A 57,671-nucleotide genomic window follows, 5' to 3' on the forward strand; every position below is an offset into this window, starting at 1 on the left:
AGGGCTCTCCCGAGCGCCTTAGTCGTAGTTACCAGCTAGCTTGCCGGAATGTTGCTCCGCGCGGCGGTGAATATACATTGTGAAATCGCGTACGGGGTAACGACCAACCCACAAAACAGCAACTTTCTTAGCGTCCTAAATAAATTTTCAGGAACTCATAAATTTCTTCTTCAGTTGGCGGACATCCTTCCAGGTGGTGGGTGAAGTGGCGGGTGCAGTGGCCGATTCCCAGGGTGCCTTTCTGGTTTCGGTAGCCTTGACCAATGGAGATTCGGGTGGTCAGGTTTGAAAGGAGGCCTTCTTGCTTCAGGCGGTCAAGGGCAGGAATCAGGTTGCCGTAACAGGCGCTGCAGGATTCTACTTCTTCTACAGCGTCGGCAAGCTCTACCACTTTCCGTGACTTGGGAATGGGAGCGCCGGGGTTACCGTCGAGGGCATTGATGTCGGCCTGGCGGATGTCGGCACAGCCAACGCCAAGAGCAGCAGCCTTTGTAATGTAAGGAACTTCTTCTGGCTGATAATACATCATGTCGCAGACATAGGCATCCATAAGAACCGGATCCACTGCTGCCAGAACACGGTTTATTTCCACAGGATTGCCGCCGTCCTCGAAATCCAAGTCGCCGCAAATATTGTCTACCACGATGAAATCCTGGTGGATAGCAAGGCCCAGGTGGGCAATGGGGTCATGAAGACCTAATGCGTGAAAACGGCGCTTCTCAGAATTAGGGAGAAGACCTTTCATGTTCTTCAATGCACAGGTGATTTTGGTCTGACAGTGACCTTTTAGTACCGGAACATTAATAAGGAAGTCCAGGTCAAGGACACTTTTGCAGATGTTTAAGGTCATATCGCCACATTGTACAGGCACACCCTTTTCCTTTTGCATGTCAAGGAACGGAACGTTATATTTTTCACAGAGGGACTTGAAACCACAGACTTCGTAGGATTCGGAGGTCTTATCTCCTACCCAGGAACCTTCCATGATCACCAGCTTGGAAAACCCTTTTTCCTGAAGATATTCTACGATTCCGGCGACTACCTCCGGGTGAGTGGTGCCGCCCCAGTAGGCTTCCATGGGGGCGACCAGGTTTGGCTTGATGCCGATCCGCATATTGTACAAACCAAATTCTGAATTCTGTTTTTCCACAGAATCCGAAGAATAAAAACAGTCCACTTCTGCTTCAGAGTTGTCAATAAGACTGCTCTTTGTTTCAAACTTCTTCTCTATCTCCCCTGCCAGATCACACGCCTCCAGCAGTTCTTTCGTCATCTCCTTATATTCAGTTCCGCATTTTATAAAAATCTGATTCTTCTTCATTTCCGGATCAGTACTCCTTTTTCTCCATAATCTTTAAGGATATTGTACAGGAAATCAGAAGCATTAGCAACATAAGAACAAACAGCATCGCCAGACAGACTGGGATTCCAAGGTTCCAAATGCGCAGGCCCAGATTTTTCAGACCTGAAAAATCCACTTTCATTTTCTGGCATAGTTCTACGCCAATCCATCCTACAGCCATGATGCCAAATACAAGAACAAGCAGCACCAGCCTTCCTGTAGAGCTTCCATATTTCAACTGTACCGGAAACACAACCGCATTTGCGAAAACAGCAAGAAAAAGACCGGCAGCTGCAGAAGCGATCAGTTCTTCCCAGGACACCTTACGATATCCGGAAGCATTTACGCCAATTACAATTGCAACAGCAACAGCCCACAATACCGTGACCATCCCTGCACCCAGCAGATACTTCTCCTTCACATATTCTTTCCTGCTGATAGGAAAAGTAAAAATATAAGGCATACCATTATCCATATCATCACTTGCTATGGTATTCAGTGCCATAACAGCAGCCAGAACAGACACATAACTGATTAGAAAAGAAGGACCTGCGGAAGTACTAAGGAAACAGAAAATGGCTATAATATATACGCCAATGAACGTTTTCATGTTTCCCCTCATAATTTCCATGTCTTTTACAAACATACCTTTCATAATACTTCCCCCTTGATCATCATGGTAATAACCTTGTCCACAGACCCACGTTCTATTGCAAGCTGCGGGTAGTTCTCCACATAAAATGCACGCTCATCTGTGAGACAGCTGTAGCCGTATTGCTCCTTCTTCACCTTGAGAATATGCTGCTTATCAAGCAATTCATATTGCTTCTCGTCAGCCTTGATAAGACCATATTCATCCAGCAGCACATCTGTATTCTCATGAAGCACGATCTGGCCCTTATCAATCATATAGATATCATCACACAGGCTCTCCAGATCTGAGGAAATGTGGGAGCTGATCAGAATACTTCTTCCTTCCGTCTCCATATATTCCCGAAGGAGTTCCAGAATGCTGTCCCTAGCAATCACGTCCAGACCGGCTGTAGGCTCATCCAGAACAAGAAGCCTGGCATCAAAGCTGGTGGCTGTCAGCACTTTTAACTTTGCTTTCATTCCTGTGGAAAACCCTTTCAGTTTCTTATCCATGGGGATGGAAAACTGGCTGCACCGCTTCTCAAACATCTCCCGGTCAAATTTCTCATAAGTCTCTGTCAGAATATGCACAATCTGTTTCACGGTCAGACAATTTGAAAAACCGCTGTCAGAAAGTGTCGCGCCTATATCCGCTTTCTCTTTTTGGGAAATCTGCTCCATATCCTTATTAAACAGACGAATCTCTCCTGCATCAGGATGAACCAGCCCCAGAATAACCTTAAAGGTAGTAGACTTCCCTGCTCCATTGGCTCCGATCAGACCGGTGATCTGTCCTTCTTCTATTTCCATACTTACATCCAGGGAAAATCCAGGATAATTCTTCTGCAAATTCTTCAAACTCAGCAGCATATCTACTCCTCCATAATAAGCTCAAACAGTTCCCGGATTTCTTCCTCAGACAATCCGCTGATCCGCGCTTTCCGAATCACTTCCTCCAGTTCTGTCTCAATCTCCCGCTTCCGCTCTTCCATAAGAAGTCCCTGGTTATTCTTGGCAATAAAGCTGCCTTTCCCATGCACCGTAACCACGAACCCCTCTTCCTCCAGAAAGTCATACGCCTTCTTCACCGTAAGAGCACTAATCTTCAGCTCCTTCGCCAAAGTTCTCACAGAGGGAAGCATTTCCTCTTCCTTTAACGTCCCGTCAATGATCATCGCCTTAATCTGATCTGTGATCTGCTCATAAATTGGCTGCATCGACGAGTGATTAATTATGATCTTCATGTGACTCCTCCTTATGTAAACAGTATATAACAGCACTATACTGTTGTCAAGTGTTATACGCTGTTTATTTTCACTTAATTCATAGTTACTTTGAACAATCAGCCTGGGATGGGCGAGTTTGTTTATGGAACCTGCAATCGACGACGGAGTAAAATCCCGTTTTTTGACGTTGTCCGCAACATACTGTCCCTCCCAGGCGTCCGCCTTCGCTACACAAAAAAAGACGTGCATACCTGAGTCTAAACTCACATACACACGCCAATATTTTTATTCAGCTTTATTAAACACTTCTTTATCCACAGCCCCATTCTGGCAAGCCACAATGGTCGTACAAACAGCATCACCTGTAATATTAACCGCTGTTCTCGCCATATCCAGAATACGGTCAATACCCATGATAATACCGATCGCCTCAACTGGAAGCCCGACAGAATTAAATACCATAGTCAGTGTAACAAGACCAACACTTGGAATACCAGCAGTACCAATAGACGCCAGTGTAGCCGTTCCGATTACCGTCACATAATCCATTGGAGTCAGATGAATTCCAAACGCCTGTGCTGCAAACATAACCGCAACACCCTGCATGATCGAAGTACCATCCATGTTGATAGTCGCACCAAGAGGAATGGTAAAAGAAGAAATCTTTTTGGAAACCCCCATCTTCTTGTACAGCGTATCAATAGAAAGCGGAATAGTCGCATTAGAGGTTGCAGTGGAAAAGGCAAAGGCCATAACCGGGAAAAACTTTCGGATAAACTTTACCGGATTCAGGCCCGTGAACACCTTCAGCAAAATCTGGTATACACCAAAACACTGGATTGCCAAAGCGATCAGAACTGCGATCATATATTTTGCCAGAGGCACAAATGCGCTGAAACCAATGGTTGCAAAGGTTCTTGCGATCAGACTGAATACACCAATAGGAGCCAGACTCATAACCATCATGGTCATTTCCATCATAATATCATTAAACTGGCTGATAAAGTTGGAAACGGTCTCCGCACGCTCCCCAAGCTTTGCCAGGATCACACCAATGATCAAAGCAAACACTATGATCTGAAGCATTTCCCCACTTGCCAGGGACTTGATGGGGTTATCCGGAATGATATTGAGAATAGTCTGAACCAGAGAGGTAGACTCCATAGTCTCAATATCGGAAGCATTTACCTGGATCTTACTCATATCAAGACCAATTCCCGGTCTCAAAAGAGTTCCGATTCCAAGGGCAACTGCAACTGCCACCGCTGTTGTGACCAGATAAAATGCAAGTGTTTTTCCACCTACATTTCCCAGCTTCTTAGTATCACCGATAGCCATACTTCCACATACCAGTGAGCAGAAAACAAGTGGTACTACCAGCATTTTCATAAGGCGGATAAAGCCCTGTCCCAAAACGTACAGCACTCCTTCAACAATCACATCATTCTTCACACTGCTATCCGGCACCAGGTAATGAAGAACCATTCCTGTGATTGCTCCGGCGATCAGCGCAATAAAGATCATACTGGTTAAGCTGATCTTCTTTTTCTCTTTTACATTCTTTTCTTTCTTCGCACTCATCTTAGCCCTCCCGTTTTTCTTTCATAAATTCTTCCAGAGAATCCTTCCAGCCAGGCATCTCATATACATCGATAATGCGAAGGATAAAATTGTCCAGAACTGCATATGCAGGTCTGGCAGAAGAAAGATCAGACTGCGGGGTAGGTACCGGATTCAGCTGCTCCTCTTTGCCTGCAAGGCGAAGTATCTCCTTTGCAAATTCATAACGATTGCAAACACCCTGACAGGTTGCATGATAGGTTCCGTACTCATTGGTGCGGATCAGATGCAGGATAATTCTTGCCAGATCTTTGGCACTTGTAGGGGAACCATACTGATCCTCGGCTACAGCAAGAGCTCTGCCCTGATCTGCAGCCTCCAGAACACGGTTTACAAAGTTATTTCCCTTTCCGAAGACCCAGTTGCTTCGGATGATAAAGTGCTTGTGGGTAAACTCCTTCACATAATTCTCCCCGGCGCACTTGGATTTTCCGTAAACAGTCTTAGGATTTGTATTGTCAAACTCCGTGTACGGCTTCTGTGCCAGACCGTCAAAAACATCGTCTGTGGAAAGCTGCACCATCTTTGCCCCTGTTTTTCTTGCTACAAGGCTTAAGTTGCGGGCGCCTAAAGCGTTTACACGAAATGCTTCCTCCGGCTGCTTCTCGCAAAGTTCTACATCTGTGATCGCAGCACAGTTGATGATCACATCCGGACGGTTGATCTCTCCAAAATGGAGAACTTCGTCTGTTTCTGTAATATCAAGCGCATTTTTGTCTGTATTCAAAACTTCAATTTCCAACGGATCCAGCACTTCATTAATTGCCTCGCCAATCTGGCCTTCAGATCCTACGATCCATACTTTCAGCATGTTTTCTCCTCCTTTTCACACGATAAATAATATTCTAACAAGCCAGGCCATACACTGTCAAGAAAAAGATTGCGCCCTTTTTCCCAATCTGAAAATTGAATTTCCAAAACAGCTCTTGACATCTTGAATTTCCCAATCATACCTTGTATAATTTTTGCCAAATGAACAGGGAAGGATTCAGAATATGAAAAGAAAAGTAGGGAAACGAAAAAAGCAGCTGCAGCAAAAATATTTCTTCCGAAGACTTCTTCTTACAGAAGGGATCCTGATCATTGCAGCAGTAATTATACTGGGAGGAGTTTTCCTCGTAAAAAGGATACGGGAAAATGTAAATACAGTTTCCATGGTTGGGGAAGCCAGCGGTCTGGACATGGATGACTCCAATTCTCTTGCCGCTGTAAAGGCTGCAATGGCAAGACCGGCAGAATTTTCTCCTAAGTGCGTAGATTCCACCAGACCATCTTTACACATAGAAACCACATGCATTGAGGTGGACGGACAGATACTTGCCAATACTTCGGATTATACCTCCACAGATACTCACGCCTTCGATGCCGGGATCAGCTACACAGATGTGAATGGAATCGTCACCTTCCGCGGAAACAATTTCCGTGACACTGCAGCCTATGGCAATACACAGATCAAAAATGGAAAAATCCAGGATCTCTGGACAGCAAAAACCGGCTCTATTACTTACGGAGATGCCACCTGGTCCGGAAGCGGCTGGACCGGACAGCCTCTTATGGAAAAATGGTCCAGAGAAGTAAAGAAGTCCATGAATATGTACGACTGGGCAAAGAAAAAAGACGATCTTGTAGAAGTGATCTATGCCTGCATGGACGGCTATGTGTATTTCCTGGATCTGGAAACCGGCGAGGCTACCAGAGATCCCCTTTACCTTGGTTTCACCTTCAAAGGAGCAGGTGCACTTGATCCCAGAGGTTATCCAATTATGTATGTGGGCGCAGGTTATGACAGCAATGAAGGCACTGCCAGGGTCTTTGTTGTGAATCTTCTGGACTGCAGTGTGATGTATACCTTTGGAAATAATGATGAATTTTCCCTTCGCGGAAATTTAAGCTACTTTGATTCCTCTGCCCTTGTGGATGCTGCCACAGATACCCTGATCTATCCAGGAGAGAACGGAATTCTTTATCTGATCAAGCTGAATACCAGTTATGACCCGGAAGCAGGCATCTTGTCCATCAATCCGGATCATATTGTGAAATGGCGCTACTACGGAACACGTACCAGCGTAGGTTCCTACTGGCTTGGTATGGAGGACAGCGCAGCCATCTATGACGGTTATCTTTTTATTGCAGATAACGGCGGCAATCTGATGTGCCTGGATCTGAATACCCTGCAGCTTGTATGGGTGCAGGATATTCTGGATGACTCCAACTCTACTCCTGTTTTGTCTGTGGAGGACGGACACCTTTACCTGTATGTCAGCACCTCTTTCCGCCTGGGCTGGCGAAGCAGCACCACAGCAGAGGTTCCTGTCTGGAAAATTGATGCGGAAACAGGAGAGATCATCTGGCAGACCTCTTACGACTGTTCCTCCGAGGACAGTGTTTCAGGCGGTGTACAATCTACCATCGCTATTGGAAAAGAAGAATTGTCGGATAACATTTATGTGACGGTTGCCAGAACCGGCGGACAGGCACAAGGTGTACTTGCATGCATTGATAAAAATACCGGGAAAGTAAACTGGGAGCATGAATCTGCCTATGCCTGGTCTTCACCTGTATGTGTATACAATTCGGATGGTAGCGGAAAGGTTCTCTACTGCAACAGCACAGGACATATTTATCTTCTGGATGGAAAAACAGGAGATGTTCTTGACTGCCACCAGATCAGTGAGGGAGTCATCGAAGCATCTCCTGCTGTATATCAAAGTTATATGGTTGTGGGAACTAGAGATTGTAAAATATGGGGGATGGAACTGCAGTGATACGGTTCCTCCCCCATTTTATTTATACGATAGGTGAACCAAAGTTCGTGCTTGTACGAAAAACCTTGGCGACTGACGCGATAACGGGCAAAACTCGCAGAGCGTGTTTTGTCTCATTTACTCGATAGGCGAGCCAAACTCGCGCAGCGTATTTATCGCGTTTACTCCGATTTAATCGCCCAGCGCATTTTCGTAGACCGTGCGCGTCCATTCTGGGCACATTCCTGGGCTGACGGACGGATCACGTCTCTGGAATAATCGGAATAAATTCCCTCCTTGTATCCAGCCTTCAGCGCTTTCTTCACCAGCTTATCCTCTCCTGAATGGAACGTAAGGATTGCTGCTCTTCCTCCGGGCTTCAGTGCTCCCGGCAGCTTCTCCATAAACTCATACAGAACCTCAAACTCCCGGTTCACATCAATCCGAAGGGCCTGGAAGGTACGCTGGCAGGTCTTTTTGATGGTCTCCTTCTTCTCTTTTTCTGGAAGGAAATCCAAAGTTTTCTCAATGACCTGGCGAAGCTTTGTGGTGGTATCCATGTGGTTTCCCTTGCGGATCTCATCTGTGATTGCCTTGGCAAGCTCCTCACAATATGGCTCATCTGAATTTTCATAAAGCATTCCTGCAAGCTCATCCCGGGTAATATGTTCCAGCCGCTCTGCCGCACTGATCCCGGCTTCCTGATTCAGGCGCAGATCCAGAGGTCCGTCTGCTTTGAAGGAAAAACCTCTCTTGGGATTATCAATCTGCATGGAGGACACACCGAGATCAGCAAGAAGGAAATCAAAACCTCCCACTTCTTTGGCAATCTCATCAATGGTACAGAAATTCTGAAGTTTAATGGTCAGAATATCCTCACCGAAGCCAAGATTTTCCAGTCTTTTCTTTGTCTTGGCTGCTTCCTCATGGTCTACGTCAGTGGCATACATATGTCCCTGTCCCTGCAGGCACTGAAGCATGGCCTTTGTATGGCCACCGTAGCCCAGTGTGGCATCAAAGCCAATCTGTCCTGGTTTGATCTCCAGAAAATCAATAATCTCTTTTACCATAATAGAAATATGCATACCTGCCGGGGTATTACCTTTTTGCATTACATGCTGAATGGTATCCTGGTATTTCTCTGGCTGAAGTTCTTTATATTTCTCCTCAAATTTCTTCGGGTATCTGCCTTTGTAACGCACTCTGCGCTTATGAGGCTGCTGCCCCTCCTGCACACTCTGCGCATTCTCATGCTGTCTGTTCTCTTTTTCCTGTGACATTCTGATCTCCTGTATCTTTTTATCTGTTGCCATCTACCAATTTCGCAGAAAAATTCTTTATGCCGGAATTATCACCCATTTCGTAAACAGCAACTTTCATTTGCTAATTCTGCCGCATCATCACATCAATGTTTCCAAACTACAGCTAACATCTTCTGGAATTACCCCTGCTTCCGTTTCTCCAATTCCATACTGATTTTCGAAACAAACAGATCAAACGCCACGTCATTCTTTCCGCTGTTGATCACAATATCAGCCTTGGAACGAGTGGGCTCTACATAAAGGTAATGCATAGGTTTCACTGTATTTAAGTACTGTTTAATGATTCCATTCAAGTCTCTTCCCCGCTCTTCCACATCACGGGAAATCCGGCGGAGGATACGCTCATCGGCGTCAGCTTCCACATAGACCTTAATATCAAGGAGCTCACGCACTCTGGGATCTGCCAGAAGAAGGATTCCCTCCACAAGTATCACCGGACTTGGGGTGATATGAAGGATCTTGTCTGAACGGTTATGTTGGGAATAATCGTAAACCGGACAGTCAATAGCTTTCCCCTGCCTCAGAAGCTTCAGATGCTCCACCAGAAGCTCTGTCTCCAGGGAATCCGGATGGTCGTAATTCACAGTCACACGCTGCTCAAAAGGGATTCCATCCTGTCTGCGGTAATAATTGTCGTGATAAAGGACTACTACGTCATCTCCAAAACGCTTTTTAATTCTGTTTGTAAAAGTAGATTTACCGGAGCCGGAGCCGCCGGCAATTCCTATAATAAGACTTTCCATATTCTTCTCCTACCTGTCAAGATCAAATTCTTCCGGCATAAATCTCGGACAAATGTTCTCTGAGGTACAAATTACAGTTGAGGAAAGACGGGTACCAATGGCACATGCCTCTCTCATTGTTTTTCCATAGGTAAGGCCTACGCACACACCTGCAAAAAAGGCGTCTCCCGCGCCTGTGGTGTCAACCACATCTACCTTCATAGCTGGATAAACGCCCCAGTTTCCTTCCTGATCTGCATAAGCTGCACCATCACTTCCCATGGTAACCACCATCTTTGGAATATGGGCGGACTGGATCCTTTTTGCCAGACACCGGGCCATTTCTTCAGTTTTCAAGTCACCGTAATCCTCAGAAAACAGGATGCCCGCTTCCTGCTGGTTGCATACAAAGCAGGCTGTCCGCCTTAAGAAGTCACGTCTTTCGATTGCAATGGTCATATTCGATACAAGAGCGTATACTTTTTTGCCGTATTTCTCTGCATAGTGAAAGGTCTTCTTCACAATTTCCTTGTCAATATCGATCTCGATCACAACACTGTCCGCATCCTGGAAAATTTCATCTCCGTGTTCATCCAGGATCTGCTCTATAGGGCGATGGTCCGGACGTTTGGAAATAGATGCCACCACATCTCCGTCCTGGTCAAAGACAGCCAGCCAGGTTCCCATGCCGTTTTTTACCTTACGCATATATCTGGTATCTACTTTATGACGCTCCAGTTTGCGGATCACATCATCCCCCATAGCGTCGTCATCTACCAGACTGACAAAGGTTGGTTTCAACTCTATATTGGCAATATCTTCCACTACATTTCTTCCTACGCCGCCGTGGATCTGCTGGATCACACCGGCATTTCTTCCTCCAGGAATAAATGGTGCTGTGGAATACCCTTTCACATCGATAAAAACATCACCGATTACAACAATTCCCATATTATTACTTTTCTCCTTTGTTACGTGATACCTTTTGGTTTGCGCTGCCTCTTATGGAACCCGCACTTCCTTGCGGCTACATACCGGCTATGATTTCTGTCACCAGCTTTTTAAAAGATTTCGCCACTCTGTCTGCAGTCTCCTGAACCTCCTTGTGGTTCAGCTCCTGCTTCGAAATGCCAGCTGCCATGTTGGTGATACAGGAAATTCCGCACACTTCAATTCCCATATGACGGGCTGCCATTGCCTCACATGCAGTGCTCATTCCAACTGCGTCACCGCCCCATATAGCTGCCATTCTCACTTCAGCCGGAGTTTCATAGGCAGGACCTGTAAACTGCACATATACGCCCTCCTGGAGATCTATACCGCATTTTTCTGCACTGGCACGGATTACCTCTCGCAATCGTTTGCTGTATACCTCACTCATATCCGGAAATCTGCTTCCCAGTTCCTCAATGTTCGGTCCGATCAGCGGACTCGGAATTCCTGTGGTAATGTGATCGGTGATCATCATAAAATCACCTGGTTTAAAATTCGGATTCACTCCACCGGCTGCATTTGTAAGAAACAGCTTCTTCGCCCCCATCATGCCCATCAATCTGGTGGGAAGAACTACATCCGTCATTGGATAGCCTTCATAGTAATGCACTCTTCCCTGCATGATCACAACCGGCACATTTTTCACATATCCAAATACAAATCTGCCTTTGTGACCTGCAACTGTGGAGGTTGGAAAGCCCTCAATCTCTGTATAGTCAATGGTGGTTTCAATCTGGATCTCATCTGCATAATCTCCAAGGCCGGATCCCAGGATCAGCGCCACTTCCGGTTTAAAATCTGTCTTTTTTCTAACACTTGCAAGGCAAGTCTCTAATTTCTGATATAAATCGCTCATGTACACCTTCTCCTTTATCTGCAGCTATCCGGCTTATTGCCAGGACAGCTTATAACATTATTGTTTTCCGTTTATACGTTGCCGATTTTCTCATCCACAGTCCGCTTCAGCCTTTCGTACTGCTTCCTGTCGATACAGATCTGATTTCCTTTTTTCACGATCAGCTGTTCTGCCTGAAACTTCTTGATGGCGCGGCTGATGCTTTTCAGGCAAAGGCCTGTCTCATCTGCCAGATTCTGCCGGCTTTCGCCGATGCATAAAATGTCATTTTTGTTATATTTTTCAAACCATTCCGAAAAAAGTACAGCTAATCTGTCAGCCCCTTCCAAAAACAGGTACAGACGGTTCCGCCGCTCTTCCTCCAACAGGGAAGCACAGGTAAGCTTTGCCTCCATGCGAAAAGCTTCCGTATCTGAATAAATCCATTTCTCATACTGCGCTCTTGGAAGCTTGGTAACAATACACTCTGTCTCTGTCTGCAGGGTGGTCTGGTAGGTATCCTGTCCCAGGATCACTTCCATACCACCAAGCGCAATGAGATTCATGGGCTTCATAAAATCATAGGCAATACCGGAAATCCGGTAATCTGTGGCTTTTACTCTTCCTCTGGCAACAAAGAAAATCGTATCTGCCGGTTCATTTTCCCTGATAAAAGTAGTTCCGGCTTCCATTATCTCACTCTGAAACAGGTCCATAAGCCATAATGGCGCAGTACGGAAATAAGCCTCAAATTGTTTCTGTTTCTCACGTTCCAGTTCACGAAGGAATGGAAGTACATCGTGTAAATAAGTGTGTTTCATATGATTTCCTCATTTTCTGCCATGTGCTGCAAATCATTTGTTTCTATCCGGGTTCTGTCGCAAAAGCAGACAATCTCCCGGATGAGCAACAGCTATCCAATAACTGTCTTTTCTCTTTTAACATAATTTCTCGAGAATGGAATGTCCGATGGTTCCTTCCGGCATTTTCACCTCAAAATTATCTGCAACAGACGCACCAATAATGGAAAAAGTATCCTCATTTTCAAGGGCGCCACCCTCTTTCATGGTCTTGGAATAAGCCAGGAAGGGAACGTACTCTCTGGTATGGTCGGTGCCGCTATAGGTGGGATCATTCCCGTGATCTGCGGTAAGAATAAGAAGGTCATCCTCCCGAAGCTCTTCCAAAAGAACGCCCAGGTTCTTGTCAAACTTCTCGATTTCCTTGCCGTAGCCTTCCACATTTCGTCTGTGTCCCCACAGGGCATCGAAATCAACCAGATTCACAAAGCAAAGTCCCCTGAAGTCTTCTTTGCAGATTTGGATGGTCTGCTCCATGCCGTGTACAGAGCTGTCAGAATGATAGGTCTTTGTAATTCCTTCGCCGCAGAAAATATCGTTGATCTTCCCTACACCGATCACATCCAGCCCATTATCCTTTAACACATTTAATGCAGTCAGACCTGTTGGCTTCAAAGCATAGTCATGACGATTACTGGTTCGCCTGAACTCACCTTTCTTTTTGCCAACATATGGTCTGGCGATGACACGGCCTACACGCCATTCATCCTTCAGTGTAATTTCTCTTGCAATCTCGCAGCAGCGATACAAATTCTGAAGATCAAAGGTTTCCTCATTTCCGCAGATCTGAAGAACAGAGTCGGCTGAAGTATACACGATCATGGCACCTGTATTGATTTCTGCTTCCCCAAGCTCTTCAATGATCTCCGTTCCGCTGGCGCTCTTGTTTCCAATCACGCGCTTGCCGCAGCGCTTCTCCAGTTCCGCAATCAGCTCCGGCGGAAAGCCGGCGTCTGTGAAAGTCTTAAACGGCTTCTCTGTCTTAATTCCCATCATTTCCCAATGGCCGGTCATGGTATCCTTACCATTGCTGGCTTCGCCTACGCGCATGTAACGGCCAATCGGCTTCTCCACACCTTGCATATTTCCTGCCGGATGAAGATTTAACATTCCAAGCTTCTTAAGATTTGGTATTTCCAGGGAGCCCATTTTATCCAGAATATGTCCGAATGTATCCACTCCCACATCCCCGAATTTCTCTGAATCCGGCATGGCACCGATTCCCAGAGAATCCAGAACGATCACGAAAATCCTTTCATATTTTTTCAAAATAAAATCCCTCGTTTCCAATATTTTATCCTTTTATTCCCAGTTCAGAATATAATCTCTCTTTCACCTCATCGGTGGCAAATGCCGTATCCACTGCATTCTTCATCATCAGCCGTATCTCTTCCTCCTGAATGCCATACGTGTTCTGGATGAACTGAAGCTCTTTGGTAAGGCTTGTGTTGCTCACTGTACGGTTGTCCGTGTTTATGGAAACCTTCAATCCTGTGTTCAGAAATTCCCGGATGGGATATTCTGACGGACTGTTTACCGCTTTTGTCTGAAGATTGCTGATAGGACACATTTCAATTCCAATGCCTCTGTCAGCCAGCTCTTTTTGAATATTATAATGGCCTCGCATGGCGATTCCATGTCCGATCCTGCCGGCTCCCGCTTTTACAGCATCCACAATGTTCTGTACGCTTCCACACTCTCCTGCATGAAGGGTAAAGGGCATCTCCAGCTTACGGGTGTTCTGAAAAAGCTCCATAAACTGTGCCATGGGATATGCTGCTTCCGCACCTGCCAGATCCGCTGCACACACACCATAGCCCAGATATTCACGGGCTGTTTTTATCATCCGGCTGTTGTCCTCCTGGCTGTGATGACGCATGGCACAGGTAATCACACCAAACTCCGTTCCAAAATCTGCTCTGCCCCGCTCAAGGCCTTTTAATACTGCCTCGATCACAGCACGGCAGTTCATTCCGGAGGTCTCTGAAAGAAGAGGTGCAAAACGGATTTCTGCGTAGCGTACATTTTCCTGGCTCATGGTGCGAAGTACATCGTAGCCAGCTGCCTCAAGCCCTTTTTCATCCATAATACACTGACCCGGAAGCGAAAATTTCTCCAGGTATTCTGCAAGACTTGTGCAGTCATCAGACACGCTAAGCTCTTCCGGCTGTACCCTTCTTCCCAGCTGACTCTCCATGAACTCCCGGCTTAAAGACCCGTCCAGATGACAGTGAAGCTCTGCCTTGGGTAGTGCTTTTAATTGTTCGATTGTCATATTTTTTCTCCTGCAATTCTTTATGCTGCTTTATAACTGCCGGATTCAATGCCAGATCACTCTGTTTCCGGCATTTTCCAGCATACTTCATAATAATATTCTTCGGTCAGCATCTTTCACTCCAGATTAGATGGTCCGAATCCTAACGGCAGGAGCTCCTTTAGTGTATACACAGCATAATGCTCTTTATCAACCGCCAGAATGACCTGGAAGGTTTCCGGGTTGCAAAACTCCATCATGACCTGTCGACACACGCCGCAGGGAGCTGTATATTCTGTGAGCACGCCAGCCTTACCGCCAACGACACAGATTGCCTGAAATTCTTTCACCCCTTCGCTTACTGCCTTAAAAAAAGCGGTACGCTCCGCACAGTTTGTGGCTGTGTACCCGGCATTTTCAATGTTGCAGCCTGTGTAAACCTGCCCGTTTTTTGCAAGGAGGGCTGCGCCTACTTTAAAATTGGAATATGGTGTATAGGAATATTTCAGCTGGTGTATTGCTGTATCAATCAGATGGTTGATCGTCTCTTTTTCCATTTTCACACCTCTCTTATCATTCACATTTTCTGATTGTCATTGATAACATAATGCTCTTCTCGATGAACGTCGTTATAATCTGATCAATTCCGGAGACAGCATCTGTTCGCCTTTACAATCAATGACCTGATCAATATCCTGTGGCTTTCTCGTTCTTTACAATTTTTATAATCCGGCTGGTTCCCAGTCGGTCTGCACCAAGTGCAAGGAACTTTTCTGCATCCTCCAGGGAAGAAATTCCGCCTGCTGCTTTCATTTTTACATTTGGTCCGATATGTCTGGAGAAAAGCTCAATGTCTGCAAAGGTTGCACCCGCGCCACCAAAGCCGGTAGAGGTCTTAATATAATCTGCGCCTGCTGCTGTTACGATCTGGCACATTTTAATTTTTTCCTCGTCTGTGAGGAAGCAGGTTTCAATGATAACCTTCAGGATCTTGTCACCGCATGCAGCTTTTAAGGTGCGGATCTCGTCCTCAATCAGGTCATATTTCTGATCTTTCAGCCAGCCGATATTGATTACCATATCGATTTCGGAAGCACCATTTGCAAGAGCATCTTTTGTTTCGAATTCCTTGGCTGCTGTTGTCATGTAGCCATTTGGGAAACCGATAACCGTGCACACTGCCATTTTTCCATTCATGTATTCTGCTGCCTGTTTTACATAGCTTGGCGGAATGCATACGGATGCAGTTCCGTATTCCATCGCATCGTCACAAATCTGTTTGATTTCTTCCCAGGTAGATGGCTGGAGAAGAAGGGTATGATCCACATGTTTTAAAATCTCTTTTACGTCCATTTATTTTCCTCATTTCTGTTATCACTTTATATTGCCCCAGAGCGTATCTGAAAAAGGCTTTCTATAAGAAGTGCGTCACAATTTGCTGGTAAAATTCATATCTATTCTTTATTTAATTATCCAATAGTATTTTAAAGATTCTTTCACCTTGATTCCTTATATCGTAATCATAAAGCTCACTTGCTTTTGATTACGAAGTCATGGGCTTAATTCGATGAATCTTCCCTGATCAGCTTTCTCACAGCCTCAACAGCCACCTGGATTGCCATATCTGTATCATGCACAACCGGATTATCCAGTCCCAGCTTCTCTCTTTCCTGATTTGCAAGCACAAGGAAACAGGAGCCAGCTCTGGCACGAAGCTTGCCAGCTGCGATAAAAAGCGCTGCAGATTCCATTTCGGAAGCAAGACAGCCCATTTTCTTCCAGGCCTCCCATTTGTTGAGCAGCTCATAACCAACTGGCATTGCTTCAGGCTCATGCTGTCCGTAAAAAGCGTCTTTGCACTGGACAACACCTGTATGACAGGAAAGTCCTTTTTCTTTCGCAGCTGCCACAAGGGCGTTTGTCACGTCCAGATTAGCTACTGCCGGATACTCTATGGGGGCATATTCCCGGCTGGTTCCCTCCATACGGATGGCACCTGTGGCAATTACGATATCTCCGCTTTTTACCTCAGGCTGCATACCGCCGCAGGTTCCAATGCGGACAAAAGTATCTGCGCCGCACCGGGAAAGCTCTTCCATGGCAATGGAGGCAGACGGTCCGCCGATTCCGGTGGATGTCACGCTGACTTTCACGCCGTCCAGGGTTCCTGTATATGTGATATATTCTCTGTTGTCTGCAATGAGAACCGGGTTGTCAAAATACTGGGCAATTTTCACACACCTTTTCGGGTCTCCCGGCATGATCACATAGCGGCCAACTTCCCCCTTTGCAACCTGGATATGATACTGCCTGCTGGCATCTTCAGAATAGTTTTTCATAGTATATCACCTCTGTCCCTTATCGTACGGAATACCTTCCGCCTTCGGTGCCCTGGAGTTCTTGGATACAAACACCAGAACGATCAGGGAAATAATGTACGGGAACATATTGTACAGTGTACTTGGAAGCTTCAGTGCTACCAGAGCATCAAATCCGGTGTAAACGTTTGACAGCGCACGGAAAAGACCGAACAGAAGGGCTGCCAGTCCGATGTTTACCGGCTTCCACTGTCCGAAGATCATAACAGCAAGGGCAAGGAAACCAAAGCCGGCAACTCCGTTCTCAAATTTCCACTCACTGACTCCTGCTGTAATATAAACCAATCCTCCCAGGCCGCCAAGCGCACCAGAAATCAGAACACCTGCATATCGCATTTTGAAAACATTGATACCAACCGAATCTGCAGCCTGCGGGTGCTCGCCGCATGCCATCAGACGAAGTCCGAATTTTGTTTTGTATAATACAATATATGATGCAATAAGAATCAGCAGAGCAAAAAGCATAAACCAGCTGAATTCAAACTTGCCAAATCTTATCAGAAATGCCTTCTTCGCCACCTTGTAAGCTACCGTAGAGGATACGTTGTCCGGATTTTCCGCCATATTGATGGCTCTTACGATAACAACGGCTGCTGCCGGTCCAAGAAGATTCAAGGCCGTACCAACCAGTGTCTGGTCTGCATTAAAATGAATGGCAGCCACACCAAGGAGCATGGAAAATATCATTCCCACAATCACACTTGCCAGCACAACCAGTATGATCACAACTGCTGCCGGAGCGGAATCCGGAAGATACTTCATCATCAGGGCACCGCCAAGTGCACCCATAACCATAATTCCCTCAAGACCAATGTTGATAACACCGCTGTGCTCGGAAAAACAGCCACCAAGTGCTACGAGAATCAATACAGAAGCAAATATTAATGTATACTGAATCAATAATAACATTATTTTTCTCCTCCTTTTGCAGCTTTTTTCTCATCTCTCCTGTCGAGATAACGGTTTAACCAGAGTTTGAAGAAGAATACAAATCCACACAGATAAATGATAAACGCAGAGATCAGATCAGAGATCTGTGCACAATACATGGTCTTATCCACATAACTTCCACCGCTTGTGATGTGCTGGATAAAATAAGAGGAGAAAATTGCTCCGATGGGGTGAAGGCCACCAAGGAAGGCTGCTGCGATTCCATTAAAGCCCATGCCCGGAACCGTTGTCTGCTGAACCATCCAGGTCTCAATTCCGCTGAGATAGAAAACAGCTGCACCAAGCCCTGCAAGACCGCCGGCGATCATCATGGTTACAATGGTATTTCTCTTCTCTTTCATGCCGCAGTATTTTGCAGCATTTTTGTTCATACCTGTTGCGCGAAGCTCAAAACCGAATTTTGTTTTTTCCAGAAGTACCCACACTACGATCGCCATTACCACAGAAATAATAAGACCAATGGATACGAATTTGTTTCCGGAAAAGATCTCGTCCAGCCCACAGTTGGGAAGAAGAGCGCTCTTATTGCCGCTGGAAAGATCTACGGTGTACGGAGTAGACTCGGATTTCACCTGGGTAAGAAGCATATTTACCACATACAGGGAAATCCAGTTCAGCATGATACAGGAAATAACCTCGTTTACATTGAAGTAAGCCTTCAGTGCACCGGAGATGCCGCCTACCAGGGCTGCGATCACGATTGCTGCGATCATGCATACATACCAGGGCATGCCAAGCTTTAACGCAAAATACAGGGAAGCTCCGGCTCCAACTACATACTGTCCTGCTGCTCCAATGTTAAAAAGTCCAACCTTGTAAGCAAACAGAACGGACAGGGAACACATCAGAAGTGCGGAAGCCTTTACCAGTGTGGTTCCCATATACTTCATCATAGCCTTCTGGCTTGGATAGTAAAAATAATTCTTGATAATTGCAGTAATCGCACCCGCAGCTCCTGCAGGATTGATAATAAGAAGTACCAGATAACCAATGAGAAGACCGATCACAATGCATAAAAGAGAGGCAATGATGGTCTGAACCGCATTGTTTCTCAGAATGCTTTCTTTCTTTTTGGATTCATTATTCATTGCTCTTCGTCTCCTTTCTCTTTGATCCTGCCATGTAAAGACCAAGTTCCTCTACTGTTACTTTCTTCGGATCAAATTCTCCTACGATTTCACCTTCGTACATTACCAGAATCCTGTCTGATACATTCATAACCTCATCCAGCTCCAGACTGATAAGAAGAACGCCTTTGCCTGCATCTCTTGCCTGTACCAGCTGTTTGTGAACATGCTCGATTGCTCCAACATCCAGTCCTCGGGTAGGCTGAACTGCGATCAAAAGCTCCGGATTCTTATCGATTTCACGGGCAATGATTGCTTTCTGCTGGTTTCCACCAGACATGGATCTTGCCTTGGTAATGGCCCCCTGACCGGAACGGATATCGTACTGTTCGATCAGGCGGTTGGCATATCTGCGAATCTCTTTGCGTTTCAAAAAGCCAAATTTATTGGTGAACTGTGGTTCGAAATATCTCTGAAGGACGATGTTGTCTTCCAGGGAATAATCAAGTACCAGGCCATGCTTGTGACGGTCTTCCGGGATATGACTCATACCGGAGGTAAGGCGCTCACGGATTGGCATGTGAGTAATGTCTTTTCCATTCATAGTGATGGTGCCGCTCTTCAGTGGCTCCAGACCGGAAAGCCCATAGACAAATTCAGTCTGGCCATTTCCGTCGATTCCGGCGATACATACGATCTCACCTCTGTGGACCTGAAGAGAAACGCCGTTGACTGCGTTATTCTTATGATGCTTGGAAGCAACCACCATATCCTTGATATCCAGAACAACTTCACCGGGCTTTGCTTCTTCTTTCTCTACAACGAAGTTTACGTCTCGTCCAACCATCATGGCAGAAAGCTTCTCCGGGTTGGTATCCCTGATGTCTACAGTTCCGATGCATTTTCCCTTACGAAGAACTGTACAGCGGTCTGCAACCTGCATGATCTCACCAAGCTTATGGGTAATGAACAGAATGCTCTTTCCCTCTGCTGCCAGATTCTTCATAATCTGCATAAGCTCCTGGATTTCCTGCGGAGTAAGTACTGCGGTAGGCTCATCAAAGATCAGGATCTCGTTGTCACGGTAAAGCATTTTCAGGATCTCGGTTCTCTGCTGCATACCTACTGTGGTATCCTCGATAATGGCATCCGGATCTACAGAAAGACCATATTTTTCGGAAAGGGCCATAACCTTTTTACGTGCGCCCTCTTTCTGAAGGAAACCATTTTTTGTGGTCTCAACACCAAGGATAATATTATCCAGAACGCTGAAGCATTCTACCAATTTGAAATGCTGATGTACCATTCCAATTCCCAGGTCATTTGCTTCGTTTGGATCTTTGATCTCAACTTTCTTTCCATCTTTGTGGATCTCACCCTCTTCTGGCTGATACAGACCGAACAGAACACTCATCAGAGTGGATTTACCTGCTCCATTTTCGCCAAGCAGAGCGTGAATCTCACCTTTTTTTAACTGAAGTGTGATATTGTCATTAGCGATGATTCCGGGAAAACGCTTGGTTATTCCCAGCATTTCAATTGCATATTCACTCATCTTCGCTTTCTCCTTTTTTCATGGCAGATTCACAGCCAGAAAGCATAGGTACTTACAAAAGTAAAAAAGGGAAGTGGCCACTGCTCACTCCCCTTTTTATCACTGCATGGCCATTCTTCATGTTAAGACCAGTCTGCTTTCCTGTCGGAACCCTACCCGTGATTTATAATTGCATTTACTATGCGGAGTAGTTGGTTGTCTTATTTGATGCTGCCGTAATCATTTACTGTGATCTCAGTCTCTGGCATTGCTGTGATATCGCTGCTTACTTCAATCTCGCCATTGTATAATTTCTTTACAAGATCTTTGTAATCATCTACAGTGAAATTATCATCCCACTGGGTTGTTTCCATTGGGAGCTGTACGTAGTTGTCTTCCGGGTTCTCAGATACAAGACCAAGGTTGTCAATCTTTCCAGCGTAATCAGATTCCCAGCTGCCATCTTTAATCGCATCGAGCGCAGTCTTTACAGTCGGTGCAAGACCCTTCATAGCGGATGTAACAGTGATGTCCTCGCCGATGATTCCGGACTGGTCAGAGTCAACACCGATTACCTTGCCATCCACTTTCGCTGCTGCTTCTGCTGCAGATGTGTAGATTCCACCGCCGCATGCGAATACAACTTCTACGCCCTTGCTTCCGTACCAGGTATCCATGTAAGCTGTGATGTCTGCGTCGCCGTAGAACTGTCCGCCGCATACATACTCAAGCTCAACGTCACTTGTGATTCCAAGCTCTTTGGCTGCTTCGTCTACGCCCTGAACATATCCATATCCAAAACGGGTAACAGCCGGTACAGACATACCGCCGAGGAATCCAAGATGCTTGTATCCAAGCTTCACAGCTGCATATCCAGCCATGTATCCGGAGATCTCTTCCTGATAAGTACAGCAGTAAACATTGTCTGCATTGTAGTAATCGGTCACTTCATAATCATCCGGATTGTAGGTGTATCCTTCGCCAACACCTTTCTCACAGATATCGCCTGCACTTACATCTGGTGCAATAAACTTCACGTCCGGATACATCTCAGACTGCTCTACGATAGTAGCTGCGAACATATATCCCGGAAGTACGATCACGTTAGCTCCATCTGCTACAGCCTGGTCAACACTTGCGTTACGTGCCTCATCAGAGTCGCTCTCTGGTTTATAATAGTTGAACTCAGAACCATTCTCTTCGGACCACGCCTTACATGCCTCGTAAGTGGTCTGGTTAAAGCTCTGGTCTGTAATATCACCGGAGTCAGTTACCATGGCGATCTTCATATCTCCAGCCTCAGCCTTCACCTCTGTCACTCCGTAGGCTGGTGCAAGGGAAAGTGCCATTGCACCTGCAAGAACCATAGCTGCAATTCTTTTCTTCATATAATTTTTCCTCCTTTTTTGAAATTGGCTTTGTTATCTCTACAATGACATATGTCTCACTTTTAAAACAGGACACATGTCCCTTTTTCTATATTTATTTTCATTTTCGTACAAAAAGGAGATTTTTTCAAGTGTTTTTTAGTATATTTTTTCAAATCAAAAAGCTATTAAAAGACATATGTCCTTTTTATCTTTCATATCCTCTATTTTTCCTTAATAATATTTATGCATCCGTACATAATAGCTGATGCATAAAATCACAGTGGCTCCGCTCCATGCTGCAATCTCTGCAAAGAAAATACCATCCTGCCCGATAAAATGGGGAAGAATCAGCGCAGCACTGATACGCATGACAAATTCGGCCATACCGCTTACCATAGGCATTAACGTATCTCCCAATCCCTGCAGTGCAGATCTGTACACATACAGGAAGTACAAAACCCAAAGCATGGCAGCCATAATAGAAAGATATTTAAAAGCAATTGCAAGTACCTCCTGTGTCTGCTGCGGTTCACCTGAGATGAAAAGTGAGAGTATATTTTTTCCAAATAAAAACATGGCAGCAGAAATGATCAGTGAGGTAAGCAGGGAAAGCAGCATACTGCTTCGGACACCTTTCCTTATCCTGTTGATCTTTCCGGCTCCCAGATTCTGGCCCACATAAGTAACAATGGCATATCCATAGGAAATCGCTGCCATTTCTAACAGACCATAAAGCTTGTTTGTAGCTGTAAATCCTGCCACAAAAAGGAAGCCGTAGCCATTGATCACATACTGGACTACCAGACCGCCAACACCGATAATGATATTCTGAAATACAACAGGAATACCAAGTTTCATCAGACGGGCGTTCATGCCTGAGGCAGGCATAAAATCTGCTCTGGACAGATGAACAATATCAATTCTGCGTAAAATCAGGAAACAGTACACAGCGGAGAAGCTCTGTGCGATCACAGTTGCGATTGCTGCTCCTGCCACACCCCATCCGAAGCCTGCCACAAAAAGGATATCCAGTGAAATATTCAGTACAGATGCGATGATCATTGCAGTTAATGGTGTTTTACTGTTTCCCATAGCCCTTAAAGCAGAGGCAAACATATTATAGGCTGCAGTAGCCGGGATTCCACAGAAAATAATACGCAGATATAATAATGACATTCCGATAATATTGGAAGGTGTATGCAGCCCTGCTAATACCATTGCAGCAAAGGACTGGCTGAGAATGAATACTCCCACTGCGATGAATGCGGTCAGCCGATAACTGTGTGCCAGAGATTTACGCAGATTTTCGAAATCCTTTGCCCCATAATACTGGGAGAGCTGAATGGAAAATCCCTGAGTGAGACCAGTGGATATTCCTGTAACAACCCACATCAGAAAGTCAACCGCACCTAGCGCGGCAAGAGCCTCCACACCTGCAATCTGGCCGACGACCATAGTATCCACCATTGTATAAAGCTGCTGACAGATATTCCCCAGCATCAAGGGAATTGCAAAAAGAATAATCAATCTCCCCGGCGAACCGGAGGTCATATCCTGAATTTTGGTTTTCATTAGTATAAAATTTCCTTTCCGGAGCATATTCTAGAAACAAAAAGACCTTGAAGAACCGTATTTCTACAATTCTCCAAGGTTATTTTTACGCTTGGACACATATCATACTGAAGTATGACTTAAATATATATTCAGAATGAATTATTTATTCTTCTGAGCGATAGCTGCCTGAGCTGCTGCCAGACGAGCAACCGGTACACGGAATGGTGAGCAGGATACATAGTCAAGACCGATCTTGTTGCAGAACTCTACAGAAGATGGATCTCCACCGTGCTCTCCACAGATTCCGATGTGAAGGTTCGGGTTAACTGGCTTACCAAGTTTGATAGCCATATCCATAAGCTTACCAACACCAACCTGATCCAGTTTTGCAAATGGATCATTCTCGAAGATCTTAGCATCATAGTAAGCGTTAAGGAACTTACCAGCGTCATCACGGGAGAAGCCGTATGTCATCTGAGTTAAGTCGTTGGTACCGAAGCAGAAGAAGTCAGCCTCTTTTGCGATCTCGTCAGCTGTAAGAGCTGCACGTGGAATCTCGATCATGGTACCTACTTCATATTTCAGATCTACGCCTGCTGCTGCGATCTCAGCATCAGCTGTCTCAACAACAAACTTCTTAACATATTTAAGCTCTTTGATATCGCCTACTAACGGGATCATGATCTCTGGGCAGATGTTCCAGTCAGCGTGAGCTTTCTTTACATTGATAGCTGCACGGATAACTGCTGTTGTCTGCATCTTAGCGATCTCCGGATAAGTAACTGCCAGACGGCATCCACGATGTCCCATCATTGGGTTGAACTCATGAAGAGAATTGATGATAGTCTTGATTTCTTCTACTGTCTTGCCCTGAGCATCAGCAAGCTTCTTAATGTCTTCCTCTTCTGTAGGAACGAACTCATGAAGCGGCGGATCCAGGAAACGGATTGTTACAGGGTTGCCCTCGAGAGCCTCGAACAGACCTTCGAAGTCTTCCTGCTGATATGGAAGAATTTTAGCAAGTGCTTCTTCTCTCTCCTCAGCTGTTGTGGAGCAGATCATCTCACGGAATGCATCGATACGTCCCTCACCGAAGAACATATGCTCTGTACGACAAAGACCGATACCTTCAGCACCAAGCTCAACTGCTTTCTTAGCGTCAGCAGGAGTATCAGCATTTGTACGAACCTTCATAGTTCTGAACTTGTCAGCCCATGCCATGATACGTCCGAACTCACCAGCGATAGTAGCGTCTACTGTCGGGATGATTCCGTCGTAGATGTTACCTGTTGTACCATCGATGGAAAGGAAATCTCCCTCGTGGAACTCTTTGCCAGCAAGTGTAAATTTCTTGTTAGCTTCGTCCATAGCGATATCACCGCATCCGGATACACAGCACTCACCCATACCACGGGCAACTACTGCTGCATGAGATGTCATACCACCACGAACTGTCAGGATACCTTCAGCAGATTTCATACCTGTGATATCCTCTGGGGATGTCTCAAGACGAACAAGGATAACCTTCTCGCCTCTCTCAGCCCACTCTACAGCGTCATCAGCTGTGAATACAATCTTACCGCAAGCAGCTCCTGGAGAAGCTCCAAGGCCTTTGCCCATTGGTGTAGCAGCTTTAAGAGCCTTAGCGTCAAACTGCGGATGAAGAAGAGTATCAAGGTTACGAGGATCGATCATTGCTACTGCTTCTTCCTCTGTTCTCATTCCCTCATCAACAAGGTCACAAGCAATCTTCAGGGCAGCCTGAGCGGTTCTCTTACCGTTACGTGTCTGCAGCATGTATAACTGGCCATGCTCAACAGTGAACTCCATATCCTGCATATCTCTGTAGTGTGTCTCCAGAGTATGGCAAACTTCTGTAAATTTCTTGAATGCTTCCGGGAACTTCTGCTCCATCTCAGCGATGTGCATAGGTGTACGAACACCAGCAACAACGTCCTCGCCCTGTGCATTGGTAAGGAACTCACCGAACAGACCTTTGTTTCCTGTAGCTGGGTCTCTTGTAAATGCAACACCAGTACCACAGTCATCACCCATGTTACCAAATGCCATCATCTGTACGTTAACAGCTGTACCCCAGGAATATGGGATATCGTTGTCACGACGATATACGTTGGCACGTGGGTTGTCCCAGGAACGGAATACGGCTTTGATTGCACCAACTAACTGCTCTTTCGGGTCAGCCGGGAAATCGGAACCGATTTTTTCTTTATATTCAGCCTTGAACTGCATAGCAAGTTCTTTAAGGTCGTCAGCTGTAAGCTCAACGTCAAGTTTAACGCCTCTTTCAGCTTTCATCTTGTCGATAAGCTCTTCGAAGTATTTCTTACCAACTTCCATAACTACGTCAGAGTACATCTGGATAAATCTTCTGTAGCAGTCCCAAGCCCAACGTGGGTTGCCGGATTTCTCAGATAATACAGCTACAACGTCTTCATTTAAACCAAGGTTCAGGATAGTATCCATCATACCTGGCATAGAAGCTCTTGCGCCTGAACGAACGGAAACAAGCAGAGGATTCTCGATATCACCGAATTTCTTTCCGGTAACTCCTTCCATCTTGGTGATTGCTTCCATGATCTGACCCATGATCTCGTCGTTGATCTGTCTTCCGTCCTCATAGTACTGAGTACAAGCTTCAGTAGTAATTGTAAATCCCTGGGGAACAGGAAGTCCAAGGTTTGTCATCTCAGCAAGGTTGGCACCTTTACCACCCAGAAGGTTTCTCATATCAGCGTTACCTTCTGTAAACATGTAAACCCATTTTGCCATTTTACATTTTCCTCCTAAAAATTTGTTCAATGAACATAAACTATGTTTTATACGCACGTAATTATTTTATAGGCTTATTCGTCATTCGTCAAGGTTATTCTGGTAAAAAACAGTCAAAATTTTATCATTTTCTCAAATTTTCTTTTTTCTTCCAACATTCAGCACCAGATGACGTGGAACACCGTTCACCATAATTGGCTGATAATCGCCCTGGATCAGGGGTTTGATGTAATCGATAAAATCTTTTGTCACATTATTGGCTTCTTTGTTCATCCAGTTTCTTGGAACCAGTTTTTCTTCGTTGGCAATGCGGTGTACGTCGTAGATTCCAGTGGCTGCCATGTAAGGATCATCGGAAACACGGTCAATAACTACCATCTTGCCAGTATCGCCTTCGTCTGCTGCCTTCACTGCTGCACCGCCAACCATCATAGCCTCGTCAATATCTACACGGGATGCCATGTGGGAAGCACTTCTCTGAAGGGTGGAAAGCTCTACAGCGCGGGTTTTGCAGCCGCACTCTGCTGACAGAAAGTTTGCCAGATAAGTGGCAGTTCCCTGAAGCTGTTTGTGTCCAAATGCATCCACATAATCTCCTACACTTCCAAGCTCGCATACATAACGTCCGTCAGCCAGCTTGATTCCTTCGGATACCGCGATCACAACAGAGGATTTCTTTTTCAGAAGGTCTTTTACTTTTGCAAGGAATTTCTCAATATCAAAGGGAACCTCCGGAAGATAAATAAGATCTGGTCCTTCGCAGTCCTCTGACTTGGAAAGTGCAGTGGCACCGGTGAGCCAGCCGGCGTTTCGTCCCATAATTTCCATGATGGTAATCATATTTTTCTTATAAGTGAGTCCTTCTGCATCGCGGATCACCTCCTTGGTGGAGGCTGCAATGTATTTAGCTGCACTTCCGAAACCTGGTGTGTGGTCGGTAAGCGCCAGGTCATTATCAATGGTCTTGGGTACGCCAAGGAATTTCTGTGTCTGGCCTGTGATAATAGCGTAATCGGAAAGCTTCTTGATGGTATCCATAGAGTCATTTCCGCCGATGTAGATAAATGCGTAAATCTCCAGCTTATTCAGAATCTCGAAGATTTTCTCATAAATTGCTTTGTCTTCGTGGATCTCCGGAAGTTTATAACGGCAGGAACCAAGGAATGCGGACGGGGTCCTTTTCAGAAGCTCAATGTCAAGCTCGGAATGGATCTGGGTAGAAAGGTCGATATACTGCTCATCAAGCAGCCCCTGGATTCCATGAAGCATTCCATATACCTTGTCAAAGCCACGCTCTACTGCGTTCTTGTATACACCTGCAAGACTGGAATTGATTACAGATGTGGGGCCGCCGGACTGTCCTACAATAATATTTCTTTTCTTTGCCATTGTGGTATTCCTCCCTATTTCGAATGGATGTGGGTGTCAAAAATTACCATAGTCATTCACCCTATAATTGTATAGTTTACCAAAGACGTATAATAAAGTCAATGTGATATTGTGTGTTTTGCATATTTAATTATGTTTTTATGTCGTTTTTATATGAATTATTTATATTTTGGACAAATGATGCAATTTTTTGATGGTGAAATTTACAGATATGGTGATATAATGAAGAAAATGCTTTGGAGCGCCACTGATAGAATCACGGCTCCACATGCAACATCACACATGGAGGTTTTACATCATGAAAAGAGTTTTGGAAAATAACTTTCTGAGAGTGGCAATTGACGATCATGGTGCTGAGCTGGTCAGCATTTATGACAAGGAGAAGGACCGTGAGGTGATCTGGCAGGGAGATACCAAATTCTGGGGACGTCACGCACCAGTGCTTTTTCCCAATGTAGGCAAGCATTATGGAAATCATTACCGGATTGGTAATAAAGAATATGCTTCCAGGCAGCATGGATTTGCCCGTGATACAGATTTTACCTGTATTGATTCCACACTGGATTCTGTAACCCACCAGATCCGTTCCACAGAAGAGACCAAAGAGGCTTATCCTTTTGATTTCGTGCTCCGCATCCGTCATATTCTGAAAGGGCGCACCCTTACCGTCAGCTGGAAGGTAGCAAACAACAGTGAGAGAGACATGTATTTTGCCATCGGCGGTCACCCCGCATTCAATGTTCCGGTTCTGCCTGATACCAGGAGAAGTGATTACCGCCTCACATTTGACGGACAGGACAGCCTGACTTATCTTCTGCTGGATCCGGAGAGCGGCACAGCCAAGGCTGATGAGAGGGCAACCCTTCAGCTGGAAAATGGTACCTGTCAGATTGATGACCACATGTTCGATCACGACGCGCTGGTATTTGATAATCAGATCACAAAAGCAGGCATTCAGCTTCCAGACGGTACTCCTTACCTGGAGCTTCGCTGTGTAGGCTTTCCCAACTTCGGCATCTGGTCTGCTGCACAGGATGCACCATTTGTCTGCCTGGAGCCATGGATGGGACGCTGCGATGACTGCGGATTCACTGGAGATTTGTCGGAGAAACCGTTTATCAATCATCTGAAAATGGATGAGATGTTTGAAACAGCATATACTATTGAAGTATTCTAAAGTGTGTTTGAAAAGGGTTTTCTGCAAGATGTTCGTCACTATTTGTGGGAGATTTTGCCCGGATGAGGGCACCGTAGCGGGCTACGGCAACCGAATTTGGGCAAAATATACCGCAAAGTGGTACGTGCAGATTGCGGGAATGATTTTTCAGACACGCTTTAAGCAGAGCAAAAAAATATCGGTACACTTTCCGCGTTTCTGGAAGTGTACCGATATTTTTTCACTCAATTTTCAGGATCAGAAGACATCCTCAGTTTTTTCCTTGCATTAACGTAAACTGCCACCATCATCACAGTGACAGCAAACACAAACATCATCCCATACTGATGGTATCCCTTTGCAAGCGGGCTTCTTCTGCCTTTAAAGCATCTGGACAAGGCCTGCAGAACCGCGTAGTGAAGAACATAGATCAGCATGGAATAGTCTTTTCCCACTTTTGCCAAAGCTCTGGTAAAAGAATTCTCCACATAAAAATTCTGCCAGCCAACAAAAAGAAGAAAGATGCAGATTGCCAGAAAAATGGTTCCGGCGTACTCTTCCTGAGTTCCCAGGGCATTTCGCTTTTCCAGCCACTTCTGCTCCATAACTGCCATATTCCAGAAAACAGGAAGTCCACACAGTAAAAATCCTATTTTCTTCCTGTCCAGGAAGCTAAGAAGAGCCTCCTTTCTGGAACCTAACCAGCAGCCCAGCCAGAAAAAGGGAAGTCCGCAGTACAGAAAGTTCCTTGCATAATAAATATGACAGTCTTCTTTTCCCACAAAAAGCAGGGAATAGCTTCCCTTTATGAGATTTCCTGCCAACAGCACCGGAATCGCCAGGTAAGCCAGTTTTCTTAGTCCCAGATGTTCTGCAACAAAAGCAATTACAAGTACATAGAGAAGTGCCTGCAGATACCACAGGTGCGGCGAAAGCGGGGAAAGATTCCACAAAACGAAATCCTCCGGAACTCTTTCCTCAAGCCTTGCCAGCAGTGCTTCTTTTATATTTTCCCTTTCCTCAACTGCCAGAAGGATTTCCCACAGCAGGTAAAACAAATTTGCTCCAATGGTGATGGTGAAAATTTTGCCAAGCTGCTTCAGTTCCCGTTTCTTCGCCACCGTTTCCGGATAAAAGAATCCGGTAATCATGAAAAACACAGGCACTGCAAAGCGGCACAGGATCAGGAACTCATCTCCCCCCTGTATTTCCAGAGGCTTGTGGATTTCAACCACTGCAATAGCAGCCAGGCATTTTAAAATATCAATACACGTCCAACGTCTTTTTTTCATTTCCTCGTAACTCCAATAACTGCTGTTCCGGACAAATACGGACAGCAAAAGGACCAACCATCTGGTTTCAGAAAGTCAGCCCCTTTATTACTTTATATACACTCTAAGCGGTTTTTGCATACTGCGGCGGCATTTTTCAGCTTCCCATCATATGAGAATTCCGAGCTGCCTGGCACGTAAATCAGAATGTAAATTTATCTGCGAAGTAAGCATCCAGTTCATCGATCTTAATACGAACCTGCTCCATGGAATCACGGTCACGGACAGTTACCATTCCGTCTGTCTCAGAATCGAAATCGTAGGTTACGCAGAACGGAGTACCGATCTCATCCTGTCTTCTGTAACGTTTACCGATATTTCCACGATCATCAAATTCACAGTTGTATTTCTTGGATAACTGAGCATAAATCTTCTCAGCTCCCTCGTTCAGCTTCTTGGAAAGCGGAAGCACACCGATCTTAACTGGTGCAAGTGCCGGATGGAAGTGAAGAACAGTACGAACGTCGTTCTTCTCAGCGTCCAGAACCTCTTCATCATATGCACTGCAAAGAAATGCAAGAACCACACGGTCAGCACCAAGTGACGGCTCGATTACATATGGGATATATTTCTGCTTCTTCTCATCATCGAAGTAAGTAAGATCCTGTCCGGATACATTCTGATGCTGGGTGAGGTCATAGTCAGTTCTGTCTGCGATTCCCCACAGCTCGCCCCATCCGAATGGGAACAGGAATTCAACGTCAGTAGTAGCCTTGCTGTAGAAGCTCAGCTCTTCTTTATCATGGTCACGGTAACGAACTTCCTCGTCCTTCAGGCCAAGAGAATGCAGCCAGTTCAGGCAGAAGCTCTTCCAGTATGCAAACCACTCAAGGTCTGTGTCCGGCTCGCAGAAGAACTCAAGCTCCATCTGCTCAAACTCACGGGTACGGAATGTAAAGTTACCAGGTGTGATCTCGTTACGGAAGGACTTACCGATCTGGCCGATACCAAATGGAATCTTCTTACGGGATGTTCTCTGTACATTCTTAAAGTTTACGAAAATACCCTGTGCTGTCTCAGGTCTTAAATATACAGTATTCTTAGCATCCTCTGTTACACCCTGGAAAGTCTTGAACATCAGGTTGAACTGACGGATATCTGTGAAATTGTGTTTGCCGCAGGAAGGACATGGAACATTATGCTCTTCGATGAAATTCTTCATCTCTTCCTGGGACCATCCGTCTACAGAGCTCTCAAGCTGGATGCCATGCTCCTGGCTGTAGTCCTCGATGATCTTGTCAGCACGGAAACGCTCGTGGCACTCTTTACAATCCATAAGCGGATCGGAGAAGCTTCCCAGATGTCCGGATGCAATCCAGGTCTGTGGGTTCATCAGAATGGCACAGTCAACACCTACGTTGTACGGAGACTCCTGAATGAATTTCTGCCACCATGCGCGCTTTACGTTATTCTTAAGCTCTACGCCAAGGTTACCGTAGTCCCATGTATTAGCCAGACCGCCATAAATCTCAGAACCCGGGTAAACAAATCCTCTTGCTTTTGCCAGAGCAATAATCTTGTCCATTGTTTTTTCCATGATATCTCTCCTCATTGTTTGATAGATGATTTTCTAACATTATACTCGCAACTTTTCTTTTTGTAAAGTTATACCGCGTACTCAATTCCGTACATTCTGCCGCAAAATCACAATTTCCGCACTTTTGGGCAGCAAATCATGTGCTGCTATCGAAGTATAGGGCAAAGCACATTAATCAACTTTCCTGTTATGTGCAACATCCAATCCGCTTACATCATAACTTCTAATATCTGCAAACTCTTAAATTTCTTATCCGTATTCCCTGCCACATAAGGCTGAATATGCCGTTCCAGTTCCCACAGCACTTCGTCCGTCACAGTAAAGCTATATAATTTCGTTATAGGCGAGCTTACAATATACTGCATGGTATAAAGTGCTGCCGGGGAAATCCGGCGGGCGGTTCTGGCTTCTCCTGGGCTTGCTTTCTTCAGGCAATCCCCGTCCAGGATCCCATGTGCCTCCTGGGAAAAGAACAGATTCTCTTTCCCGGCAATCTCTTCTCCACAGTTCACACACCGGAAAAGCTCCGGCATCAGGCCCTGCTCCATCATAGTCCGCAGTTCAAAAATGCACCTTACCAGCCGGTCATCAATCTCCGGATTCAGAAGAGCCTTCACAGTAAGGTAAAGAAGATTCATCATATTCTTCTCGTCTGTACCCTCTCTTCCAAAATAATCTGCCAGCTCCAGAAAGTAATAGCCATAATAAACCCCCGGCTGCCTGGTGGCCAGCTCCACGAAATGATGGGTCACGGTCACCTGGTTCAGATTGTAGCTGCTGCGCCCCTCATACAGGGTAAAATTCCCGAAAACAAAAGGATTCGCCGCCGCCATAAACGGGCTGTTCTGCCTTCTGGCGCCTTTGGCAAAAGCAGAAATCTTCCCTCTTTCCCTGGTAAGAAGCACGATCCGCTTGTCATACTCCCCTACAGGCTGGGCAGAAAGCACAATGCCCTGTACCGTGATCAGATCACTCATTTTCAGATTTCCTTCTTATCGTAGCCAAAGTTTTTGATCATAAAATCACTGTCACGCCAATCCTTCTTCACCTTCACCCAAAGCTTCAGGTTTACCTTGGAATCCAGCATGCGCTCCAGCTCAAATCTGGCATTGCTGCCGATCTTCTTCAGCATGGCACCGCCTTTTCCAATGATGATGCCCTTATGGGAATCCCTCTCGCAGATAATGGTCGCTTCAATATCTACCATAGGATTTTTGCCCGGACGCTCTTTCATCTTGTCGATGGCGACTGCAATGCCATGTGGAATCTCCGCATCCAGTGCATGAAGAGCCTTCTCACGGATCACCTCTGCCACGATCTGGCGCTGAGGCTGATCCGTTACGGTATCTTCATCATAGAACATGGGTCCATAAGGCAGATATTTCAAAATACTGTCAATAATATCCTCTGTATTCTGTCCGCGAAGTGCAGAGCAAGGGATGATCTCGGCAAAATCGCAGATCTTGCGGTACGTGTCGATTGCCGGAAGGATCTCCTCTTTTTTCACCGTATCGATCTTATTGATGATCAGAATGACCGGCACGCCAACGCCCTGGAGCTGCTCTGCAATATGGCGCTCACCGGCACCAATAAAGGTGGATGGCTCAACCAGCCACATAATCGCATCCACTTCTTTCAGGGTACGCTCTGCAACGGCTACCATGTATTCTCCAAGCTTATTCTTCGCCTTATGGATACCAGGAGTATCCAGAAAAACGATCTGGCCTTTGTCACAGGTGTAGACCGTCTGGATACGGTTTCTGGTGGTCTGGGGCTTCTTGGATGTGATCGCGATCTTCTGTCCGATCAGGTGGTTCATCAGGGTTGATTTACCAACATTGGGACGCCCAATAATTGCAACAAATCCGGATTTAAAATCTGGTGTCATGAAAATATATCCTCATCTTTCTTAACTTTTATCAACAGCTTATCAGCGGCTTTGTCTCCATAAATACATCCTTCGCCTTCCCAATCGCGCTCTCGCTTCCAACTACACAAAGCTGATCATCAGAAAGAACTGCCTCGATCAGCGGAGCCAGCGCATGGATATCCTCCACAGTAGCATTCAGGATCTGGTCACGCTCTTTTTGCATCATCTCCACAGTAAGCCCGCGGAAATAAGCCATTCTGCCAAGGGCGCCCTGTGTCTGCGGTGTTCTTGGAACGTCTTTTCCACTGATGGTACCGATAATGTATTTCGTCATCTCCCGCTCATCTGCTGCGAAAGTACGCACATATTCCGGAACTCCCTCATATACCTCAAGGGTACGGCGAAGATGCGGATCCCTGTAGGATACAAAGAAGCTCTCTCCGCTTCTCTTAAAACCGCTCATACAGCCATATGCGCCGCCTTTTACACGAAGGTTGATCCACAGATAATCATAGCTTAAAGCAACCTTCAGGATTTCCAGGGCGCCCGTGTATGTGAAACCTTTTTTCACAAAGTTACCGGTTCTTGCCACATACTGAACCTGTCCGGAGGTCTTAAAGCCCTCGTTCTTTTTCCTGCAGGTAATGGCAGTTTCCGGAACCTCACAGGTACGCTCCGGCAGGCTCTTCTTCAGAACACCACTTAAGGCCTTCACCTGTTCCACAGACTCTCTTTCTCCGGTATAGCTTACCATAAAGGAATCCTTTCGGATGATCTCTGCCACGGCGTTCTGAAGCCCGGCTACGATCTCGTCCTTTTTCTCCTGGAAATTCTTCTCAAGGTCTTCGATAAATTTGTAATAGCCCACGCCTGCCATCTCATCCTGATATTCTGCCATTGGAGATCCGTAGGCAGCGCTGCGGAGTACTGCAGTCTGATGACCTGCGCCAATCAGGGAAGCCTGTCCTCTGGACCTGATCTCCCCGATAATCTCACCAAGACGTCTGGTATCTGAAAGCTTAGAAGTATTCAGGATTTCTTCCATCATCTGGAACAGGAAATCCATCTGGGAATACAGTGCTTTGCCCCGGATGGTAAACATAGTACGGAACGCTTCCGGGTCGTTCGCCTTGTCAAAAACATCTACGCCGCACTGGATACCGCCGGTTCTGGCATTGGTCTCATTGAACAGCTGACCGTAAGTGTAATTCTTTGTATCCACATATCCGAGAACAGACTTCAAAAGTCCAAGATAATGGACCTTCTCAACAGCCATATCCTTAATCTCGAACATAATATTTACATAACCGATTCCATTGGTGCACACATCCTGATACAGGAATAGGCTGTCCTCCACCTGAAGCTCTTCATTGGAAAAACCGTTCACTTCTTTGCGGATATCGGAACGCTTCAGCATAGGAATGCATTCCAGGTCCTCCGGTCTCTCCTCAGACTCCTGGTAAGCCTCAAGGGCTTTTGTCTTTCTTACCATTTCTTCCAGCTGTTCATCGGAAAGGCTGCTTCTGTATGCTTCCAGCCTGTCCGCCAGCTCTTTCTCGCGCTGGGCTGCAAGACCGCGCTTCGGCACAAGAGTCAGGATCGCACCGTGTGTATTGTCCAGAAGCCATTTCTGGATCAGATTCTCGAAATAGCCTTCATTTACTGCAATTTTCAGCTTATCATAAATCTCCAGAAGCTTTACCTGGGAAAAAGCATTCTCATCATCATAAAGCCAGCTTCCCATAATGTCCAGTCCATACATCAGACCTTTGGGGAACTGTCCAAAATCTGCCTCGCGGTAGCGGAACTCCATGTAATTGATTCCGGAAAGAACCGCCTTCTTATCAATTCCATTTTTCACAATGTCCTGAAGACAATTTCGGATAATAGAAACAAATTCCTCCTTCCGAGCAGCTCTGGCACCTTTTGCAATCACGGAGAAATACGGCTGCAGAACACCGTCGCTGTAATCGCCATAAATATCCTTACCGATTCCAGCGTCCAGAAGAGCCTGCTTCAGCGGTGCTCCCGGCGCACTTAAAAGTGCATAATCCAGCACATCAAAGGCCACACCCAGGGTGCTGTCCATGGCGTTTCCCACAACCATGTTATAGGAGAGGTATGTGTTATCCTCTTCTTCCTCGTTCTCCGCAATGGGATACTCGATCTGCAGGTCTTTCACCTGGGAAAAAGCTGCCTGCTCCTTAATGCTGGAATCTACGTCCAAAGCCTCAAATGCGGACAGATATTTCTCATCAATAAATCGCAGCTTCTCTTCCATATCCATATTTCCGTAAAGGTAAATATAGCTGTTGGATGGATGATAGTAGGTGCGGTGGAAATCCAGAAACTCTTCATAGGAAAGCTCCGGAATATTCTCCGGGTTGCCGCCGGATTCCACGCCGTAGGTATTGTCTGGGAAAAGATGGTTCATAATTTCTCTTTCCAGCACCTCGTCCGGGGAAGAAAATGCGCCTTTCATCTCATTGTATACAACACCATTGTATGTGAGCGGGCCTTCCTTCTGCTCCAGATGGTAATTCCATCCTTCCTGACGGAAGATCTCCTCTTTCTCATAAATATTCGGGTAAAAAACAGCGTCCAGATACACATGCATCAGGTTCTGGAAATCCTGGTCATTGCAGCTCGCCACCGGATAACAGGTCTTGTCCGGGTAAGTCATGGCATTCAGGAAGGTATTCAGAGAGCCCTTTACCAGCTCTACAAATGGATCCTTCAGCGGAAACTTGCGGGAGCCGCACAGAACACTGTGCTCCAGAATATGTGGAACACCGGTGCTGTTCTTTGGCGTAGTGCGAAAGGCAATGGAAAATACCTTATTCTCATCATCATTCTCGATCAGAACCAGTCTGGCTCCTGTTTTCTTATGGCGTACCAGATATCCGGTAGAATGGATATCGGTCAGATTCTCTTGCTTTACAATTTCATATGCAGGAATGTTCTCTTTTTTCATTTTTTCCTCCAAAAATCTCAGGCTTTCCCGCCAGATAGTGGCGAATCTCCTGAAATTGCTTTTATTTTCTAGCATATCCAGGCTCTCGCAAAGTATGCCTGAACTTCATTCGTAACGTTTATTATAACATTGTGTTGCCTGGAAGTGCAATAGAGTTGGATGGGAAAATTTCCCAGGAAAGACGAACCGCCCCTGCAGGCGGATCTGGTAGGATTCCTTCCTGCAGGGGCGGTTCTGATTATTTAATTGTGATTAGTTAATCCTGTTCTTTTTTACGGCGTCTTCTGGTTATTTCTTCGATTGCAAGGGCTGCAAGGAAGAGCATTGCCATATAGAATCCGATTGGTGTGTCATCACCAGTCTTAACGCCTGTGGATGAGCTTGGTGTTGGTGTTGGTGTTGGTGTCTCCTCAGGAGTTACAGTAGGTGTGGCTTCCGGCTGTTCCTGGTTGATGATGGTTACCTTAGCATTGAGGTTATTTTCATCAAAGTATACATTTCCGTCTTTAACAGTCACTACATACTTAAATCCTTCCGTACCAGCAACCAGATTTCCCTCTGCATCAGTCTCTGCAACATAGAGATTAAAGGATTCACCAGGCATTACAACCGCCTGAGTGCTCTCAGATACAGTAGATCCGCCAGCAAGGTCAAGCGTGAGGATGTTCTTCTCAGTTCTTGTGGAAAGAGTTGTGCACTCTTTGTCATCAAAGATACCTGCATAGAAGACTCCATCGCTTTCCAGAGCATTTCCGTCGGCACCAAGAAGCTCCTTGGTTACATTCAGATTTGCGATCTTGTAGAATCCATCCGGCCATTCGTTGAACTGGTTCTCGAATGTGATGCTGCTCTTTGCGCCATCCTCTGTTACGGTGATCTCTTTGCCCTGCGGATAAGCTGGGATATAAACTTTTCCATCAGGGGTCATGCCTGATTCAACTGCCTTTCCTGCTTCGTCAGTCTCACTTACATAGTAGGTTCTTCCAAGATCCACTCCTGTAAATGTGACAGTTGAAGAAGATGCATTCTTGAACTCGAGTGCTTTTACATCAGAAGCAAGGATCGTGCATTCTTCATCTGCAAAAAGTGCTACATAGAAGGTCATGTCTTTTGCACCAGCAAGTGCATCGTTCAGCTTCAGTTCCTTCGTGATCTCAATTGCAGCTGTCTCGCTCTTGGTCATGGCATCCTTCATCTCAACTGCATTCTTGGTATCATCCGCATCAACGGTGAAGGTGATCGGCTCTGCGATCTCATATCCTAATGGTGCTTCTGCCTCAACCAGTTTGTAGGTTGCACCAAGAACAAGTTTTGCTGTGATCACATGTGGAGTACCATCTGAAACCCACTCTTCCACAACCTTGTCATCTGCATCCACAACCTGAAGTTTTGCTCCGGAAAGAGCTTTCAGGCTGGTATCGTCCACCTTGGAAATGGTGACCTTGGTAGTGTCATTGACAAATTTAATTGCTTCTTCCGTGTAATCTTCACCATTCACCTTGGTGGTAAGCTTCAGAGTACCATCTCGGTTGTCTTCTACTTCTACGGTTACTGTATAAACAGTGTTGTCATATACGTAGATGTCCGCTTCTGACGGGATTTTCTCGTTTACCGTGTAGGTAAAGGTCTGTCCAACTGCTTTCTCATTGTATGAAAGCTTGCTGAAATTAATTGCACCGTGTTCATCGTTCTTAACCGTTTCAATTACATTTCCGTCGGCATCTTTCAACTCAAACTCGAAGGTACCAAGCTCTTCGCCTTCTATCTTCATAGACTTCCGGGCTTTCAGCTCAAGGTCAGCGGAAGCACTGTAGGTGTTAGTGAAGGCAACTGCTTTTGCAAAGCTGCTTTCCTCTTCCGGTTCACCATTCTCTACAGGTTTGCCGTTCTCTACAGTTTCTCCGTTCTTTGTGACTGCGGTAACTTTCGCTGTTAACTTGCCTGCATTGTCATCTGTTACGTCTACTTTTACAACGTATTTGCTTTCATCATACTGGTATGCCGGTTTCTCATCTTTTACTTCGGTAATCTGGTAATAATAGATTCCGGATTTCTCGTATGTGATGATTGGGAATGTGATGGCACCGCCGTCAGCATTCTTCACAGTTTCGTTGTAACCATTTTCTACTGCATTTCCATCTGCATCAATTTCTGTTGCCTGGAAACTAAACTGCTCTGCTTCCAGTGTCTGGCCCTCCAGAGTCTTGGTTGCACCAAGGACAATCTGACCAGATGTAGTGTAGATGTTGGTAAATTCCATGCCTGCTACGGTTGCATCCTCGGAGGCTGCCTTAGAGGAATGGATAACCGGAGTTACTGTTAAAGTACCGTTGCCTGCATCTTTTACAGTTACCTTGATGGTGTAGATGGTGTCGTCGTAGGTGTAACCTGCTGCGTCACCTTTCACCTCATTTACAGTGTACTGATACTCGCCGGTATCATCTACTTTCTTATCTGTGTTATCTTTGTAAGCTGCATCTTTTACAAGGCTGTACTTAATTTCGTCAAAGGTTACGTTACCGTCAGCATCGTTGGTCTTGGTCTGAAGCACATTGCCATCTTTATCCCGAAGCTCGAATGTAAACTGACCTGCTGCAAGTGGTGTCTCTGTGGTTGTCAAGGTCTTCTTAGCTGTCAGATTCAGAGATCCGGATGCGGAGTAGGTGTTCTCCATCGTAACTACATTGTCAGTGTCATCCGCACTTACAGTAAACTCGACAGATTTTGCTAAAGCATAACCTTTTGGTGCAGATTTCTCAACTAATGTGTAGGTTTCACCAAGAATCAGTTTGCCGATGATTACGTGTGGTGTTCCATCTGTGGTCCAAGTCTCAATTGGGTTGCCATCTTTATCCTGGATTTCAAGTACTACACCTGAAAGCTGGTTGCCAAGGGCATCTACTTTGGTGATGGTGGCTTTGGTAGGCGTATTTGTCATTGATACTTCATATACTTTTACCTCAGCCTGTTTTGCAAGAACTTCTTTTACTTGTGTCTTTGCTGCATCTCCGCTTGGCGTTACATAGCCTGTCGGTGCCTTTGTCTCTACAAAGTAATAGCTTCCTGGGTCTACACTTATCTCAATGATTCCGTTTTCATCTGTTACTAACGGCACTTCATTGATCTTGGTGTCCGCCTTTCCTTCTTCCGCACGGTATAAGTCGAACTCTGCTCCCGCAAGTTTTTTACCGTCTGTTCCGGTCTTCTCCAGTTTCAGCTTTCCTTCGTTTTCCTCCGTGTTGCTTACATTGGTCGTATACGTTACTACGAATGCCTGACCTGCTTTTACTACTACGGTCTCAGTCTTAGCATCTGTTCCAACCGGGGTTACATAGCCTGACGGAGCTTCTGTTTCCACAAAGTAATAGCTTCCCGGTTCTACATTATCAACTGTGATTTTTCCATCTTTGTCAGTTACATAAGAACCACGATTCTCATCCGGATTTCCAACCTTATACAGGTCGAATTTTGCTCCCTCAAGAGCTGCTCCTTCTGCTCCTGTCTTCAGCAGTTCCAGTTTTCCTTTACTTTCTTCCGTATTACTCTTCTCGAATGTATAGGTTAACTTTTCCTTCTGGCCTGCTTTTACTGTCTTTGTCTCTGTCCTTGCTGCTTCACCGCCTGGTGTTACGTAACCTGACGGAGCTTCTGTTTCTACAAAGTAATAGCTTCCCGGTTCTACGTCATCAACTGTGATCTTTCCATCCTTGCCAGTCACATAAGAGCCACGCTTTTCATCCAGATTTCCAACCTTATACAGGTCGAATTTTGCTCCCTCAAGGGCTGCTCCTTCTGCTCCTGTCTTCAGCAGTTCCAGTTTTCCTTTACTCTCTTCTGTATTGCTCATTTCGAAAGTATAAGTCTTTACTTCTGTCTGGCCTGCTGCAACTTCCTTAACCCCTGTCTTTGCTGCATCTCCGCTTGGGGTTACATAACCTGTCGGCGCTTTTGTTTCTTTGAAATAATAGCTTCCCGGTTCTACGCCGTCAACTGTGATCTTTCCATCCTCTCCGGTTGTATAGGTTCCAATCAGGGTTTCCGGATTTCCTGTTTTATACAGTTCGAATTCTGCTCCTGCAAGCGCCATTCCACCGACGCCTTTTTTAATAAGCTTCAGAATTCCTTTTTCTGGATAAGTATTTGTAATTTCCACAGAATGTCCATCACTAGCTGACGCTAAAGCAAACTCAGCATTAACAACATCCTTGCCATCTAACTTATACGATGTTTGATATACCACATTTGCACCATTCATTTCCTCTACCGTATAAGTTCCTGCTGGTAAATCTTTAATAGATACTGTACTATTGCCAGCAATAGAAAATTCTATTGTACTACCACTTATAGAAACACTATTTTCAACTACATTTGAAACAATCGCATTCTCAAGATTAATTCTCTCTGTATTTGTAACCTTTATTTTAAAGGATTCAGCATACTCTGAAGCATCTCCTCCTGTTACTATTTTACTAATAGTTAAATTTACCTTACGGTCTGTGACTGTTTTGGTAATGCCGCCTTTCGTGATCATTATCTCTGAAATATCTTCATTTGCTGCAACTATTTCACTTACTAACGCGGTTGCTGTATTTTTTGAAATGGTTGTATCATCATAACGTATAAAATAATGTTTTGATGGATCAGATATTTCATATCCTGCTGGCGGATTTGTCTCTACCCAATAGTAAATAACTCCAGCCTTTATATCAGTTACTTTTGCCTGTCCATTCTGATCAGTTATCACTTCACAATGCAAAGTCGGATCGCCAGTAATTTTCTTAGTGTCTTTATCATATGTCACACTATAAACTTTAAATGTAGCTCCTGAAAGTTTTTCAGAAAGATCACTGTTTGATTTTTCAAACATAAATTCATCGTTACTGCCACTGATAGTTGCACCATGAGATTTAACAGTAACATTCTTCTTATCTTCCGTTGACTTAGTTACTTTTCCTGACAAGGTAACTCTATTTATTAGTTCCTGATCTCCAAGTTCAGATACTCTTACTCTGTATTTTATTACAACATGCTTTTCATCAGGAATAGTAATTTTTAATTTTCTCCCTACAAGTTCATAAGATATATTTACAGGCTGGTTTTCTCCATCTGCTGCAAATATTGTTTTTCCTTCAATTCCATTAGGCATAAGCTCGACGCCTTCTGGTAATTCATCTATAAGTGTAAGTGTAGCCTCATCAGATAGCTTTAACCCTTCCTCATTTACCGTAATTGTATAGTCTAATTTATCATGCTCTTTTATGCCATCTGAACTCTTTGCAATATAAGTATGATTAATGGTGATAGAATCTTCAGTGCCAGTCAGTTCTTTCTCTCCCTCATCATATACTTTTACACAGTTTGTATATGTATGAGAATCATTTAAAAATTTAGAATCAACTACAGTTGTATAGGTAACTATATATTTGTTTCCGCTTAATCCACCTAACCTTGCACTAATAGTGTTATTCTCCAACGTAGGTACTATTGCAGTTTCTGCTCCATCATTGACTTTAACGTTAAAGCTACCTTCCTTGTAGGACATTCCATCTGGAATCGTATCTTTGAATGTAACATTTTTATCAGGTGTATATGTTTTAGCCAGGTCATTGATAACGACAAACCAAGTTACCTCACGTGTTTTTTTGTTATAATTTCCATGTGATTTCGTGACATCGTATGTAGATAAATATCTAGCTTTAGCGCTATCCTCTCCAATGTAAGTCCAATTATCTACATAAAGAGTACCTTTATTATAAAACCATTTTCCAGCACCAGTAATTGTAGCAAACCCTGCTTCATAAATAAATGGTATTTTTATAATAATATTATCAGATAAACTTCCAAATATAAAGCTACGGCTACTTGCATCATAAGTATAATCTTCTACTGAAGAACCATCCTTTTCTTTTACAACTGTTACTTTTGATGCATCAATAGCATATCCATCTGTACTTTTAGGCCCCCCATCTTTATCACTATAGCCCATATCGTTTTCTTGTACTCTGACATTATTTAACGTTGTTCCTGTTGGAACTTTTACTGTAATAGTCCACCAGACATAGCTTCCATCGTTTGTGGGATCAAACTTTTCAAACTTTTTCTCTATTTCTGCCTTAGATTTACTTCCATAATCAACTGATTCATATGTTGAGTCTTTATTTCCATCATTTTCTCCTGGTGGCAATGTTTCAATATCATTTTTTACATTATGCCAACCCGATAGATCTGTTCCCTCCGTTGTTGTTTTATACGTAATCGTATATTTACTTGTTGTTGATTCACTAAACGTATAATCCAAAAAAGTATGCTGCTGATTATCATCACTTGAAAAATCAGTTGGCGGTATGGGTGTCAAACCAGGTAATTCAGGTGTCACACTAAATGACCCTTCTACATATTTCTGATTTTTTGACATTTTATCTATAAGTCTGTAACCATTTAAATCTGTTACACCATCGCCAACTGTAATTGTATACGTAAATACAGTATCTTTTGTCCCATCCTCTTTGGTTGTTTCAGATTTCGTTACTTTTTTTTGAGTCACATCTCTTTTTACAGTAATTTTTGTTTCATCTTCTGGAGTATTTTTTGTGCCCTCCCAGTTCCAAGAAGCTTTATTGGTAATCTCACTGTTCCAACCAGTGTTCTCTACTGTAGTCTGATAAGTAACTTTATAATAATCTCCAGCTTTTATTTCTTTTCCTAAAGCTGCTTTCACATCTACTGTAAAGACTCCATTTTCTACAGTTACTGGCACCTCAATATTATCATTAATTTTAATCTTGCCGCCAATAATTTCTTGTCCTGCTCCTAAAGTATCTGTAAGTACAAGCTTGTCAAGATCGGCATTTGCTTTAAATGTTATTTCATAATTAAGTTTTCCATCAGCAGACCATACAACTCTTCCATCATCAGCTTGTTGTCCTTGTACCTTCTTAGAAGTTTCTGTTTTTACTTCTTCAAATTTGACAACTGTTTTATCGGTTATACCCGGAAATTCTATTTCTTTTTCTGAATCAGTCTTAATTACAGAAGAATCGAAACTGCAATTAAGCAAAAATGTTCCTTTAACATCAGAGGTGTGATTTTGTATATAGTTTGAATCTATGTATAAATATACTTTTCCATTCTTAACTTTATAAGTTCCTGCATTTGTGTTTCCGTCATAAATTATGCCTACACTATCCTCAACAATAGAACTAAACACTCCACCTTCAGCAGAGCTTAAGAGGCTGCTTATATCGTAAACCCATGTAGGATTATTTTTTGCAATATCCAACTTATCATCATCAATTACATATGAGAAAGCAAACTCTAATGTACCTTTTCGATTCACGTTTTCAACACTTGATGTTGCTGATACTTTAAGACCTCCGGCTTTCACCAGCTCTGTCAAATTAGCTTCTTTACCTGAATTATTTTCTTCTCCTGCCGATGTGTTCTCATAAGTCGTCACACCACCCACAATCGAAAAACTCTCCTGCGTAAACCCCATACCTGTAACTTCACCATTTTCATTGGTATTTACATAATCGGTTACGACTTCGGCCTGTCCATCATTGTCCAGATGGACAACATCTTTATTTACGATGTCTCCCTCAACAGTGCTTTCCTGAATTTTCTTAAAGTTCATATCTACTTTTACATTTCCGCTTTCTGGCTCGATTCGGCTTCCGTCAGCGGTCAGGAAATATACATCGTAAAGTACGTACTCAGCTTCCGTATTCTCAGCGTCCAGTCCCAACTGGCTGCTCAGCTGGCTGTTGAATGCTGCTACTGCTGCATTGTAGCGGTCAGTACCAGGTGCGATATAGTCAGCTTTGATCTCTGCATCCTGTGGAAGGTTTGCATCTTCCGGAGCTGTTGCTGTAATCACTACACGACTGTCTTCGTATCTGAAAGAAGTCTTCGGTGCTTCTGTCGGAGTAGGTGTCGGTGTCTCACTTGGCACGGCGCTTACTTCTGGAGTAGGAGTTGCAGTTACCTCAGCAGCTGGTGTTGCAGTAGCTTCCGGTGCTGCAGGTGCTTCCGTCACTTCTGCTGTCGGTGTCTCTGTTGGAGCTGCTGCAGGCGCTTCCGTTGGCTGCTCTGCAGGTGCTTCTGTTGGCTGCTCTGCTGGTGCTTCTGTTGGCTCCTGAACTGGCTCTTCAGCAGGAGTTTCCGGTTCTTCCTGAGGTTCTTCTGGTTCCTCAGCAACCGGTTCTTCGGGCTCTTCTGCTACCGGTTCTGCTTCCTCCTCTGTGTATTCTTCTGCTTCACTTTCGGACGGAGTAGGGGTTACAGTCTCGTCCTCAACATAGGTATCGTCTGTTGCCAGAACAGTCAGACTGGACTGCTGGAATACCATAGATACCGCCAGAAGTATGGCAAAAAATGATTTCAGCCTCGATTTCTTTTTCATGGTTACGTCCTCCTTTTTAATGATCGAGTTTTCCTTTTTCATTAAGCTTTGAGTGTGGCTTTACAGGCAGAAGTGCCCAAAAACCCGTTTTCATCATCATATCACACAGTTTTTAAAGGGGCAATATTTGAGGTTGCTTAAAAAAATCCCTGTTTTCTGCTGTTTTACTAAGGAATCGGGCACTAACCGTCCCTTATTTTCGTGTTTTTATAGTGTGTATTTTAGTGTACTTGCTATTTTTTCGATTTTTTATTGAAAAAAGCACACATTTTCTCATTTTTTCTCCTTTCACCATACAAAAAACCACATTTTTACTTCATTTCTCTCCATTCAATTTTCAGCGTTTTGCACAATTTCAGTTCCTATTTTCTAAACTATATTCGCTCTGTTTTTCGTATTTTCTCATGGTGTATCTTGATGTACAGTTTTTCTCGTGGTATAATGAGTGCCAGAAAACCAATGTGCTTATGCAATTGACAAACAAAGAATAAGCAGCATCTTCATTTTCAAATGATAAAACCATACAGGAGGACACCCTATGTTTCTGAAAAAGACTCCTAAGGCAAAGGGAACTTACCTTGCCATCACCGAATCCTACTATGACAAAGAGAAGAAAGCCACCCGTCAGAAGACTATTATGGGGCTGGGGTATCTGGAAGATTTGAAGAAAGATTATCCGGATCCTATCAGCCATTTTGAGAAGGTGGTCTCGGATATGAACCAGGAGCGTGAAGATAAGAAGAACTCTGTGGTATATGTTGACCTTACTGCTACTCTCTCACCGGGAGAGCACTCTCTGAAAAATGTAGGCTATGGCGTTCTGAAATATCTTTACAAGGAACTGCAGCTGGATATTTTCTGGCGTACTAAAACCTGGAACCTTTCTCTTACCTATAATATAGAAGAGATTTTTCGATATATTGTTATTTCCCGTATTCTTTACCCAAGCTGTACCTGGAATGAAGCGATTGAAAAAGGGCTCTATTTCGAAGAGCCAGGTAGCATCTCAGAAGAAGACCTGGATTCTGCTTTGAATATTATGGTAAGATTTCAAAAAGATCTGCAGAAGTGGATTTATGAACATTCCAGCAGCATCCTTTCCAGAGATGCCGCTTCTACTTTTTTAGACCATACAGACTATACTTTTTCCATCCCAGGAAACATGCCATCTGACACGCAGCCAAATACCAGGCGTACGGATTCCACCCTTCACCTGGATTTTCTCACAGACAGGAATGGAATTCCAATCGCATATGATCTATCTACCAGTGGTATTATGTTGAACCAGTCTGTCCCTAACGCAGTAAAAAAGTTAAAAAGAGATAATCCCAAAACTCGTTTTTATAATACTGCGCCTGCACGTCCAGAGGCGGAACCTTTCATTTGTAATGGGGTTCCAGCAGATGGATATATTTATGGTCTGCCTGTACACACTTCCAATGCAGAATTCAAGGATTGGGTTCTGAAGGATGGGTATCAGGAAATGAAGGTTTTGAACGAAAAATATCAGACCATCCCACTTCTTTATAAAGAGAGGATTTTTGAAGAAAGGGAAAAACAATTCGTTTACTATCATGAGCTTCAGGCCAGACAGCAGCGCCTTGCCAGGGAGTCTTCCGGACGACGTACCGGGTTGAAGCTGGACGGATATACCGCTATCGCTACGAATAACCTGGAGGCGGATAATCTTACTCCTTACCGCCTTTTCAACGGACTTCGCCACATGGAGAAGATTTTCCGGGATTCCAAAAGCCAGTGCGACTCTGCTGCTACTTTCACCTGGACGCCCGATAAGATCAACGCCCATTTCGTGATCGGGTTTGTTTCCTTTACCTTAATGCGAATGCTGCAGGCGAAGCTTGATTTCCAGTTTTCCATGGAGCAGATCAGTACTTCTTTGCAGAGGTATAATTGCGTGCAGATTGCAGGAAATATTTATCAGTTTACTTATTATGATGAGATCCTGGATGCCTGTGAAAAGGTTCTGAAACTGGAACTGCATAATAAATACCGCAGCCAGCTCCAGATCCGGAGACTGCTGCGGTATTAAGAAATCTACAATATAAAATTCTAATTTATGTCAGGCTTATTTTAAGCCTGGCATTTTTATGATACCGTCTAATTTAAATCAGGTATCATTTTAGCGGTCTGCACCCAGGCTTCCCTCTCCTGGAAAATGCAATTCGTACATTTCCCGGGCGGCGCGGGTGACGATTCCAAGCTCTTCTTCCAGCTTCAGTGTCTGTGGAAGCTCTACTGCGGTGTGGTAAATGTCGGCTTTCAGCTTATCCTTCGCCTGCTCGCTGCTCATCTTCAGGATGCCAAACAGGGTACTGTTATAAGCCTTATCGGACTCACTGAGCTCCATATAGGTCTTTACCATGTGGCAGCATTCTCTGTAAAGAAGATCCTCATAATCCTTGCCTTTGGCTCTCAGCTCCTGAAATTTCATCCTGTCCAGCTGCTTCATGATCTCCTTGCGGCCGCCGCGAACGCCCATAAAACGCTTGCTGCTGTCTCTGTTAAACTCCATCAGCATCCAAAGTGCAATAAAACCATCTGCGCGGGTATCTCCGCCCAGCTCAGACTTATCCTGATAACGGATGTCCCAAAGCTCCTTGCGGATCTTGTTCAGCTCTGGCTCCTCTCCTGCCTCAATGGACATGTTCAAAAGCGCCAGACGTTTAGCCGGGTCCGCTTCTCTGTAGTATTGTGTAATAGTTGGGGTATCCATAGTTTTCTCCTTTATGCTTCTTCGTAGGTCAGCTCTGTCTCAGCCATGGAAAGAGCTTCCTCAATTACTTTATCCATGTCCATATAGCGGTACATTCCAAGACGTCCGCCAAATAGCACGTTCTTCTCTTCTAATGCCCTGCGCTCGTATTTGTCAAAAAGCTCATCATTCTTCGGATTATTAATCGGATAATAAGGCTCCTTGCCCTTCTCCCATGCTGCCGGATATTCTCTTGTGATAACCGTCTTCGGCTGTGTGCCAAATTCAAAGTGCTTGTGCTCGATGATACGGGTATACGGCACCTCGTAGTCGGTGTAGTTCACAACTGCATTTCCCTGATAGTTGCCCATATCCAGAGTCTCTGTCTCGAAACGCAGGGAACGGTATTCCAGCTCGCCGTAGCAATAATCGTAAAATTCATCGATCATACCGGTAAACAGGATCTTATCTGCCTGTGAGGTAAGCTCCTCTCTATTTGTAAAAAAGTCGGTCTTCAGGCAAACCTGTACGCCCTCCAGAAGCTTCTTCACAATGCGGGTATAGCCGCCCTTGGGAATACCCTGGTATGGATCCTTGAAATAGTTATTATCGTAAGTATAACGAAGCGGAAGTCTCTTAATGATAAATGCAGGAAGATCCTTGCACTCTCTTCCCCACTGCTTGCGGGTGTAGCCCTCTACCAGCTTCTCATACACATCCTGTCCAACCAGCGCCAGAGCCTGCTCTTCCAGGTTCTTCGGATGGGTAATGTGCATACGGCTGATCTGCTCCTGGATCTTCGCCTTGGCTTCTGCTGGTGTCTTTACGCCCCACAGCTGGTGGAAGGTATTCATATTAAATGGAAGGTTATAGAGCTCATCCTTATATACTGCGATCGGTGAATTAACGAAATGGTTAAACTCTGTAAACTGGTTCACATAGTCCCAGATTTCCCTCTTGGAGGTATGGAAAATATGGGCACCGTACTTGTGCACCTGGATTCCTTCCACTTCCTCTGTGTAAATATTACCGCCGATATGATCACGCTTGTCGATCACCAGGCAGGTCTTGCCTTTCTTGGTGGCTTCATGGGCAAATACAGCTCCAAAAAGTCCGGCTCCTACGATCAAATAATCATATTTCTTCATCTTGTGTTGCCCCTTTCTGTGTGGGAATTGCAGAATTCATCTGCCTGTGTATGGTCCAACACCATTATTTAAAATTCACAGCCGCAGATTCTCGTCCTTTTCTGCCAGACGCTTCTATTAAAACGTCTTCCATTCCCTGCTAAAGATGTTATTATTATAACAAATTTTCAGAAAAAAAGGTAGCCCTTTCCATCTAAGGACTACCTTTTTTATAAAACTTTTATTTTTTACAAATAATTACTTTGCAGCCACCTTATCGAATTCGTCCGTAATCTCTTTAGATGGAGCCTTAGTCGCAAGGCTGACGATCACGATCATCACCAGGCTGAGCAGAAAGCCAACAGCCAGGGAGTAAAGTCCGGTGTAGGCTCCAAGTGTCTGTCCGCCAACTAACGGGATGTAGTCCCAGATAATAACGGTAAGTCCACCGGTCACCATACCAGCAATAGCACCTGGAAGGTTGGTTCTTCTCCAGAAGAGGGACATTACCACGATTGGTCCAAACGCGGAACCAAGGCCTGCCCATGCGTTGGAAACCAGTCCCATAATACTGCTGTCCGGATTCCATGCAATGACAAATGCGATCACCGCGATCACAATAACGGTAATACGGCTTACTTTCAGGATTTCCTTAGAATCCGCATCTTTCTTGATAAAGCTGTGATACAGGTCCTCAGACACTGCAGAAGCTGTTACAAGAAGCTGGGAATCCGCTGTGGACATGATTGCAGCAAGAATTCCGCAGAGAAACAGCCCGCCAATAAACGGAAGGGCAAGCTCTGAGGTAAATACCTTACGGATCATCTCAATAAAAACACTCTCAGAAGAAGCGGCACCGTTCTCTCCAAGAATGGTTGGAAGCAGATAAGCTCTTCCGATCACAGCGATTGCAAATGCAGCTGTCAGGGAAAGAAGATCCCATACAATGGCGATTGCCCAGGATTTCTTCAGTTCTTTCTCATTCTTAACTGCCATAAATCTTACCAGTACGTGAGGCATTCCACAATATCCAAAGCCCCATGCCAGCTGGGAAAAGATCTCAACAAAAGTATATGGTCTGTCCCCATTCATAAACGGGTTCAGATATGCGCCTGCGCCGCCAGTCACACCACTCTGGGAGATCAGGTCTGTAAGATTACCCGGAAGCAGGAAATACGCTACCAGCGGCACGACAAGAAGTCCAATGAGCATCAGGGTTCCCTGCACAAAGTCTGTTACACAGACCGCCATAAAGCCGCCCATAAAGGTGTAGCAGAGAATAACCGCAGCTCCAATAGCCAGAGCCACATGATAATCAAGTCCGAATACAGTATTGAACAGCTTACCACCTGCTGCCAGTGCAGATGCTGTATATACCAGGAAAAAGATGACGATCACAATGGATGAGATCAGAAGCAGAATCTTTTTCTTATCACGGTAACGGTTCTCAAAGAACGCTGGAATCGTCATGGAATTGTTTGCCATGATGGTATATTTACGAAGTCTTCCGGATATACATACCCAGTTCAGAACAGTTCCGATAAAAAGTCCTACTGCAATCCAGATTTGTCCGGAACCGAAAGAATAAATTGCTCCAGGAAGGCCCATCAGAAGCCAGCCGCTCATATCCGAAGCCTGTGCGGAAAGTGCTGCCACCCATCCGTTCAGCCCTCGTCCTCCAAGGAAGTAATCCTCTGAGCTGGAGGTCTTTTTCATGTAAACCGCGCCGATGACGATCATCATGGCAAGGTAGAACACAAAAGCAATCAGAATTATCACTGTTGTACCACTCAATTTTTTCTCCTCCTCTGTTATAAAATTTGCTGTTCCCGATTACCCGGACAGCAAAATAACATATTTCATACTTTACCACAGAAGAGTATGAAAGTGCAAGTGATATTATATATTTTTTCGTTTTTCTTTCAAATAAACATGCTTAATATACCACAACGCCTTCTCTTCACCCTTGTCGTTCAAAATCCGAAGTAGTCCCTCCAGCTCCTTCCTGGTCTGCGGATGCACAAACCACAGCTTGGGCTTGCTTTTCAAAAAATATTCCAAGGGCTGGTGATTGTCATAGGCATCTCCCAGATAGGTCCGGGATGCACTGATCCGGTCCATTACCATCTCTGCAACGTATTTCCTGGGCATTTCCGCACCCATGATCACATGCTCCGGATCATTTATGGAATAATCCACCCAGTGCTCGTAATGGTGCTTATTGCGCCCCTTATGATGCAGCCAGGCAGTGGAAACTCCGATATCTTCACGTTCCGCGTTATTAGGACTTCTGTTTCCCTGATAATATTTACAGCCCACCAGGAATTCCGCCGGTGAATATTTGGAAAGGTCATGGAGAAGTCCCTGTTTGTAAAGTCCGATCTTGAAGCAATAGCGCATGACCATCAGCTTATGCCTGGTAATTGTTTTAAAGTGAAGCCACGGATGCATTCCCAGAGGACCTCCTTTCCGCGTTGGCATTTTCCAGCACTGTGTTGCCTGACACTTCAGCTTTATCATCAGCCTTCCCAGTCCCTTCTAAAGGCACAATTTCATTTTTTTTCCCTTTGGATTTAAGCTTCTTCTCCGGCTCTGGCTTCTTCACGCCCTTAAGTACAACCACAGTACGCGGTCCTACCTCCACAGCCCGCCCATAAGCCAGCCCATTCTCCCCGTAAAATCCATCACAGGTCAGATCTCCGGTATCCATCACTTTCTTCCATTCCATGCCCTCTGGAAGTGTTGGAAGCGCCATATTCCTGATTTCCCAGTGGAAGTTAAAGCCTACATAAAGAAAATCATCCTCTTTTCCATCTGGAAGCTGTGCATATTTCCCACACAGCATCACGCCGATCATACGGCTGGTGTTTTCCATATTGCAGAACCATGCACGTTCTCCGTGGAAAGACATATCCGGAAAACCCTTTCCAAGATAATCTGCCTCTTTCATGCTTTCATTCATGTGAAGAACCGGATGGGCTTTTCGAAGGGCCACAGCCTTTTTTACAAAAGCAAGCATGCTGGCATTTTTTCGAAATCCCCGCCAGTCGATCCAGCCAATGGGATTATCCTGACAATATGCATTGTTATTTCCGCCCTGGGAATTGCCGATCTCGTCGCCACCGTAGATCATAGGCACTCCCTGGGAAAACAGAAGCATGGCAAACGCAGCCCGCATCTGCCGCTCCCTCATCTGGCGGATCCACTGCTTCCGGCTCGGTCCCTCAATGCCGCAGTTCCAGGAATAATTGTAGCTGCAACCATCGTTATTACCCTCACCGTTTGCCTCGTTATGCTTATAATTATAGGAAACAAGGTCATTCAGGGTAAATCCATCCTGACAAGTGATATAATTGATTACCCCATGATCATCCGGATTATGACGGATCCGGTACTGTACTGCCGGAACCATGTCCTCGTCACTTTTCAGGAATCTGCGCATATCCTGGAGGAATCCAAGATTGTACTCTGCGAAGCTGCGCTTATTTCCCTTATGGTTCTTATAAAGGGCCACTGTATCCATTCCATCTGCCATCACCTTCGTTCCTGCAAGCAGACCGTCCTTCATGATCAGATCCAGAGGTGCACCCTGTCCCAAAACATGAAAACCGTCTACATGATAATTCTGTTTCCAGAACTGCAAAGCCCGAAGCGCCATCAGAGGATTTGCCTCTGCCGGAAAATACATCTCCATAATGCAGCCAATCCCTGCCTTATGAAAAGCCTTGATCATATCGCAAAATTCTTTATGGGGATCCTTTGTGGCGCAATAAGCACTTTTGGGTGCAAAATAGTAGCCATTTCCATAGCCCCAGTAATTTATTTCGTCCTTTTTGCCCCTCTGGGAAACCAGGCCATCTGGCTCTTTTAGACGGCTTACTTCCATAAATTCATAGGCAGGCATCAGCTCTACCGTATTGATTCCCAGTTCCTGCCAATAGGGGATCATCTGGATCAGTCCTGAAAAAGTGCCCCGAAGTCCGGCTGCCATCTTCGCCTGCTTCGTATATCCACGCACATGAACTTTATATAGGATCATATCCCCAAAATCTGTTTCCGGTGTCTGCTCATCCTCCCAGTCGTATCCATCTCCTGACCAGAAGCCGCAGCGCACCTTATGGAGATTCTCGGTCCATACTTCCCCGAAACGCTCTCTTCCGCTGATCCGGCTGGCACAGGGATCCAGATAAATTTCTCCGTTAATTTTGAAATTATATTCCAGATTGGTTACATTTAATTTTTTTAAAAATACGGAAAAAATCCGTCCAGTCCGGTATTTTTCATCCAGAAGAAGTTCATAAAAAGGCTCCTTTCCACTTTTTCTATAGAGAAGCAGGAAAACCTCGGAGTCCTCTTCCGCTTCCACTGCAAAATTATATCCATCTGCCATTCTGCTCGCCCCAAGTATAAGGGGATACCCTGATGTCACGATCACACTCTTATTTCCCGGTATTGCCACTTTATAAGCCCTCCTGTCTTTGTCTGATGTCACGTCTCGCCCAGCAGCTGTACTCTTGCAAAACTTTTAAGATTTCAGATCCAGCTCTACCGGACAATGATCCGATCCCATGATCTCACTGTGGATCTTCGCATCTTCCAGATTCTCTTTCAACGACGGAGATGTTATGAAATAGTCAATTCTCCATCCGGCGTTCTTCTCTCTTGCCTTGAACCGGTAAGACCACCAGGAATAGGCACCTTCCTGATCTGGGTAAAAATAGCGGAACGTATCAATAAATCCAGCCTCCAGCATCCTGGTAAAGCAGGTACGCTCTTCGTCTGTGAAGCCGGCATTCATCCTGTTGGTCTTAGGATTCTTCAGGTCGATCTCCTGGTGTGCCACGTTCATGTCGCCGCAGCAGATCACAGGCTTTTTCTCCTGAAGCTTCAAAAGGTAAGCCAGGAAATCCTTTTCCCATTCCATGCGGTATTCCAGTCTGCGAAGCTCAGACTGGGAATTGGGGGTGTACACCGTAACCAGATAAAAATCCTCCATCTCAGCGGTAATCACCCTGCCCTCTTTGTCATGCTCTTCTATTCCAAGACCGTAGGTCACGGACAGTGGCTCTTTCTTCGTAAATACCGCAGTTCCAGAATAGCCTTTACGGTTGGCATAGTTCCAATATTGATAATAGCCTGGAAGCTCCAGCTTCACCTGGTTTTCCTGGCATTTCGTCTCCTGCAGACAAAAAATATCCGCATCCAGCTTCGAAAAGCTCTCTTCAAAGCCCTTGGTGATACATGCGCGGATTCCATTTACATTCCATGATACAAGCTTCATGTTATTCTCCAATCGGTAAAAATTATGGTTACTGCCCACATATTTCACAATACTTTATGAAGCGGTGTATTATCTGTGAACAGTTATTATATTCTAACATTTTCTCTATTATAACACAGATTTTCCTATTCACAAAACCTTATTTTTCTGGTACAATCTAAATACTACCCGGGCACGGCGTTTCTAGGGAAACGTAAAAGAAAAAAGCCCGATGTTACCTTGTTTTACGGTGTAATTATGATTGTTCACAGGTAACATATAAATACAAATTTTTTATAAAGTGAGGTATTTTCAATGAGTGATTTAGATATGACTAACTCTTGCAGCAGCTGTGGAAGCAGCTCTTCCTGCGGCGGTTCTGACTGCTCTACCTGCGGCGGATGCAGCACAGATGCGAACCAGCACAGCACCATTACCCTTACCATGGAGGATGATACCGAGGTAGAATGCGCCATCCTTACCATTTTCCCGGTAGACGCTAAGGAATATATCGCGCTTCTTCCACTTGACGAAGAGGGACAGAACCATGACGGCGAAGTTTATCTGTATTCCTTCGCCCGCACCGAAACAGGTGCCCCAATGCTTTCCAACATTGAGAGCGACGAGGAGTATAATAAGGCTGCTATCGCATTTGATACGGTTTTACAGAATGCACGCGAGGCAGAGGCTGCTGGAGAACCATTAGAGTAAACCGGGCCCCAGGGCATGTTTGAAAAAGGCTTTCGCATCCGTTGAAAAGCCCTGAAAGTCTTAACAGGATTTTCAGCCGAATTTCTACACATATAAAAGGCAGGTGTCTGTGATTATTCGTTTTATCACATTCACCTGCTTTTATAGTGGTCTTTTATATTGATCTCTTATATTTGACTCTTACGACTGGCTTACTACTTACGCTGGCACCCTCTATATCAGCCGTCCAGCAGGACGCCGCCCACTACTTCGTAGTGCTTCCAAATCCGCCATTTCTCACATCGGTCACATCATCATCCACAGTAATTCCATATTCTACGAAAATCCCCTGCATAAAGCCGGTATCTGCCTTCAACTCCACCACTTTTCCCTCATTGGTATCGTTGGTCAGCTTGGCAAAAATATGCCCTTCATTGTCAGAATAAAAATAATCGCTGTCGATAATCCCAACCGTGTTATTCAGCTGTAAACGGAACTTAAATCCCAGGCCACTTCTTGGATAACATTTCAGCACCCACTCCTGGTCCATTTCCACACGGATTCCGGTAGGGATCTTGATGGTCTCACCTGGCTTGATGGTAAAACCAGCTGGGGAAAAGAAATCGTAGCCTGCACTTCCAGCTGTCGCACGTCTTGGAAGGCGGATTCCTTCATATACCTTCTCAGCTTCATCAGCAGTCACGCCGGAAAAGGCATCCATCCAGTCTGCTGCAAAGCGCTCTTTACTTACTTTGTGAAATTTCGCAATTCTCTTCATGTTTCCTCCTGTAAATTACGTTCTGTATTCCAATTAGCAGATTCATTTAGCCTCTGAAATTTAACGATTTTTACACCGAATCTATCTGCTGGATATAAAGAATGCCGGGCAGATCTGTCCGGCATCCCCAATCTGCTGCCGCGCATTTCATCACAGCAGCCTTGCATTTTATTCTTATTTTGCCTCTGCCGGAACGTCCTTGATGCTGAAGCTCATTCTTCCCATCTTGTCTTTTCCAAGGCAGATAACAGTTACTTTATCGCCAAGTGTAAGAACATCCTCTACACGGTTGATTCTCTCCTTGCAGATCTTGGAAATGTGAACCATTCCCTCTTTGCCTGGTGCGAACTCAACAAATGCGCCGAACTCTTTGATGCTTATAACCTGTCCGGTAAGGATCTGTCCCTGCTCGAAGTCAGAAGCAATGATCTCAACCATACGCTTTGCTTCCTGCATGTTCTTATCATCTACGCCGCAGATAGATACAGCCCCTTCATCTGTGATGTCGATCTTAACGCCTGTACGCTCGATAATGGTGTTGATCGTCTTTCCTCTCTGACCAACAACATCACCGATCTTCTGAGGATCGATCTGGATCTGGATGATCTTCGGAGCATATTTTCCCACGGCTGTACGAGGCGCCGGAATACATTTCTCAATAACTTCGTTGAGGATGTACTCTCTTGCTTCCTTAGTACGTCTGATTGCTTCCTCTACGATCTGTCTTGTAAGACCGTGGATCTTAATATCCATCTGGATTGCTGTGATACCATCATGAGTTCCGGCTACCTTGAAGTCCATATCGCCGAAGAAGTCCTCAAGTCCCTGGATATCAGTAAGAACGATATAATCGTCATCTGTGTCGCCTGTAACCAGACCACAGGAAATACCAGCAACTGGCTTCTTGATCGGTACACCAGCAGCCTCAAGGGACATGGTAGATGCACAGATACTAGCCTGGGAAGTAGATCCGTTGGACTCAAAGGTTTCAGATACAGTACGGATTGCATATGGGAACTCTTCTACGCTGGGAAGTACCGGTACAAGGGCTCTCTCAGCAAGTGCTCCATGACCGATTTCACGACGTCCCGGTCCTCTGGACGGCTTTGTCTCACCTACAGAGTAGGATGGGAAATTGTAGTGATGCATATATCTCTTGCTGGTCTCAAATTCGTCAAGTCCGTCAATTCTCTGAGCCTCTGCAAGAGGTGCCAGAGTTGTGATGGTACAGATCTGTGTCTGTCCACGGGTGAACATAGCGGAGCCATGTACTCTCGGGATGATATCAACCTCTGCTGCCAGAGGACGGATCTGTGTGATTGCACGACCGTCTGGACGTTTGTGATCCTTCAGGATCATCTTACGAACAGTCTTCTTCTGATACTGGTAAACAGCCTCACCAAGAACTGCAAGCCATTCTTCCTTCTCTGCGAAAGCTTCTTTCAGCTTGTCTGTGACCGCTGCGATATTGTTCTCTCTTGTCTGTTTGTCATCAGAGAATACGGCAACTTCCATTTCTTCCGGAGGAACGATTTCTTTGATGGCATCAAACAGCTCCTGCGGAACTGCACAGGACTCATAGCTGTGTTTCTCTTTGCCGCATTCAGCAATGATCTGGTCAAAGAATTTGATGATCTCCTGGTTTACTTCGTGTGCCTTGTAGATGGCTTCGATCATCTGATCCTCCGGAACCTCGTTGGCACCAGCCTCGATCATAATAACCTTGTCTCTTGTGGAAGCAACAGTCAACTGAAGATCAGAAATATCTTTCTGGGCAAGTGTAGGGTTCACAATGAACTCTCCACCGATCAGACCGATCTGAGTCGTCGCACATGGACCATCAAATGGAATGTCTGAAATGCAGGTTGCAAGGGAAGAGCCAAGCATAGCCGGGATCTCCGGGTTGCACTCTGGATCAACGGACATAACCATGTCTACCAGTGTAACGTCATTTCTGTAATCCTTCGGGAACAGAGGACGCATAGGTCTGTCGATTACACGGGAAGTCAGGATTGCATGCTCGCTTGCCTTTCCTTCTCTCTTATTGAAACCGCCTGGGATCTTTCCTACGGCGTACATTTTCTCTTCATACTCAACGCTTAATGGGAAAAAGTCGATTCCCTCTCTTGGCTCTTTGGATGCAGTTGCTGTAGCAAGTACAGTGGTATCACCATAATGCATAAGTGCTGCGCCGTTGGCCTGTTTCGCAACACGTCCAATATCTACGGTAAGTGTTCTTCCAGCTAATTC

42 protein-coding genes and 1 pseudogene (1 of these 43 running past the window's edge) are annotated in these 57,671 nt (G+C 45.0%); 5 read left to right on the forward strand and 38 right to left on the reverse strand.

From position 1 onward, the window contains the following. Nucleotides 1–127: 127 nt before the first annotated feature. From LIQ05_RS14795 to rfbD, 6 genes are all read right to left on the reverse strand, one after another. Nucleotides 128–1,321, reverse strand: coding sequence for a DUF362 domain-containing protein (locus LIQ05_RS14795; protein WP_226821907.1), 1,194 nt, complete (start codon nucleotides 1,319–1,321; stop codon nucleotides 128–130). A gap of 7 nt (nucleotides 1,322–1,328) precedes the next feature. Beyond that, complete coding sequence (locus tag LIQ05_RS14800) at nucleotides 1,329–1,997, reverse strand: ABC-2 transporter permease (protein WP_226821910.1); 669 nt, start codon at nucleotides 1,995–1,997, stop codon at nucleotides 1,329–1,331. Then, entirely contained in the window at nucleotides 1,994–2,842 is an 849-nt protein-coding gene (locus LIQ05_RS14805; protein WP_226822024.1) for an ATP-binding cassette domain-containing protein, read from the reverse strand. The genes LIQ05_RS14800 and LIQ05_RS14805 overlap by 4 nt, the downstream gene beginning before the upstream one ends. A 5-nt stretch (nucleotides 2,843–2,847) precedes the next feature. After that, complete coding sequence (locus tag LIQ05_RS14810; protein ID WP_117853413.1) at nucleotides 2,848–3,219, reverse strand: GntR family transcriptional regulator; 372 nt, start codon at nucleotides 3,217–3,219, stop codon at nucleotides 2,848–2,850. Nucleotides 3,220–3,486: 267 nt separating this feature from the next. Continuing rightward, on the reverse strand, nucleotides 3,487–4,782 hold the full coding sequence (locus LIQ05_RS14815) for a dicarboxylate/amino acid:cation symporter (protein WP_226821913.1): 1,296 nt from the start codon (nucleotides 4,780–4,782) through the stop codon (nucleotides 3,487–3,489). A 1-nt stretch (nucleotide 4,783) separates the two neighbouring features. Then, on the reverse strand, nucleotides 4,784–5,632 hold the full coding sequence (gene rfbD, locus LIQ05_RS14820) for a dTDP-4-dehydrorhamnose reductase (RefSeq protein ID WP_118578604.1): 849 nt from the start codon (nucleotides 5,630–5,632) through the stop codon (nucleotides 4,784–4,786). A 184-nt stretch (nucleotides 5,633–5,816) separates the two neighbouring features. Between rfbD and LIQ05_RS14825 the strand changes: the two genes are divergently transcribed. Beyond that, complete coding sequence (locus tag LIQ05_RS14825) at nucleotides 5,817–7,586, forward strand: PQQ-binding-like beta-propeller repeat protein (RefSeq protein WP_226821916.1); 1,770 nt, start codon at nucleotides 5,817–5,819, stop codon at nucleotides 7,584–7,586. 161 nt (nucleotides 7,587–7,747) lie between these two features. Here the strand turns inward: LIQ05_RS14825 and rsmH are convergent, their stop codons facing one another. The 17 genes from rsmH to LIQ05_RS14910 form a co-directional block, all read right to left on the reverse strand. Next, nucleotides 7,748–8,845, reverse strand: a complete 1,098-nt coding sequence (rsmH, locus tag LIQ05_RS14830; protein ID WP_226821919.1) for a 16S rRNA (cytosine(1402)-N(4))-methyltransferase RsmH — start codon at nucleotides 8,843–8,845, stop codon at nucleotides 7,748–7,750. A 161-nt stretch (nucleotides 8,846–9,006) separates the two neighbouring features. Continuing rightward, nucleotides 9,007–9,630 carry a uridine kinase gene (udk, locus tag LIQ05_RS14835; protein ID WP_173716872.1) on the reverse strand — a complete coding sequence of 208 codons (624 nt, stop codon included), beginning with the start codon at nucleotides 9,628–9,630 and terminating at the stop codon, nucleotides 9,007–9,009. A gap of 9 nt (nucleotides 9,631–9,639) precedes the next feature. Further along, nucleotides 9,640–10,560, reverse strand: coding sequence for a carbohydrate kinase family protein (locus tag LIQ05_RS14840; RefSeq protein ID WP_226821922.1), 921 nt, complete (start codon nucleotides 10,558–10,560; stop codon nucleotides 9,640–9,642). 76 nt (nucleotides 10,561–10,636) lie between these two features. Continuing rightward, on the reverse strand, nucleotides 10,637–11,458 hold the full coding sequence (locus LIQ05_RS14845; protein ID WP_226821925.1) for a purine-nucleoside phosphorylase: 822 nt from the start codon (nucleotides 11,456–11,458) through the stop codon (nucleotides 10,637–10,639). A gap of 71 nt (nucleotides 11,459–11,529) precedes the next feature. After that, entirely contained in the window at nucleotides 11,530–12,258 is a 729-nt protein-coding gene (locus LIQ05_RS14850; RefSeq protein WP_173719031.1) for a Crp/Fnr family transcriptional regulator, read from the reverse strand. Nucleotides 12,259–12,375: 117 nt separating this feature from the next. Next, on the reverse strand, nucleotides 12,376–13,566 hold the full coding sequence (locus LIQ05_RS14855; RefSeq protein ID WP_226821928.1) for a phosphopentomutase: 1,191 nt from the start codon (nucleotides 13,564–13,566) through the stop codon (nucleotides 12,376–12,378). 25 nt (nucleotides 13,567–13,591) lie between these two features. Next, a complete protein-coding gene (gene add / locus LIQ05_RS14860) occupies nucleotides 13,592–14,572 on the reverse strand; it encodes an adenosine deaminase (protein WP_226821931.1) in 981 nt (326 codons plus the stop codon). A 116-nt stretch (nucleotides 14,573–14,688) separates the two neighbouring features. Further along, nucleotides 14,689–15,108 carry a cytidine deaminase gene (locus LIQ05_RS14865; protein ID WP_226821933.1) on the reverse strand — a complete coding sequence of 140 codons (420 nt, stop codon included), beginning with the start codon at nucleotides 15,106–15,108 and terminating at the stop codon, nucleotides 14,689–14,691. 130 nt (nucleotides 15,109–15,238) lie between these two features. Further along, a complete protein-coding gene (gene deoC / locus LIQ05_RS14870; RefSeq protein ID WP_226821936.1) occupies nucleotides 15,239–15,904 on the reverse strand; it encodes a deoxyribose-phosphate aldolase in 666 nt (221 codons plus the stop codon). Nucleotides 15,905–16,110: 206 nt separating this feature from the next. Continuing rightward, entirely contained in the window at nucleotides 16,111–16,890 is a 780-nt protein-coding gene (gene udp, locus LIQ05_RS14875; protein WP_118578624.1) for a uridine phosphorylase, read from the reverse strand. 6 nt (nucleotides 16,891–16,896) lie between these two features. Further along, nucleotides 16,897–17,838, reverse strand: coding sequence for an ABC transporter permease (locus LIQ05_RS14880; RefSeq protein ID WP_226821939.1), 942 nt, complete (start codon nucleotides 17,836–17,838; stop codon nucleotides 16,897–16,899). Beyond that, the gene (locus LIQ05_RS14885) at nucleotides 17,838–18,968 is read right to left on the reverse strand and encodes an ABC transporter permease (RefSeq protein WP_226821942.1); all 1,131 of its coding nucleotides are present in this window, start codon (nucleotides 18,966–18,968) and stop codon (nucleotides 17,838–17,840) included. Before LIQ05_RS14885 ends, LIQ05_RS14880 begins: the two co-directional genes overlap by 1 nt. After that, nucleotides 18,961–20,502 carry an ABC transporter ATP-binding protein gene (locus LIQ05_RS14890; protein WP_226821945.1) on the reverse strand — a complete coding sequence of 514 codons (1,542 nt, stop codon included), beginning with the start codon at nucleotides 20,500–20,502 and terminating at the stop codon, nucleotides 18,961–18,963. The genes LIQ05_RS14885 and LIQ05_RS14890 overlap by 8 nt, the downstream gene beginning before the upstream one ends. Nucleotides 20,503–20,702: 200 nt before the next feature. Then, entirely contained in the window at nucleotides 20,703–21,869 is a 1,167-nt protein-coding gene (locus LIQ05_RS14895) for a BMP family lipoprotein (RefSeq protein ID WP_173770473.1), read from the reverse strand. 213 nt (nucleotides 21,870–22,082) lie between these two features. Beyond that, nucleotides 22,083–23,423, reverse strand: a complete 1,341-nt coding sequence (locus LIQ05_RS14900; RefSeq protein WP_226821949.1) for an MATE family efflux transporter — start codon at nucleotides 23,421–23,423, stop codon at nucleotides 22,083–22,085. Between the two features lie 141 nt (nucleotides 23,424–23,564). Next, nucleotides 23,565–26,195: a pyruvate, phosphate dikinase gene (gene ppdK, locus LIQ05_RS14905; protein WP_226821952.1), complete on the reverse strand. Its 2,631-nt coding sequence runs from the start codon at nucleotides 26,193–26,195 to the stop codon at nucleotides 23,565–23,567. A gap of 132 nt (nucleotides 26,196–26,327) precedes the next feature. Next, nucleotides 26,328–27,584 carry a 6-phosphofructokinase gene (locus LIQ05_RS14910; protein WP_226821955.1) on the reverse strand — a complete coding sequence of 419 codons (1,257 nt, stop codon included), beginning with the start codon at nucleotides 27,582–27,584 and terminating at the stop codon, nucleotides 26,328–26,330. 298 nt (nucleotides 27,585–27,882) lie between these two features. Here LIQ05_RS14910 and LIQ05_RS14915 point away from each other — a divergent pair, with 298 nt between their 5' ends. Continuing rightward, complete coding sequence (locus tag LIQ05_RS14915; protein WP_226821958.1) at nucleotides 27,883–28,761, forward strand: aldose 1-epimerase family protein; 879 nt, start codon at nucleotides 27,883–27,885, stop codon at nucleotides 28,759–28,761. Here LIQ05_RS14915 and LIQ05_RS20385 read toward each other — a convergent pair. Beyond that, nucleotides 28,745–28,891: a DUF6783 domain-containing protein gene (locus LIQ05_RS20385; RefSeq protein ID WP_318289542.1), complete on the reverse strand. Its 147-nt coding sequence runs from the start codon at nucleotides 28,889–28,891 to the stop codon at nucleotides 28,745–28,747. The genes LIQ05_RS14915 and LIQ05_RS20385 overlap by 17 nt on opposite strands. Here LIQ05_RS20385 and LIQ05_RS20390 point away from each other — a divergent pair. Beyond that, nucleotides 28,829–29,032: pseudogene (locus LIQ05_RS20390) on the forward strand (DUF6783 domain-containing protein); the annotation flags it as partial. The gene LIQ05_RS20385 and the pseudogene LIQ05_RS20390 sit on opposite strands and share 63 nt — an antisense overlap. Here LIQ05_RS20390 and LIQ05_RS14920 read toward each other — a convergent pair. The 6 genes from LIQ05_RS14920 to LIQ05_RS14945 form a co-directional block, all read right to left on the reverse strand. Next, nucleotides 28,986–30,032, reverse strand: coding sequence for an acyltransferase family protein (locus LIQ05_RS14920; RefSeq protein ID WP_226821961.1), 1,047 nt, complete (start codon nucleotides 30,030–30,032; stop codon nucleotides 28,986–28,988). The pseudogene LIQ05_RS20390 and the gene LIQ05_RS14920 sit on opposite strands and share 47 nt — an antisense overlap. Nucleotides 30,033–30,213: 181 nt before the next feature. Further along, entirely contained in the window at nucleotides 30,214–31,608 is a 1,395-nt protein-coding gene (locus LIQ05_RS14925) for a glycine--tRNA ligase (protein WP_226821964.1), read from the reverse strand. A 209-nt stretch (nucleotides 31,609–31,817) separates the two neighbouring features. Next, nucleotides 31,818–32,585 carry a DNA repair protein RecO gene (gene recO, locus LIQ05_RS14930; RefSeq protein ID WP_226821967.1) on the reverse strand — a complete coding sequence of 256 codons (768 nt, stop codon included), beginning with the start codon at nucleotides 32,583–32,585 and terminating at the stop codon, nucleotides 31,818–31,820. Between the two features lie 2 nt (nucleotides 32,586–32,587). Continuing rightward, on the reverse strand, nucleotides 32,588–33,496 hold the full coding sequence (era, locus tag LIQ05_RS14935; protein WP_021925367.1) for a GTPase Era: 909 nt from the start codon (nucleotides 33,494–33,496) through the stop codon (nucleotides 32,588–32,590). Nucleotides 33,497–33,527: 31 nt separating this feature from the next. After that, a complete protein-coding gene (locus LIQ05_RS14940; RefSeq protein ID WP_226821970.1) occupies nucleotides 33,528–36,452 on the reverse strand; it encodes an insulinase family protein in 2,925 nt (974 codons plus the stop codon). Nucleotides 36,453–36,708: 256 nt separating this feature from the next. Next, nucleotides 36,709–44,853 carry a SpaA isopeptide-forming pilin-related protein gene (locus LIQ05_RS14945; RefSeq protein ID WP_226821973.1) on the reverse strand — a complete coding sequence of 2,715 codons (8,145 nt, stop codon included), beginning with the start codon at nucleotides 44,851–44,853 and terminating at the stop codon, nucleotides 36,709–36,711. A 538-nt stretch (nucleotides 44,854–45,391) separates the two neighbouring features. On the opposite strand from LIQ05_RS14945, the gene LIQ05_RS14950 reads away from it, so the two are divergent. Beyond that, the gene (locus LIQ05_RS14950) at nucleotides 45,392–46,903 is read left to right on the forward strand and encodes a hypothetical protein (protein WP_226821976.1); all 1,512 of its coding nucleotides are present in this window, start codon (nucleotides 45,392–45,394) and stop codon (nucleotides 46,901–46,903) included. A gap of 90 nt (nucleotides 46,904–46,993) precedes the next feature. Here LIQ05_RS14950 and LIQ05_RS14955 read toward each other — a convergent pair whose 3' ends face one another. From LIQ05_RS14955 to LIQ05_RS14980, 6 genes are all read right to left on the reverse strand, one after another. Then, nucleotides 46,994–47,587 carry a DUF6553 family protein gene (locus tag LIQ05_RS14955; RefSeq protein WP_226821979.1) on the reverse strand — a complete coding sequence of 198 codons (594 nt, stop codon included), beginning with the start codon at nucleotides 47,585–47,587 and terminating at the stop codon, nucleotides 46,994–46,996. Between the two features lie 11 nt (nucleotides 47,588–47,598). Continuing rightward, complete coding sequence (glf, locus tag LIQ05_RS14960) at nucleotides 47,599–48,714, reverse strand: UDP-galactopyranose mutase (protein ID WP_226821982.1); 1,116 nt, start codon at nucleotides 48,712–48,714, stop codon at nucleotides 47,599–47,601. Nucleotides 48,715–48,951: 237 nt separating this feature from the next. After that, nucleotides 48,952–50,487, reverse strand: a complete 1,536-nt coding sequence (gene putP, locus LIQ05_RS14965) for a sodium/proline symporter PutP (RefSeq protein ID WP_226821985.1) — start codon at nucleotides 50,485–50,487, stop codon at nucleotides 48,952–48,954. Nucleotides 50,488–50,592: 105 nt separating this feature from the next. Beyond that, on the reverse strand, nucleotides 50,593–51,144 hold the full coding sequence (locus LIQ05_RS14970; protein ID WP_226821987.1) for a DUF5662 family protein: 552 nt from the start codon (nucleotides 51,142–51,144) through the stop codon (nucleotides 50,593–50,595). Continuing rightward, nucleotides 51,122–53,152, reverse strand: a complete 2,031-nt coding sequence (locus tag LIQ05_RS14975) for a Type II secretory pathway, pullulanase PulA and related glycosidase (RefSeq protein ID WP_226821989.1) — start codon at nucleotides 53,150–53,152, stop codon at nucleotides 51,122–51,124. Before LIQ05_RS14975 ends, LIQ05_RS14970 begins: the two co-directional genes overlap by 23 nt. A gap of 66 nt (nucleotides 53,153–53,218) precedes the next feature. After that, nucleotides 53,219–53,974: an exodeoxyribonuclease III gene (locus LIQ05_RS14980; protein WP_226821992.1), complete on the reverse strand. Its 756-nt coding sequence runs from the start codon at nucleotides 53,972–53,974 to the stop codon at nucleotides 53,219–53,221. A gap of 294 nt (nucleotides 53,975–54,268) precedes the next feature. Here LIQ05_RS14980 and LIQ05_RS14985 point away from each other — a divergent pair, with 294 nt between their 5' ends. Continuing rightward, on the forward strand, nucleotides 54,269–54,664 hold the full coding sequence (locus LIQ05_RS14985) for a DUF1292 domain-containing protein (protein ID WP_226821994.1): 396 nt from the start codon (nucleotides 54,269–54,271) through the stop codon (nucleotides 54,662–54,664). A 244-nt stretch (nucleotides 54,665–54,908) separates the two neighbouring features. Here the strand turns inward: LIQ05_RS14985 and LIQ05_RS14990 are convergent, their stop codons facing one another. Both LIQ05_RS14990 and LIQ05_RS14995 read right to left on the reverse strand, forming a co-directional pair. Further along, a complete protein-coding gene (locus LIQ05_RS14990; RefSeq protein ID WP_226821996.1) occupies nucleotides 54,909–55,421 on the reverse strand; it encodes a deoxyuridine 5'-triphosphate nucleotidohydrolase in 513 nt (170 codons plus the stop codon). 174 nt (nucleotides 55,422–55,595) lie between these two features. After that, nucleotides 55,596–57,671 carry the 3' portion of a polyribonucleotide nucleotidyltransferase gene (locus LIQ05_RS14995; protein WP_226821998.1) on the reverse strand. 21 nt of this gene lie beyond the right edge of the window, so the window shows 2,076 of its 2,097 coding nt (coding positions 22–2,097); its start codon lies off the right edge, out of view; its stop codon occupies nucleotides 55,596–55,598.

It is taken from the genome of Blautia glucerasea (assembly GCF_020537505.1).
Taxonomy (GTDB): domain Bacteria; phylum Bacillota; class Clostridia; order Lachnospirales; family Lachnospiraceae; genus Blautia_A.

Bases quoted from the DNA above. Each gene is read 5' to 3' on its own strand.
- LIQ05_RS14795 (WP_226821907.1), bottom strand. From the start codon at position 1,321: ATGAAGAAGAATCAGATTTTTATAAAATGCGGAACTGAATATAAGGAG.
- LIQ05_RS14800 (WP_226821910.1), bottom strand. From the start codon at position 1,997: ATGAAAGGTATGTTTGTAAAAGACATGGAAATTATGAGGGGAAACATG.
- LIQ05_RS14810 (WP_117853413.1), bottom strand. From the start codon at position 3,219: ATGAAGATCATAATTAATCACTCGTCGATGCAGCCAATTTATGAGCAG.
- LIQ05_RS14815 (WP_226821913.1), bottom strand. From the start codon at position 4,782: ATGAGTGCGAAGAAAGAAAAGAATGTAAAAGAGAAAAAGAAGATCAGC.
- rfbD (WP_118578604.1), bottom strand. From the start codon at position 5,632: ATGCTGAAAGTATGGATCGTAGGATCTGAAGGCCAGATTGGCGAGGCA.
- LIQ05_RS14825 (WP_226821916.1), top strand. From the start codon at position 5,817: ATGAAAAGAAAAGTAGGGAAACGAAAAAAGCAGCTGCAGCAAAAATAT.
- rsmH (WP_226821919.1), bottom strand. From the start codon at position 8,845: ATGTCACAGGAAAAAGAGAACAGACAGCATGAGAATGCGCAGAGTGTG.
- udk (WP_173716872.1), bottom strand. From the start codon at position 9,630: ATGGAAAGTCTTATTATAGGAATTGCCGGCGGCTCCGGCTCCGGTAAA.
- LIQ05_RS14840 (WP_226821922.1), bottom strand. From the start codon at position 10,560: ATGGGAATTGTTGTAATCGGTGATGTTTTTATCGATGTGAAAGGGTAT.
- LIQ05_RS14845 (WP_226821925.1), bottom strand. From the start codon at position 11,458: ATGAGCGATTTATATCAGAAATTAGAGACTTGCCTTGCAAGTGTTAGA.
- LIQ05_RS14850 (WP_173719031.1), bottom strand. From the start codon at position 12,258: ATGAAACACACTTATTTACACGATGTACTTCCATTCCTTCGTGAACTG.
- add (WP_226821931.1), bottom strand. From the start codon at position 14,572: ATGACAATCGAACAATTAAAAGCACTACCCAAGGCAGAGCTTCACTGT.
- LIQ05_RS14865 (WP_226821933.1), bottom strand. From the start codon at position 15,108: ATGGAAAAAGAGACGATCAACCATCTGATTGATACAGCAATACACCAG.
- deoC (WP_226821936.1), bottom strand. From the start codon at position 15,904: ATGGACGTAAAAGAGATTTTAAAACATGTGGATCATACCCTTCTTCTC.
- udp (WP_118578624.1), bottom strand. From the start codon at position 16,890: ATGAAAAACTATTCTGAAGATGCCAGCAGGCAGTATCATATCCAGGTT.
- LIQ05_RS14880 (WP_226821939.1), bottom strand. From the start codon at position 17,838: ATGTTATTATTGATTCAGTATACATTAATATTTGCTTCTGTATTGATT.
- LIQ05_RS14885 (WP_226821942.1), bottom strand. From the start codon at position 18,968: ATGAATAATGAATCCAAAAAGAAAGAAAGCATTCTGAGAAACAATGCG.
- LIQ05_RS14890 (WP_226821945.1), bottom strand. From the start codon at position 20,502: ATGAGTGAATATGCAATTGAAATGCTGGGAATAACCAAGCGTTTTCCC.
- LIQ05_RS14895 (WP_173770473.1), bottom strand. From the start codon at position 21,869: ATGAAGAAAAGAATTGCAGCTATGGTTCTTGCAGGTGCAATGGCACTT.
- LIQ05_RS14900 (WP_226821949.1), bottom strand. From the start codon at position 23,423: ATGAAAACCAAAATTCAGGATATGACCTCCGGTTCGCCGGGGAGATTG.
- ppdK (WP_226821952.1), bottom strand. From the start codon at position 26,195: ATGGCAAAATGGGTTTACATGTTTACAGAAGGTAACGCTGATATGAGA.
- LIQ05_RS14910 (WP_226821955.1), bottom strand. From the start codon at position 27,584: ATGGCAAAGAAAAGAAATATTATTGTAGGACAGTCCGGCGGCCCCACA.
- LIQ05_RS14915 (WP_226821958.1), top strand. From the start codon at position 27,883: ATGAAAAGAGTTTTGGAAAATAACTTTCTGAGAGTGGCAATTGACGAT.
- LIQ05_RS14920 (WP_226821961.1), bottom strand. From the start codon at position 30,032: ATGAAAAAAAGACGTTGGACGTGTATTGATATTTTAAAATGCCTGGCT.
- LIQ05_RS14925 (WP_226821964.1), bottom strand. From the start codon at position 31,608: ATGGAAAAAACAATGGACAAGATTATTGCTCTGGCAAAAGCAAGAGGA.
- recO (WP_226821967.1), bottom strand. From the start codon at position 32,585: ATGAGTGATCTGATCACGGTACAGGGCATTGTGCTTTCTGCCCAGCCT.
- era (WP_021925367.1), bottom strand. From the start codon at position 33,496: ATGACACCAGATTTTAAATCCGGATTTGTTGCAATTATTGGGCGTCCC.
- LIQ05_RS14940 (WP_226821970.1), bottom strand. From the start codon at position 36,452: ATGAAAAAAGAGAACATTCCTGCATATGAAATTGTAAAGCAAGAGAAT.
- LIQ05_RS14945 (WP_226821973.1), bottom strand. From the start codon at position 44,853: ATGAAAAAGAAATCGAGGCTGAAATCATTTTTTGCCATACTTCTGGCG.
- LIQ05_RS14950 (WP_226821976.1), top strand. From the start codon at position 45,392: ATGTTTCTGAAAAAGACTCCTAAGGCAAAGGGAACTTACCTTGCCATC.
- LIQ05_RS14955 (WP_226821979.1), bottom strand. From the start codon at position 47,587: ATGGATACCCCAACTATTACACAATACTACAGAGAAGCGGACCCGGCT.
- glf (WP_226821982.1), bottom strand. From the start codon at position 48,714: ATGAAGAAATATGATTATTTGATCGTAGGAGCCGGACTTTTTGGAGCT.
- LIQ05_RS14970 (WP_226821987.1), bottom strand. From the start codon at position 51,144: ATGCATCCGTGGCTTCACTTTAAAACAATTACCAGGCATAAGCTGATG.
- LIQ05_RS14980 (WP_226821992.1), bottom strand. From the start codon at position 53,974: ATGAAGCTTGTATCATGGAATGTAAATGGAATCCGCGCATGTATCACC.
- LIQ05_RS14985 (WP_226821994.1), top strand. From the start codon at position 54,269: ATGAGTGATTTAGATATGACTAACTCTTGCAGCAGCTGTGGAAGCAGC.
- LIQ05_RS14990 (WP_226821996.1), bottom strand. From the start codon at position 55,421: ATGAAGAGAATTGCGAAATTTCACAAAGTAAGTAAAGAGCGCTTTGCA.